This is a genomic window from Arthrobacter sp. Edens01, assembly GCF_001307035.1.
In the GTDB taxonomy this organism is placed as follows: Bacteria; Actinomycetota; Actinomycetes; order Actinomycetales; family Micrococcaceae; genus Arthrobacter_B.
This window is the reverse complement of sequence record NZ_LKIU01000005.1, coordinates 692876-748136: the sequence shown is the minus strand read 5'-3', so window position 1 is coordinate 748136 and position 55261 is coordinate 692876. Positions and strand designations below refer to the sequence as shown.

Sequence of the window (55261 nt, the reverse complement as noted above, 5' to 3'; positions counted from 1 at the left end):
CTCCATGAGTTCCCCTGGCACCCGGACCCTCACCGAACCCATCCAGAGAAGACCACATGCCCGTCACATCGAACGACCCCACCACGCCTTTCTCACCTGCCACTGACCGGGAATCACTGCGCCCTGATTGCGGCAACTGTTTCGCGCTCTGCTGTACCGCACTGGGTTTTTCCCGCACCGCGGATTTCGCTATCGACAAACCCGCAGGAACTCCTTGCCGGAACCTTGGTCCCGACTTCTCATGCACCATCCATGACAGCCTGACTCCGCGGGGCTTTCGTGGATGCATCACCTTCGACTGCTTCGGTGCCGGCCAATATGTAGCCCAAGACCTCTTCCACGGAATCAGTTGGAAAGCCAAGCCGGAAACAGCCAAACACATGTTCGCGGCGTTCAAAGTTGTCCGGCAGCTTCATGAAATGCTCTGGTACCTCACGGAAGCGTCCAGCAGAACCTTCGACCCGGACACGGCGCACGTGGTCGACAGCATCAGGATGGAAATTGAGGAGGTGACGGCGGATGCGCGCGGGGTACTTTCCGTCGACCTTAGCGATATGCACGCCCGGGTCCGGGCTGTGCTGATGGAAGTCAGTGAGGAAGTCCGCTCCGCATACCTCGCGACCGGCGACGATCACCTGGACGGCACTCTTGTCCCGGGAGCAGACCTCATGGGCATGCAAATGAAAGGGGCGTCGCTGTGCGGAGCGGATTTGCGCGGGGCGTATTTGATTGCCGCCGATCTTAGAGGCTGCAACCTTTCGGGCACGGACGTCCTCGGAGCTGACTTCAGAGATGCGCGCCTCGAAGGGGCCGATCTCTCTCAAACCCTCTACCTGACGCAGGCGCAGCTGAACTCCGCCAGCGGTAATGCCCAGACGCTCCTGCCCGTCGAACTTGTCCGCCCGTCCCATTGGCTCAGCCGCAGGGACCCGGGCTGCGTCCCGCTTTCCCGAGCTAAAGCATCGCCGTGAGCACACCGCCGTCGACCCGCACCGCAGACCCGTTCGTCGCGGAGGCCAGCGGGCTGGCCAAGAATGTCACCATGGCTGCGATCTCTTCGGGCTCGATGAACCGCTGAAGCAGGGTGGTCTGGTTCGTCCCGATGATCGCCTGTTTCATTTCCGCGGCCGCTAGCCCGGTCTGGGCGGCGAGCGCTTCGACTGTGCCGGCAACGCCGTCGGAATAGGTGGGTCCGCCCAGGACCGAGTTCACCGTTACGCCGGTTCCCTTGGTGAGCTTCGCCAGGCCGTTTCCCAAGGCCAGCATCGCGGCTTTGGACGCGCCGTAATGGATCATGTCAGCCGGTACGTTCACTCCCGATTCGCTGCCGATGAAGACGATGCGGCCCCATCCGCGCTCCAGCATGCCCGGCAGCAGACGTCGGGACAGCAGTGCGCCGCTCAGGGTATTCACCTCGAAATAGCGCCGCCATTCGTCGGCGGAAATGTCCGCGAACGGTTTGAGGTCGAACAGGCCCACGTTGTTGATCAGGATGTCGGTGTCGGAGAGTTCCGTGCAGAGCCGCTCCACCTGGATCGGATCGGAAAAGTCGGCGGCGAGTCCGTCCACCGATGCACCCGGGATCTCCCGCCGCAGTGCCTCGACCGCGGCTGTGACTTTCCCCTGGTCGCGGCCGTTGAGCGTCACGCGCGCTCCCTCACCGGCCAGTGTCTTGGCAATGGCGTAGCCGATTCCCTGCGTGGAACCGCTGATGAACGCCGTTTTGTCTCTAAGCTGCAGATCCATCGTTATCCCTTCCTGGCGCTGGCAAAGCGCGGAGTATGCGGCCGCCGGTTCGTCCTCTGCGGCCCTAGGGTGAGGTTCGCACGGCTGAATCAGCGCCGGATCAGCGGGAGCACGCGAACTAGAATCAGCGGGTGAGCAAGCTTCGAATCCGCGTCCTTGGACCAATCTGCGCGGAGATCGAGCACACCCCGCTCCGGCTCTCGAAGCCGCGCCAGCGCGAGGTCCTGGGGATCCTGGCGGCGGCCCGCGGCAGGTCCGTTTCCACCCAGTACCTCATCGAGGAGTTGTGGGAGGATGCCCCGCCCGGTGCGGTGGGCGCCGTCCGTACCTTCATCGGAGAGCTGCGCCGCATCCTCGAACCGGACCGCCCTGCGCGCACTCCCCCTGCAGTTCTGCTGACTACCGCCGGCGGGTATGCCCTCGCGCCGCAAATGGCCGACGTCGACCTTTGGCGTGCGGAGCATGCAGTCCAGGCCGCTGCCGGGCTGGATTTGGCGGCCCGGAAGGAGTTGCTGGCTTCGGCTCTGGATGAGTGGCGCGGTGCCGCGTTCCAGGAATTCAGCACCCGCCGCTGGGCCAGGGCGGAGCGGGCAAGGACCGCTGAACTCCGCGCCTCTACAGTTGAGCAACTCGCGGAAACCCGGCTGGGCCTGGGCCGCCCCGGGGATGTCCTCACGCTGCTCGATGGTCACGTCAGCGAACATCCCTGGCGTGAGGAAGGCTGGCGGCTGCTTGCCCTGGCGCTTTACCGTTGTGCCCGGCAGGGCGACGCGCTGGCTCTCCTGGCCAACGCCCGCTCCACCCTGCGGCATGACCTGGGACTGGATCCCGGACACCGGCTGGCTGACCTTGAACAGCGGATTCTGCGCCAGGATCCTTCGCTGGATTTGGTGCCCGACGGCGGCAGCTCGCTCCTGTGGCAGGCTGTCGCGGCCGCGGGACAAACCGGGAAACGGGCGCAGCTTGAAGGAGTGGCATGCCTGCTTCCGGTGCTGGCGGTGTCAGGCTCGGTCCGGCTGGCAGCGGAGCAGCGCCTGGCTGCCATCACCGCCGCGGAGCAGTTCGGTGATCCGGAGCTGGCAGCCCGGGTGATCGGCGGCTTCGAGGTACCGGGGAGCTGGACCCGGTCGGATGATCCGGTTCAGTCGGCCGCGATTGTGGACGCTGCGGTACGGACGCTGAACGTCCTGCCGCCCGGAACCTCGGCCCGGGTACGGGCGCGGCTGCTGGCCACGGTGGCGATGGAATCGCGCGGGACCGCATCCCGGATGGCCGAAGCCCGCGAGGCTGAACAGATCGCCCGGGATTTGAATGATCCGTCCCTGATGTGTTTTGCCCTCAGCGCCCGGTACCAGCAGAGCTTTGAGACTGCCGGGCTGGCGTCCGCACGCGAAGCGCTTGGAGCTGAGATCGTCGCCGTCGCATTGGAGGCGGAGCTGCCAACCTTCGAAATTCAGGGACGACTGCTCCGGATGCAGGCACTGTGTGCCCTCGACGATGTCGCCGCTGCGTCTCGGGAAGCTGACCGGATCGACGGCCTCGCGGCCCGGTTCGACCGCTCTTTGGCCACAGTCTTTACCGGCTGGTTCCGGTGGACCTTCACGGACGGTCCGCCGCCGCCTGACGGGACGGAGATGCCGGGCTTCCACACTGGCCTTCCGGCTTTGGCCGAGCTGACCCGTGCCGTCCGGAGTGGCACGGATCTGCCCGACGGCGGCTTCGGGCCGTACGAGCAGTGGGTGCGTCCGCTGCTGCTGGTCCGGGCGGGGCTCCGGGAGGAAGCACGTTCCGCCTTGGACACCCTTCCCGACCCGCCGCGTGATCTGCTGCTGGAAGTGCTGTGGTTCCTTACCGGGCTTGCTGCGGTTGAAAGCCGTCACCGGCCCGCCGGCCGCCGGGCGTCTCGCGCCCTGCTGCCGGCCGCCGGTGAACGTGCTGCCGGCAGCGGTGCCGTGGACGTGGGCCCGGTCCAACGGCTGATTGATGCTCTGCGACAGCTCACGGGGGATGTGGATCAGCCGTTGTAGGGGGCCTCGACGTCGATCACCCAGGTGACGCCGAAGCGGTCGGTCAGCATGCCGAACCCGGGGCTCCACGCAGAGGCGGCAAAGGGCTCGATGATGTCCGCGCCGTCGGCCAGTCCGTCCCAGAGCGGGGTGACCTCCGCCAGGCTCTGGCCGCGCAGGGACTGAAAAAACGTGCGGTCGGTGACCGTGGTGCCGTTTTCGCGCCGGGTGGTTCCGGCGGTCTCGGTGACGTCGGTGCTGTCCTTGCCGGGGATGTCGTAGGCCATAACGCGGAAGCCGTTCCCGGTTTCCAGCTGTCCGAAGACGATCTTGTCCGCGCCCGGAACCTCCTTTGGCATACCGAAGTCGCCGTAGGTGGCACGGGTGAGGATGCCGCCGAACACCGACTGGTAGAACTCCAGGGCCGGGCCGGCTGTGCCGCGGAAGTTCAGGTGGGTAGTGGTGGTGATGCTCATCGAATCTGTCCTCTCGTTTCGGCACGGTTTGTGCCGTTGAAACCAGCCTGGACCTGGTAGCGGACAGGATGTGTCCTCTTCTGCAGGCATACTCGAAGAATGTCCGGGACCTCAGCACGCATGCTCGCACTGCTTTCACTGCTGCAGTCCCGGCGGGACTGGCCGGGGAAGGTGCTGGCCGAGCGCCTTGACGTGGCCCCGCGGACGGTCCGCCGCGACGTGGACCGGCTCCGCGGGCTCGGCTACTCCATCACTGCGGTCAAAGGCCCGGACGGCGGCTACCGGCTGGCTGCCGGGGCAGACCTGCCGCCCCTCCTGTTCGATGACGAGCAGGCGGTGGCAATCGCCGTCGCACTGCAGACCGCGCCCTCCAGCGGCGTGGATACGGGGGACGCCGCTAACCGCGCACTAACCACAGTGCGGCAGGTGATGCCCTCACGGCTGCGGCACCGGATCGATGCCATCCGCTTTACCGACGCCGGATCCCCTGTACAGGTGGATCCGAGCGTTCTCGAAGCTCTCAGCACCGCAGTTCGGGACCGGCGGATTGTCCGCTTCGACTACGGCGGGAACACCTCGGGCCCGGCCCGCCGTGCGGAGCCGCACGCCGTCGTCGCCCGTAATGGCCGCTGGTACTTGGTGGCCTGGGACCTGGACAAAACGGACTGGCGCATTTTTCGGCTGGACCGGCTGACGCCGAGGTTCCCTGCCGGCGGCACCTTCACCCGGCGCCCTCTTCCGGGCGGGAACGCGGCAGCGTTCCTGGCCGCCCGGCGAAAGGGATCGGAGTCCGACGCCGTGTGGCCGTGTTACGGCGAATTCCTCCTCGAGCTGCCCGCAGCCTCCGTTGCACCGTGGCTGGGAGACGGTGAACTCGAGCCGGTCTCGGAGAGCGCCTGCCGGGTGCGGGCCGGGTCGTGGTCCTGGGCAGGGCTGATGTCCTGGGTCCTGCGCTTCGACGCTCCTTTCTCTGTACTGGGCCCTGAGGCGTTGATTGATTCCCTCTCCGGCTTCGCGGACCGAATCAGCGCTGCCCGCCCCCGCCCGGGAACTTCCCGCACCTCACACGCCGGGCGTGCTCCCCGCGGTCCGGCAGAACTCCGGCCGCCGGACAGCTAGGATGATCCAACTGTCTGCGATCCCCGGGGGAACCATGAGAAAAACCGCTGCCGTCCCTGTCCTTGCTCTGCTGCTCCTGACCGGGTGCACGAATGCCGGGTCCGCGGCTTCTCCACAGACCGCATCACCGTCTGAGTCGTCGTCCGCCGAGCAGCCCGCTGAAGCTGACGAAGCGGCGACCGAGGCAACAGAAGAGCAAATCTGCTCCGAACTGCTCGGGGCCGACGGCAAGGGGCCTCTCTACCAGGCGATTTCCCTCATGCGGATCGAGGACGGGACCTTCGGTTTTGTTGGATCGCCGGATGCCGCCGGTTCCGTCGACGAAACGCTCCGGGGCCTCGCGGCGGATGCGCCGCCCGTATTGGAACCACAGCTGGCAGAGCTGACCCAGGCGATGGGGGGCGTTCTCGCGCTGGCCGAACCCTCGACCGGGGCTGCCGTAACCTTCGACCCCTTCGCTTGGACGGACACCATCGGGGACATCCTCTCTGTCTGTGCCCGCTACGAGGTCGGCCTGGCAAAGCCGGCCGCCGAGGGCGCCAGTGCCGCGTACCCGGGTTACCCAATGGTCGTGAATGCCTCGTCGGTGGACTACCGCGTCGCAGCCTGGTTCAGCGGCAGTCTTATGGACGGCCGGCTCGTGGCGCTCGCGCCGGGCCTGTACGGGCCCTACAACCCGGATGTGCCTGATCTTTCGCTTTACTACGTCTCCACGGCGGTCGCCGGAGACAGTGCCATGAAACAAGCCGTTTTCCCCGGTTCCGGTGGCACGGCGTCGTGGTCAGGCGTCCGGCCCGGCACTGAGGAACCGTAGGCTGGCTCGCCACTGGCCTAGCCGTTCCGGCGGGAGGCATCCGGGTCTGCGGGAGCTCCTGCACGGCGTTCCTTCAGCAGTTCCTTGCTCCGGACCAGTCGGAGGGCCGTAACCAGCACCAGTCCCCCAAGCACGTTGAAGAGCAGCGTATAGCTAAACCAGGTCAGCCACTCCAGGTAGGTAATGCCGGCACCGGACTGAATGGCGCCGAAGACCAGCAGGGAATCCAGGATTGAATGGAACATTTGGAGCCCGGCGAGAAGAAATCCCCCGATCACTGTGGCTACGATCTTGGCCGGGTCGGAGGACGTACCCTGCTGCATGCGGCTCATCAGCGTGATGGTGCTTCCGCCCAGGACCGCGAGCGCAACGGTCTGAAGGGAGAACGGTGCGTCGGTGAAGTGCCGTGCAGATTCGGCAATGGTGTCCTCCCACTGCGGAAAGGCCTGCATGACGAACCACATAATGACCCAGCCGCCGGCAAGGTTGCCCAGAAGCGTCCCGCCCCAGAGTTTACCGAGTTGCCGCAGGCTTGCCTCCTTGGCAACCACGGCGGCGATCGGCATCAGGAAATTCTCGGTAAAGAGCTCGCTGTGTGCGAGGAACAGGGCAATTAGTCCCACGCTGAACGCAATTCCGGCCAGCAGATGATCTCCGGTTTGGTACATCACGGCGAGGTAAGCCATGACGCCCAGCCCCACCTCAAGGCCGCCAAAAACCCCGGTCACCAGAACATTGCGGAAGGTGCGGTGCAGCCGCTCCGCCCCCTCGGTAATGGTGTTCTCAAAGGACTCCTGCAGCTCGTCCTCGACGGGAGCTTCAGATTCCCCGATTTCCCTGGGGCGTTCTTCGCTCATGCCGTTCCCTTCGGTGCGTGCGCTGACCGTTCCGTGTCCCGACCATTAGAACTGCTCAGCGGCGCCGTCCGCGAGTGGGTGCTGACAGTACCCCGCGCCGTGCAGGCTTCGGGGCTCGGGCATAGTGGGGAATCAGTCCTCCTCCCAGACCAGGATCTCTCCGGGTTGGCAGTCGAGGACACGGCAGATTGCGTCAAGCGTGGAGAATCGAACAGCTCTTGCCCGCCCGTTTTTCAGGACAGCAACGTTTGCGGGTGTAATCCCTATCCGGTCTGCAAATTCGCCCACGGAGAGCCCGCGCTCAGCCAGGAGCGAGTCGATCACCACGCGAATAGGCATCAGACAACTCCATCAAGCTCAGCCCGCATGAACGCCGTCTTGCGCAACAGGGAACGAAGCACCAGCAGGACCATGGTCAGTGTCGCTCCAACCAGCGCGCCGCCTATCACCAGCAGGCCAAGCGCCGGGGGGCCGGGAATGAGGAACAGGGTTCCCAGCACAATGGCAGTTGCCGCAGCGAGAGCCGCCGCCATGATGTCAATGAGCTTGCGTGATGTTGAGCCGAAAATACGTTCGTCCCGAATGTAGCCAACCAGGATTGCTGTAATGACGAGTACCACCTCAACGCAGATTCCGAACAGAATGGCCGCCCCAACCAGCGGCGCTTCCAGATCGGCAAACTCCGGATAGGCCGATGCCATCGACCGACCGGTACTCACGACGCCGATCTGCGCGGCGACAGTCGCAAGGAGGAGCAGAGTAAGTGCCGCACGTGTCGCGAGCACCATCTGGAGGCTAATTTTCTGCGGGAGTTTTTCCATGCCTCATGATCGATATTCGATCGATTGATTGTCAATAGATCCGCGGCGGGCGGATGCTGCCGGGTATCCGGGATCGTGCCGAACGCAGGCCCTCCCCTGAGCGCACCTGACTGACAGCCGCCCGCCCCGGTTCACACCGCCGTCGGGCATCACTTCACCGGGCCGCAGGCGCAAACGAATACTGTTGCTGCTCGCCTCCGTGGACAACGACGCACGTGGATTCCGGCACCTCCTGCCATGCCCCGTGCAGATCGCCCAGTGGTTCGGAGACCACCAGCCGGGAGTCGTCCGAGAGTTTATTCAGCAGCACGTTCTCCGGATACAGGGCCTGAAGGGGCGTTATGTCCCTGCTGGTGAAGAGGGACCGCGACTTGCCTTGGCTGGAGTAGCGGAACGCCCAGGTGGTGTCGCCGTCGGTGGTTGCGACTGTCATCTGGACGGGATGCTCGACGCCGCGGCGCCGTCCTGCATCCTCGATGAATCCCACGGCCTCGGCGACCGCTGTGCGGGGGTCTTCCTCGAGCCCAAAGGTCAGTGCGAGGTAGAAGAACATCTCGGAGTCCGTTGATCCTTCGATCTCCGGATACAGCCCCGGCTCGACAGCCATGGCCATATCGCGTTTGACCTTCGGGAAGTCCGCGAGCGCCCCGTTATGCATCCAGAGCCATTTGCCGTGCCGGAACGGATGGCAGTTTGTCTGCTGGATGGCCGTACCTGTTGTGGCGCGGATGTGCGCGAAGACGCGGCTGGCCGATGCCTGCCGTCCCAGCTCGCGCAGGTTGCGGTCATGCCAGGCGGGCTCCGTGCTGTGGAACAGGCCGGGAGTCGGTTCCGTGCCGTACCAGCCGATGCCAAAGCCGTCCCCGTTGGTGGTCTCCGCGCCCATGCGGGCGTGTTTGCTTTGCATGACCAGTGAGTTCACAGGTTTATAGAGAAGGTCATCCAAGCGGACGGGGGAACCTGAATACGCTAGCCAACGACACATGGTCGTCTCCTTCGGATCGGGCCGAGTTTGCCAAACCGGCGGTCCGAGGGGTGGGCTTCGCGAACGTCTTTACGCCCGGGCCGCAAATTCAGTCGACCACAGAACAAGAGGAAGTTCTACGGGCTCCCGGGGACGCGACCGCTGCCGTGCACCGTGCTCACTTTGTCTGCGTGCGCAGGGGGCCAGACAACCGTGAACCGTTCGAAAACGATCTCGTCAGTTTCAGACCACTCACGCCCCTGGGCTGCTGATACCCGTGTCCAGTAGCGGCGGTGTTCACGCTGCCAGCTCGCCAGGCTCAGATCGTCTTCGCCTTCGTCCCGTGCAAAGGCCTCGTCCGCCGTGCCGAAGGGCCCCAGCCGCAGCTCGATGCTGCGCAGGATGAGCCGCGGCGTCCCCGTCCCGTCGCACGCTATCCAGTGGGAACCGATCCGGGGGACCGCGTCTCCTCTGGCCAGGAAATCAGCGGCGAGTTCCGACGTCGCGCGTTTCCGTCCGCTGAGCACATGGGTGAGGAGTTCGTCCGCCAGCCGCCGTGTATCCCCAAAGTGTTCAACGGTGTACTCCGGGGACACGGCTACTGCTTCCGGGTGCGCGGCGCTGTATGCCTGCCACATTCGGATTGCTGCGTCCTGGTCAATCGGGCTTACCGGGTCAGATTCCACCAAGCCATGATGTCAGGCCTGCAGCACGTATCCGGGCTACCAGTAGGGTGGGCCGATGAACAGAACTCAGAAGTACCGCAAAGCCGTGTTCATTGCTGGCGTGGGACTGTTTGGTGCGATAGCCGTCGTGCTGATACCAGGGCTGTTTGCTGAATTCAGAACCGGCCGGCTTATCGCGGTTTTGGTTTTGCTGGCAGGCGTCGTCGTTTTTGCTGTCGCCGCCAATTTGCCCCGGTGGCCGGGAAACGCCGTCGATCCCTAAAGTGCCGCTGATAGCCCGCCCTGTTCACGCCGTCTGCCTCCGTCTAATGTCTAACTAGCTGACCAACGGGGGATAAAAGCACATGCGGAAACGAATTGCGGGCGCCGCGGCGGCGCTGCTGCTAGGCGCTCTGCTCGCAGGCTGCGGACCGACGGACGCGGAAGTCAACGAGGCGCAGGCGATAGCTGAAGTGAAAGCCGACCCAGCGCCAACCCCGTGGGAGCCCCGACCGTGTCTCGGCGGTGAGATCCTGCAGTCGGACCCCAGTGGAACCATGCAGACCATCAAGCCGGATTGCATGGACCAGGCCCTGCTCGAAGCTACGCAGGAATTCACGGAGCCGCTGCCGCCAGGCGTTGAATGGAAGTTCGAGTCCGTGGATTACTCCAACCCGGAAGAGAACCCGTCACTGGAAATGCCTGCAATCATGGACGGCAACCAGGACACGATGGTGGCTCACTACTGGCTCTGCGCATGGGCGGATTCCTATCTCCAGTCCGTGGAGAACAATGACTTCCAGGGTCAGGAACAGGGGATGGGCTACCTGGCCAAATACACACAGCTCCCGGCGGTCCAGGCGTGGCATGTGGACCCGGAAGTCTTTGAGGCCAACGTGATCACACCGGCTCAGGCCGGAGATCCGGCCGCGTTGCAGAACTGGGCGCGGTCCTGCCCCCTCTGATTCCGCCCTGCCGTAACCGGAACGAACCATAGACAAGGCCCTGCCGGGTGTGTAGCCATGGGAAACATCCATTCCTGCACGAACACCCGGGGGCATCATGAAACTCCTGCTGACGTCCGGCGGCGTGACAAACCCCAGCATTGAATCCGCGCTGGTCAGCCTACTCGGCAAGTCCATCGCCGAGTCCCACGTCCTGGTGATACCGACGGCGCAGTGGGGCCACCCGGCGTGCGGGCCGGCGTCAGTGGGCAGGCTGGTTGCCGCCGGCCCGGGCTCTCCTCACCTGACAGGCCTGGGATGGGCGTCGCTCGGTGTCCTCGAGCTCACCGCCCTGCCATCCATCGGCGTCGAGCGCTGGGTCCGCTGGGTAAGAAAGACTGATGTGCTGCTGGTCGACGGCGGCGACGCCACCTACCTGAACCATTGGATGCACGCGTCCGGGCTTGCCGACCTGCTGCCCTCCCTGCCCGATACCGTGTGGGTTGGGGTCAGCGCGGGAAGCATGGTCCTGACGCCGCGCATCGGCGACTATTTCGTGGAATGGCCGGCCGCGGCGAACGACCGCACGCTGGGCGTGGTGGACTTTTCGATCTTCCCGCACCTCAACGCTTTTCCGACCAATACCCCGGCCGACGCCGAGCGGTGGGCCGCTGACCTGGGCGTTCCGTCCTATGCGATCGACGAACAGACGGCCATCCAGGTGCTGGACGGCACGGTCGAAGTAGTTTCCGAAGGGCTCTGGAAGAAGTTTGAAAGCGGATAAGAACAGCCGGCTCCGGCAGATATGTCCGGCGCTTAGTCCTTTTCCCAAATCAGAATGTCCCCCGGCTGGCATTCGAGCACCCGGCAGATCGCGTCCAGCGTGGAGAACCGAACTGCTCTTGCCCGCCCGTTTTTGAGGACAGCCACATTGGCGGGAGTGATGCCAACCCGGTCCGCGAATTCCCCAACGGATAATCCACGTTCGTCCAGCAGCCGGTCGATTGCCACTCGAATGGGCATCAGATGACCTCGTCCAGCTCTACCCGCATAAATGCCGCCCTGTGCAGGAGTGCTCGGAGCACCAGCAGGACCAGCGTGATCGTTGCAGCTACCAGCGCGCAGCCCAGAATCAGCAGGCCGAGGGCGGGCGGTCCCGGAATGAAGAAAAGGGTGCCCAGAATCAGAAGCGTGGCAGTCACCAGCACCCCGGCCGTGACGTCCACCAGCCGAAGAGCCTGAGGCCCGAAGATCCGGCCGTCCCGGGTATGTCCGGCGAGGATGCCGGTGATGACCAGAACCGTCTGCACACACATCCCAAAAGCGATGGCTGCAGTGACCAGCGGGCCTTGCAGGTCGGCGAACTCGGGATAGCTGTCCACCACCGCCTGGGCGCTGAAGACTGCAGCGATCTGCCCGCCAATCACCGCAAGAAAAAGCAGCCCCAGGGCTGCACGCGTCAGGGTGATGACGGCTGAACCGGCATGCGGCGTCGAAGTGGTCATGCCCGGATAATCGATTATCAATCGATCGCAAGTCAATAGGTACGATCGGGACTTCCTACGCTGCGAATGGCGCTGTGCGTGTGCCCTTTCCCGGGTTCAGGGCGCACCACAATTTCCCGGAGCGCCGTGACGACCTGCTGAACCGCAGCCCGGTGGAGCGCCTCGGGCCGGCAGAGCACGTCGACGTGCCGGGCCAGCGGAAGGCCGCGGATCGGCTTGAGGACCAGGCCACTGCCCTCCGGCGGGGACGCAGTGCGCCGCGGCATCAGCGCGACGGCGGAACCCGCGGCGACAATTTCGGCAGCGATAAAGAATTCATTTATTTGATGCGTGATATTCAGAGGCTGTCCCGCGTGAACGGCGATGGCCTGCAGAGCCGGCATCAGCGGGAAACCGTCCTGGACTGACACCCATTCTTCGTCCGCGAGGTCGTCCACACTGACGTCGGGCTGCCGGGCGAGGCGGTGCCTCCCGGACATAGCGACGTCCAGCGGCTCCCGGATCAGCGGACGAACGCTGATCGATTCGGGCCAGGGTTTGCTGTGCTCCAGGCGGTGCGCGATCACCAGGTCATAGTCGGCAGCGAGCGCCGGGAAGGCTTCCTGCCCCACATCCCGGTCAGAGCAGACCAGCTTGGGGTTTCCCTCGCCCGTCATTGCCTGCAGCAGCGGACGGAACCAGGCGAGGCCCGCGCTGCTGAATGCGGCAATGCTTACTGTCGCACGGGGGTCCTGCAGGTACCGGCTCACGGCCTGCTCCGCGGAACTCATGGCAACGCTGATGTCCACGGCGGCCCGGGCCAGGGCCTGCCCGGCCTCCGTCAGGACGAGGTTCCGTCCCCGGCGTTCGGTCAGCGGAACCTCCACACGACGCTGCAGTGCGGTCAGCTGCTGGGAGACCGCCGACGCCGAGATGTGGGATGCGCGGGCGACGGCGGCGAGGCTTCCCCGCTCGCCAAGCTCCCGCAGCAGCCGCAGCTGATGAAGATCCATAAGCACAGGCTAAACCGTTACTTCAGGATTTGGCCTCTGGTCTTACGAATTCGTCCTCATCAGACTCAAGGAGTGCCCTCCCCGATACTGACTCCAGCCCCGCCCGAGCCCCGCGAACGGCGCCGCCGGCTTGCCGCGCTTCTCACTGCACGCAGAGTGGATCTGCTGCTTCTCCTCGTCGCAATGGTCTGGGGCAGCAGCTATCTAGCGGCGAAAACCCTCACCGGCACGGTCGGCGTGACGGTCATCCTGTCCCTGCGGTTCCTCATCACCGCTCTGGCATTGGCAGTGATCTGGCTGATTTGGAACCGCCGCCGGACGTCGCGCCGGGAGGCGGTCACCGGCGTCGTACTGGGTTTAACCCAAGCGGCCGTGCTCATCCTTGAAACCCACGGAATTGCGGGCACGAGCGCTACGAACGCCGGACTGATCATCAGCCTGGTCGTTGTGTTCACGCCCGTTACCGAGAGCATTGCCTTCCGGGTGAAGCTGCCGCGGATGGTTTTCGTCGCCGGTGTCATCGCCGTCGTGGGGGTCTGTTTGCTCGTCTCGGCAGACGGATTTGCGGCCCCCGGAGCCGGGGACCTGCTTATGCTTGCCGCAGCTGCCGTGCGCTCCATTCATGTCACGGCGGTGTCCGCGCTTACGCGGGGCCGCAGCTTTAGCGCCCTGAATCTGACGCTGATCCAGGGTGCGGTCTGCGCTTTCCTCTACACCGCCGCCGATTACCCGGGCGTGCTCCGGGCCGTGGACGGCTTCGGCGCAGCTGAATGGATTGGCGTGCTCTACCTCGGACTGGTGTGCAGTGTCTTCGCGTTCCTCGTCCAGACCTGGGCCATCCAGCAAACATCAGGATCCCGGGCGAGCCTCCTGATGGGAACCGAACCCATCTGGGCTGTCCTCATTGGAATCACCATCGGCCAGGAATCGCTTGCCCTGCTGGGCTTCGTCGGCGCTGCCCTCATCATCGCCGGCACGTATCTGGGCTTGAGGGCGGAAGCTCGCCACCGAACCGCCGCAGATCGACTGCGGGCGGGCGGCAGCGAATCGTTTGGCCAGTCGGGCCCAGTAGTTCATGCACCCTCCCCTAGGGTGTAGGGATGACGGTACGGGTACGCGAGGCCAACGCCATCTCTTCGGCTCTCGCCGGGCTGGATGATGCCGGTGTGCGTGCGCTTATCGATGATGCTGAGCAGGCGGGCATAGGCATTGGGGGAACCACGAAGACTGCGCGCTTGGGCGAAACCACAATCTTCATCAAACAGCTGCCGCTGACAAGCGCTGAAGAAGCAGATCCATGCTCCACCGCCAGCCGTCTCCGGCTTCCCTTCGTTTCCCACTACGGGATAGGAACCCCTGCCAACGCAGTCGGGCGGGAACTTGCAGCACATCAGGTCACCACCCAGTGGGTTCAATCGGGTCTGGCGGACTTCTTTCCGCTCCTGCTCGGTTGGCGGGTCCTGGATGTAAAAAGCGAGGCAGACCTCAGCGAGTTCGACGGCGATACCCCTCCCCGCCAGTGGGGACCCCACTGGCCTGAAGTCCAGGGCAAACTCTCCGCCATGAAGGCCGCACGCAAGACCATGGCGCTCTTCCTTGAGTACGTGCCCGTTACCTTGGGCGACTTGATCCGCCGAAGCTTGAAAGAGGGATTCGGGGCCGAGGTTTTTCCCGGCATCGTGGACCAGCTCCTGGAAGCCACTGCATGGATGAACGGTCAGGGATTTCAGCATTTTGACGTGCATCCCGGCAACATCCTTGTCCAGGACGGCAGGCTGCTTTACACCGACTTCGGTCTGGCGCTGCACCAGGATTTCGAACTGACGCCGGAGGAAGCATGGGGCATGCGTACCCATGACGGCTTCGACCGTGATTCCGCCCTGATGCACCTGTTCCACTGGACGTTATTCGAACTCGGCTATATCTCCGGGGAAGCACGGCTTGGCCTGTTGCGCGCTGCGTCCGCCGGCCCAACTTCTCCGGCATTGGATCCTGTCCGGGCCGCGCTTGGAAACGGTGCGGACCTGATTGCACAATATGCGGATACCGCCATCTACATCACCGAGCTGTTCGCTGCCCTCACGCAGAACGTGTACGCGACGGAGTACCGGCGCCTATAGGCGACGACACTCAGCAGAACCACGGTGGACGCCGTCAGCAGGCGGGTGAGTTGTGCTGCCATGCGCCCACCCTAGTCAGCCGGCGGCACCGGAGCCAGAGACTGCGCAGCCGCTTCCGTCACCGGCTCAGCTGTCCCGTCGAGACGCCGTCGGAGGATTTCATACGAAACCCGGTTCGGAAGGTACATCTGCTGGCTGCCGGCTACAGGGAACTAGGCTGGGGGCATGGCGACAGTAATTCTCGTGCGGCACGGCCGCACCACAGCGAATGCCTCGGGTCTGCTGGCCGGCCGCACCCCCGGCGTCAGCCTGGATGACACGGGCCGGGCCCAGGCCGCCGCCACGGGTGAGCGGCTCGCCGTCGTTCCCCTGGTGGGCGTGGTGTCCAGCCCGCTGGAGCGGTGCCGGCAAACCGCGCAGTTCATCCTCGATAGCCAGAAGGGCACTCCGCACGCACCGGTCGACGACGATCTCACCGAATGCGACTACGGCCAGTGGCAGGGCGGCGCCCTCGCAGACCTCGCGAAGGAGGAACTGTGGAAGGTGGTGCAGTCGCAGCCGTCGGCCGTCACCTTTCCCGGCGGTGAGTCCATGGCCGGGATGCAGGCCCGCTCGGTCGCTGCGATCCGCCGCCACGATGCGGCGTTCGAAGCCGAGCACGGTCCGGGAGCAGTGTGGGCTGCGGTGAGTCACGGGGACATCATCAAGTCGGTCCTCGCGGACGCGCTCGGCATGCACCTGGACATGTTCCAGCGCATCGACGTCGGGCCGGCCTCGCTGTCGATCGTGCGTTACGGCCCGGGGCGTCCCACTGTCCATGCCACCAATACCGACACCGGGGACCTTTCGTGGCTGGCAGCTGTCCACGGGCAGGACGATGCGCCGGTTGGCGGTGGTGCGGGACACGCAGCGCCGCCCGCCCAAGGAGCCTAGAGTAGTCCTATGCCTACAACCGTTCACGATTTCGACTGGCCGGACCGCGTAGTAGTCGGCACCGTCGGCGTCCCCGGTCAGCGCACGTTCTACCTGCAGGCGCGGGCGGGCAAGCAGCTCATCAGCATTGCCATGGAAAAGCTGCAGGCGGACCAGCTTGCGGAGAAGATCGACGAGATCCTCGACCAGCTCATGACCGTCGACGGCAACCCCTTCCACGTTCCCGCGAACACTCCCCTGGAGCTCGTGGACAATGACGATCTGGATGAGGTGGAGGAACAGTTCCGTGCGGGCGTGATGAGCCTGGGCTGGGACCCGACAACGGCGCAGGTCGTCATTGAGGCCTACCCCATCGAAGAAGTTGATGAGGATGACGACGGACTCGTCGAGGACGAGGACGACGCCGATGCCGCCGAGGTGCTGCGGGTGCGGATGCCCGTGGGCACCGCCCGAGCCTTCGCGAAGCGCACCCGGGAAGTGGTGGGCGCCGGGCGTCCGATCTGCGTGATCTGCGGTCAGCCGATCGACGACGACGGCCACATCTGCGCCCTCCCCGAAAACTAATGCCGGAGCCGGACCTGCTCACCGATGAGCTGACCCTCACCGGACGGATTACGACGGCGTCCAACGCCACGTACCTGGGCAGCATCGGCGACGCGGAAGTCGTCTACAAACCCATCGCGGGCGAGAAGCCGCTGTGGGATTTCCCCGACGGCTGCCTGGCTCACCGCGAAGTCGCCGCCTACCTGGTGTCTGAAGCCTTGGGCTGGAACATCGTGCCGCGCACCTGGCTGCGCGACGGGCCGCTGGGCGAAGGCATGGTCCAGCTTTGGCAGGACGCCGATCCGGAGCAGGACGCGGTGGATCTGGTGCCACTTGGTGAGGTGCCGGAGTCAGGGTTTAAGCTCGTGCTCGAGGGTGAGGACCAGGCCGGGCAGATCGTCGCACTCATTCATGAAGACACGGCGGCGCTGCGGCGGATGGCGGTGTTCGACGTCGTCGTCAACAACGCCGACCGCAAAGGCAACCATGTCCTGGCGATGCCCGGCGGGCACCGGTACGGCGTGGACCACGGGGTCACGCTCCACGCCGAGCACAAACTGCGGACGGTGTTGTGGGGCTGGATTGGCGAGTCTTTGAGCAGTGAGGAGCTCGCGGGCATTGATCGCGTTCTTGCTGGGCTGGATGGCGATCTCGGCGAAAAGCTGGCTGAGCTGCTGACCGCCGAGGAGGTCGAGGCGCTTGCCTCGCGCTGTGCCCGGCTGCGCACGACGGCGGTGTTCCCGGGTCCGAGTGGCGGGATGCCTGCTGTGCCCTGGCCGCTGTTCTAGGTAATGACGACTCAAATCTGAGCGGTTAGGTTGTCTCCATGAAGTTGCAAACTTCAAAGACCGCAGATCGTTCCGCACCGCCCGTGTCCAGAGGAGTCCATCAATGAACATCGGAATCGGGATCAGCCCGCACCTATGGGTCCGGAGTTGGGCCTTGAGCTGAGTCCATGACGAGGAACCTGTTCCGGGTTTCTATGAGGTTCCGCAGGTAACGCGCCAGCACCAGTTTCTCCACCAACCGGCCAAGCGGGCCGAAGGGAGCTTCAAATTCGATGCGGTCGATCATGACCGTGCCAGCCGAATCCTCTTTGAATTCGTGCTCATGCCGGAACCGCTTGAACGGTCCATTGACCTGCTCATCGACGAAGTAGTCGGGGGCTTCCATGCCGGTGATGCGGCTCGTCATCCTGAACGGGACGCCGAAGTGCCAGGCCCGCCAGGTGACGTCCTTGCCCAGGGATATGAGGCCCGTAGTCACACCCGCGACCGCCTCTTCGCGGGACCGGGCCATCGAGTCCTTATGGGCATCTATGCTCCGCGCACGGTCGAACAACTCGGCTTTGGGCATGGTGGTCCGGGTGGCGCATTCGAAGGAAACGGCAATCTGTGGAGTATTGCAGCTAGCAGGCAGGGCGGGCGGCACGCTTCCATTGCGCACGCTGTTCCGCCACTGCGTCTTCGTGTTTAATCCAGCCGCATGGACCCGAGGAATCATCCCACTGTGCGGCGTGGAACCAGCTGGTGGCGGCGCCGGTCCTGGGCCCTGGCGATACTGCTCACTGGTATCGGCATCCTGCTGCTGCGCGACCCCACGGGGTGGAGCATCATCGGCGCCGTCGCATGCACTGCCGGGGCCGGGCTCACCATTTACCTCGGAGAAAGAATGGTTAAGGGTCTCCGGCACGAGTACCGGTACACGACTGACGAGCCCCTCCCTTAAACGATGCCATCCCAAAACGGACAGACCGAAAACAGGATTGTTTGAGGTCTGCACCTCCGGCGTCTAGGGTGGCCGGACAGCCACCACCGGCCAGGTGGAAGCAATGAAGTCCACCGGCTCAGGAAAGGTTCATTGATGCACAAGAAATCTAACCGGGTATTCATCAGCTTATTGCTCGCAATGTCGCTGGCAGCAGCAGCTCTCATCCTGAGCATTCCCACACTTTTCGACTCGCCCGTCCCAGGTCAGCTCTGGCTCGCCGCAGTACTGGGCATCCTCACTGCTGCGCTGGGAACGGCCGTTCTGCTCCTCCGGCCGCAGCGCCGGGGCAACGGCGCCTAGCCGGCACCCGACCGCAGGGCTCCTGATTCAGTCGACCGGCCAGCAGATCTGGGTGCGTGCATGCTCGGGGCTCTGCTCGGTCTCGGGATCGGCGAGGTAGTTCTCCCACATGACCTCGCTCGGCTTGAGCTTGTTTTCGGAGAAGAAGTTCTCAATATCCGCGTATGTGTTTGCCAGCGTGTCGAAGGACCCAGTGTGCGTCGCTTCGACGATCCTGCCGGCGGGAAGACTTCCCGGAACTACGTTGCCGTCAGGCGCGATGACGCCAGGGACCGGGAATCCAGCTTCGACGTCGACCAAGGCGCCGGGCTGGCCGTAGTATTTGCCGAACGGCGGGCCCACCGGCTGCACACCCTGCTCCTGCAGTGCGGCCATGACGTCCGAGAACGCCTGTGAGAAGAAGTCGGCGAGTTCGGCCATCGGCACCTGCGCGCGGACTGCCGCCGTCGCTTGCTCGGAGTGCTCCGCGATCTGGATGTCCGTCATACTTTCCACGCTAACCGCCGAGCGGCCCGCCGGATAGGACCGGACGTCCCTGACCGGCGTCGGCGGATGCTCTTACGCTTCCCTAGGACGCTGGAGCGCCGCGTCTGCGTTCCTGGTGCGCACGCGCCTTGGACCTGTTCCCGCAGGTGGCCATAGAGCACCATTTGGCGGTCCCGGGACGGCTGCGGTCCAACAGGAACATAGCGGCGAACAGAGCGTCCCGGCCTCCTGCGGGAGCTGGACACCAAGGAACTCGTTTACCGCGAAGCCAGGAGCCTGCTCTTCCCTATCCACCGTTTGCCGCACTGGTTTTCACCGGCTTGCCCGTCGGGGCGAATTGGGGGGACCTAAGTCCATAACTTGTTCCGCGAACGAACGCTGGAAGCGTTCCCGCGGCTTCCACCGATTTCGGGGTGCTCCGCTCCTGACACAACAACTGCGCCGTTCCGTTTCGGCGTTGGCGGCGGCGACGTTCCCTGGGAGGACAGCTTCCGGGCGCTGACGTCATGAAACGCTTCGGCTTCGCGCCATCGGACACCTCTTTCGATGCCGCCTTCAGCCAGGAAGCCTGAGCGCTGGAATGCTGTTGGCCGGGCCTATTCAACCGGGCCTATTCAACCAAACGGCGGGATCGTCTGAAAAGACATCTCGCTAGTGAGTGCTGCCCGACATGAAAGTCATACGATCGCTCTGGTCTGGGAAAATCTAAAAATCACTTTTACCTAGACCTTTCAGCAGGTTAGAAGCTAACCTGCTGAATATGTTGTCGACCAGCACTTATTCCTCGTGAGGTGCGCTGGGTGCTGCTTCGACGGCTTCAGATCGTGTGCCCAGTTCGGTAATCGCCGATCCAGGGGCATTGTCGATTGAATGACTAAGGAGCGCAATGAAGCGATTTATCAGTCAGGCAGCCCTCGGAGCATGTGGGGTAGCGCTTGTCGTGCCCGTGTTAGCAACGACTCCCGCTCAAGCTGAAGCCAGTTCCGATCAGATTGGAATGGCGGAACCTTACGATGTGCTCGTCGTAGGAAAAACGACGGGCTTTCGTCACAGCAGTATTGATGAAGCCACTACCGCCATCATGGCACTTGGTAACGCCAATGGGTTCAGTGTTGACGTGTGGGATCCTGCAACGTCACCGGGTAATCAGGGACAGCCCGACCGGACCCTACCCAGCACACCCTTTACGACCTCCTCTGATCTTGCCAAATACGAAACCATTGTCTTCGTCTCCACGGTTGATGGAACCAATTCCCTCGACCCTGCAACGCCGACGCTTCTAAATGAAACTGAGTTGGCCGCTTTTCAGGGATATATCCGTTCCGGTGGTGGTTTTGCAGGTGTTCACGCGGCGACAGATTCTATGCACACTGTCCCGTGGTATGGCCAGTTGACCGGCGGTGGTGCTCGATTCATCAGCCATCCAGAGCAGCAGACTGCTTCTCAGCTGGTTGAGGACCGGACCCATCCTTCAACAGAGCATCTCCCCGAAACATGGACGCGTTTTGATGAGTGGTACAACTTCAATCAGAGTCCGCGCGACGCTGTTCGTGTTCTCATAAATCTCGACGAGACAACCTACAACGCTCGTCGTGGTGCGATGGGTTCCGATCATCCGATAGCTTGGTGCCATAACTTCGAGTCATCTCGTTCGTGGTACACCGGCGGAGGACACACCGAAGCATCTTACACAGACCCTGCCTTCCTACAGCACCTTCTAGGGGGTATCTCCTGGTCCGCTGGCGCAGTCAGTGGAGGTGGCGACTGCGTCACGTGGCACGAAGTCGAATCATTGATTGGTGACCTGGTTGCCGAAGGAACGGTCTCTGCGAAAGCGGCGGCACAGGTGACCAAACAATTGGATAAGGCAAAGGACCTCGCGGAGGCTGGTCGGCACGCTGATTCGGCAGATAAGCTCAATGCAGCCGCGGCTCAGGTTAAGGCTCACGTCGCCCGTGGATCTCAGGCGCAGGTTCTGCTGACTGAGAAAGTTCGTGACTTACAGATTTGGCAAGAAGAGCATAACTAGCTGCAAGAGCCTGCCGTACTGCGTACTGCCACCGCGGGACGTAGTACGGCATGGCCTTACGGAAACTACTGCACACATTCGCGATGTATAAGCCGTGTATCGCGACAAAACCGCCTAGCTCCAGAACACCATCCTCCACAAAGGTGGCCTCATCTTTTGAACCGCAAGACGCGCACGTTTTCTCTTACATGGATGATTGTTCTAATAACCATTGCAGTCATCTTTGTAGGAGCGGTCGCTGCATCCATGAGTATGCGAGCAACGACTGCTGAGATCGCGCCCGCCGCCGGGTCAGTCGAAGCTATCGCCAAAGAGCTTTCTAAAGGTCAGGCTCTTGAAAAGGCTGAGATCACCAAAGACCTTGGATTGGCAGCAGAAACGGCACATGGACGCATGGCACGCGCTTTGGAGGGGCTAGCAACTGCAGTACCCGTGGAGCAAGCTGATAGCCCCCCGTTTGCTGATACAGGTGATGTCGACGCATGGATGCGCGACCTCAGGGCTGCGGCGACGGCTTTCGAGACTGTTAAAGTGGGAACGAGCGATCAGTCGGTTGCGCAGGAAGCCTTCGTCGGTGCGGCCCAGTTACTTCTAACGGCGGTCCAGGACTACAACCGACTCTCATCAAGCCCTGCCGAGGATCGGAACCTTTTGCTTGGCAGTGTTGCTGAGCGACGCGACGCTGCAGTTCGTCTTTGGCAGGCTGGAGCGGCCCAATTGGATACTCTGACCATAGATTCTGGGGGCGGCCATATGCACGTTTTTCTAGCTCCAGACGGCGATCCCGATGCGGTACCGATGGAATTTCACGACGCAGAATAAGGAAGATGTTGTCTCCGTTGTGCGCCTGCAACCTTATCCAGGAGGAGTCGTTTCCGGAGGTCGTCAACGAATGGCACTAAACCAGGAACGGAGAGATCCAACCGGACTCGCTTTCCCCCGGCAGCACGAAGTCAGTTTGGTGGATCTGCCAACTTAACCACGAATGGACGGCAAGAATCATGGACCGGACGCACGGGGCGAATGGGTGTCCAGTCTGTTCGGGGAAGAGAATTGAACCAGGCATCAATGATCTGCAAACGACTCACACTGACGCCGCTTTTCAATGGCATCCCAAGAAAAATGGGCCGCTGACCCCGCAGGATGTCTGGAGTACGAGTACCACTGCCACAATTCTAAGAACTTCAGCGAAACCCACCTCCACGGCCTTATGTCTAAAATTCACGCCGATAACAGCGCATATGACAACTGGTCATGTGTGTCCTCGTGGCCCCGTGGGCTACTGCCTAGCCTCGTCTCCGCCCGTCTTACCGCTGAGCTGGTTGGTCCCGCGCCTCAGCTAAAATCAGGGAGGCCCGTTTTACCCCTTCGTTCCGGGCGGAAAGCGCAGCATGTCCTTCACAGAAAACGCCGTAGCCCGCTGGGCGGAGCTGCAGCGGCTACAGGCCTCGCCCGGCTGGAAACTTACCAACGCGAACCCCTGGGTCCTGGCCCTGTTCCGCGAGGCCTTCACGCGCACCCGCCCGCGCATTCCCCTGGACGAATTCCACAGCCTCACCGACTCCTTCCTGCAGCAGCTCAGGCTCAACGGGCAGAGCCTGCGCGAAGACTGGACAGGCAAGAACTACGCCGATGACTGGGTGGCCCGCCGCTTCCTGGCCCGCCCCCGCGCTGACGGACGCTTCGTCTACGAACTCACCGAACCCGCCGTCCGGTTCCTCTCCTACCTGGACGGCTTCACCGGGGACACCACCAGCCTGAACTCCTCCCGCCTGAACACCCTGCTCTCCAGCGTGGAAACCCTGGCGCACGAATCCAACCCGGACCCCGAAGCACGCATCGCCGTCCTCGAAGAAGAGATCGCCCGCCGCGAAGACCTCATCCGGTCCCTCCGCGCCGGCGACGCTCCCCCACCACTGGACGACGACACCGCCGTCGAAGCCGCCCGCGACATCCTGGACCTCGCCGCCGCACTGCCCGCCGACTTCAAGCGCATGCGCGACGGCCTCGAGAAGATGCTGCACACCCTGCGCCAGGAAATGGTCGAATCGCAGGCCTCCAAGGGCCTGACCATGGGCGAAATCCTCGAAGCGGACAAGCGCCTGCGCAGCACCAGCGAAGGCCGCACCTATGAAGGCTTCACCGCTTTCCTGAACGACGCCGACCAGCAGGGACGCTTCCGGCACGCCATCGCGCAGGTCCTGGAACGCGACTTCGCCGACGCCATGACGCCCGGCGACCGGCAGGCCCTGTACCGGATGATCAGCGACATGCGTGAGCAGGCCGCCGAAATCCAGCGGATCTACGGCCGGCTCTCCGAATCCCTGCACACCTACGTCCAGAGCGACGAATACCGCGAATCGGTCCAGCTGCGCAAACTCATCCGCGCCGCCGAAACCGCCATCCACAAGGCCCCGCGCGGCCGCCGCCGCGCCGCCGTCGTTCCCGCACCGAAGCTCTACGCGTCCGCGTTCGAATCGCTCAGCATGGTCCGCAGCTACGACCCCGCCGAGCACGCCGCCCCGCGGAAGCTGCCCGAACCGCCGTCGTTCACCGAAGCGGACATCCACCGCGCCGCCCGCACCCCCAAGGCCGACCGCCGCGTCCTGCGCGACGCGATCACACGGGCCGGCAGCCGCCGCGGCCGCGCCACCGTCGCGGAAATCTTCGCCGAACTGCCCGCCGAGCACCGCCACCTCAACAGCATCCGCGCGCTCCTCGCCTCCGCCGCCCCCACCGGGGACAGCGGAACAACGACGGCGGCAAGCGAGTCCATTCCCTTCCTCCAGATCGACGGCAGTTCCCGCACCGCTGTGCTGCCCGTCCTCACCGTCGCCGAAAGCCAGTCATGACCGAAAACCCCACCGCCGAAACCGAAGAGTACGACGAGCTGGACGAGGACGCTCAGTTTGACGACTACCCCCAGCCCGCCCGCGACGTCCTGATCGACGGCCCGGAACTGTTCCCCGGCGACACCGGTACCCTGCCGCTGAAGCTGCGCCAGGCCCTGATCCGGCTGCTGCGCGGCCCCTACCTGGACGCCAATTCCTCGGACAACGTCTACAACACCGTGGTGGATAACCAGGAGCAGCTGCGCGTCCGGCTCAGTGAACTGTTCCTGGAACTGGTAGTGGACGAGGACCACAAGGTCGCCCTGCTGCGCCCGGTGGAAATGGCCGAACCGCACACCACCGCCCTGCAGCGCCAGCGCGAAATGACCCGCGAGGAAACCCTGCTGCTGCTGCGCATGCGCCTGGTCCTGGACCGCCACTCGGGCACCGGCAACGAAGCCACCATCGCCCGGCAGGACATCATCGACGTCCTGGAGCAGTACGTGGACCCGCAGGCGCACGACGCCAAGGGCGTGGAAGACCTCGCCGACGCCGCCATCCGCAAGCTCGTCACCGAACGCCGCCTGCTGCTGCCCACCGAGCTGGACGACGTCTGGGTCATCTCCAACGCCCTGCCGCTGGCCCTGCCGTACGAGCACATCGGCGACATCATCACCTACATGAACTCGCTGACCGAGGCCCCGGCGGAGCCGGACACGGCTGACGAAGCGCCCGCCGAAGAAGCGGTCACTGAAACACAGCACGACGGCGAGGAGCCGGCATGAGCATCGAAACCACCCTTCCCATGGGGGACCTGATCAACCCCGGCCAGAACCGGCTCTCCCGGATCCAGATCGTGAACTGGGGAACGTTCGACGGCGCGCACACCATCCACGTGGACCGCGCCGGCACGCTGCTCACCGGTGACTCCGGCGTCGGCAAGTCAACCATCTTCGACGCGATCCTGCAGGTCATGGACGCCCGCCCGAAGATGAACGAAGCCGCGCAGAACAACGGCGGCACCGCCGCAGAGGAAAAGCGCACCGCGTTCTCCTACATGCGCGGCCGGCTCGGCACCCAGGGCATGGAAGCCGGCGATGGCACCGCCTACCAGCGCCCCGGTGCCACCTGGTCCGCCGTCTGCCTCACCTTCGACAACGGACTGGGCCAAATCACCAGCCTCTCCGTGCTGATGGACCTGCCCGCGACCGGCACCGAACACCACGTGGGCCGGTTCTACGCCGTGCACAACCGTCCACTGGACATCACCTCCCTCGAAACCGGCATGCGCGGCCGGTTCACCAAGGGTGCCCTTGAATCGCTGCTGCCGGGCGCGCAGATCTTCGATTCGCACAAACTCTTCGCCGAGCGGTACCGCACCGCCCTGGGCGTGGAGGACGAGAAGGCGTTCGGCCTGCTGCGCATCCTGCAGACCGGCAAGGGCCTGGGCGGAACGGTCAACGACTTCTTCCGCAACCACGTCCTGGACACCCCTAAGACCCTCACCGCCGCCGACGAGGCTGTGGAGGACTTCAGCCACCTGCGCAGCATCCGCCGCCAGCTCGAACGCGCCCGCCAGCAGCGCGACCACCTGGCCAACGTCCCGGACCAGCACCGCCTGTTCCTCACCACGAAGGCCGAACTGGACCGCGTCCGCGCCCTCACCGCCGACGGCCTGCCCGCCTACCGCCGTCGTCTGGCGCTGGCCAGCCACGAGCGCGACGTCGACCGCCTCACTTCCGCCGCCGCCACCGGCCGCGAAGCGCTGAAGGCCGCCGAGAAGCAGCGCACCAAGCTGAAGAAGCAGGTCGCCGAGCTCACCGCCCGCTACACGCAGGAGGGCGGCGGCGCGATCGCCACCCTGGAACGCGAAGTCGCGGCCGCGCAGGCTCAGCTGGTTTCCCGTGAAACCGTGGAGAACGCGTTCCGCGCCGACCTGTGTGCCGCCGGCATCGACACGGACCTCTCCCCCGCCGGGCTGGTCACCGCCCGCAGCCGCGCCAATGAGCTGATCAAGACCCTGAACGCCGACGTCGACGCCGCCCGGGAGCGCAGCTCCGACGCGCACGGTGAGGCGTGGGCGCTGAAGGGTTCCATCGCGAAGCTGGAAACCGAGATCGCGTCCTTCCGCCGCCGGCGCAGCAACATCCGCCCGGAAAGCTTGGAACAGCGCGCCCGGATCTGCGAAGCCACCGGCATCGACGAGGCCGAGATGCCCTTCGCCGGCGAACTGATCGATGTCCCGGCTGAACACGCGCAGTGGCGCGCCGCCGCCGAACGGGTGCTCCGCCCGCTCTCCACCGCCCTGCTGGTTCCCGGCGAGCACATGCCCGCCGTCACCCGCTACCTCAGCGAAACCAACCTGCGCGGTTTCCTGCGCTGCATCGACGTCAGCATTCCCGTGGACGGTCCGTCCGAGCCCGGACCGCGTGACCTGATCACCAAGCTCAGCACCTACGACTCCGCCATGGGCGACTGGGTAGCCCGGAAGATTACCGCGCACTACGACTTCGAGTGCGTCGAGAACCCGGACGAGCTCGCCAAGGTCTCCCGCGGCGTCAGCCTGGGCGGTGCCGTGAAGCGGAACTCCTCCACCACGGAGAAGGACGACCGGCACACCAAGGCTTCGGACAACGTGCTGGGCTTCGACAACAAGGACAAGATCGCCGCCCTCGCCGGTGAGCTGCTGGCCCTGCGCGCCAGTTTCGAAGAGGCCGACGTCGTCTCCCGCAAGCACGCCTCGGAGCAGGACGACTTGATCCGCCGGCTCGCCGCCGTCCGCAAGGTCGCCGCGGACACCCGCGAGTTCGAGGAGATCAGCGCCGAGGAGCACCGCGCCGCGGTGACTGCCGCCGTCGAACGCCTTGAATCCGCGCGCGACGCCAACGCGGACCTGGAGCAGATCCGCTTCGAGCTGGACACCGCCGAGCTGGACCTCACCGCTGCGACGGAGAAGATCGGTGTGCTCAAGGGCGACCTGGCCCGGCTCGAGGCCGAGCTGACTGCCGCCACCGAACGCCGGGACACCCTGGCCGGCCGCGGCCCGGATGCCCTGGCCGAGGACCTGCGTGCGCAGCTCGATGAGCTGTTCGCCCCCTTCGGCGAGATCACCGACGTCGTGCACCTGAACGACGCCGCCGGGCAGGTGGAGCGGAACCTGCTCACCGATGCCGCGCGGCTGGATAAGACGCTGCTGGAAACCCGCACCCGGCTGGAGCGCACCTTCGAAACGTACAGCGAGAAGTGGGGTTCGGACTTCGGCACGGGCGTGGACTCGGCCGAGGAGTACGTGCACCGGTACGAGGACATTGTCACCGAGGGCCTGCCGCAGCACGAGTCGGAGTTCCGCGAGTACTTCAACAACCGCACCTACGAGCGGTTCAGCGACCTGCTGCAGCTGCTCGACGAGGAACGCCGCAGCATCTCCGCGCGCCTGCTGCCCCTGAACTCGGTGCTGCGCCGCGTGCCGTACCACGTGGACAGCCACCTGGAGATCGAGGTCAAGACCACCGTCCCGGACGACGCGCACAAGTTCCGCATGGAGCTGAAGAACGCGCTGCCGATGATGGGCGTGCGGCAGGACAAGGCGGACATGGACGCCCGGTACGCCGCGCTTGAGGGTCTGGTGGAGAAGCTGAAGGACCCGCAGGAGCGCCGCTGGCGGGCCGAGGTCCTGGACGTCCGCGCGCATGTGACCATCACCTGCACCAACAAGCTCGCGAACGGGCAGTCGTTCACCAACCTGCAGGCGTCGCTGATGTCCGGCGGCGAGGGGCAGCGGTTCACGGCGTTCATCATGGCCTCGGCGCTGGCGTACCAGCTGGGCATCGTGTCCCAGGGCTTCAGCACCTACGGCACGGTGATGATGGATGAGGCGTTTGTGAAGTCGTCGCTGTCCTTTGCCGAGGCGTCCATCAACGCCCTGCACGAGTTCGGCTTCCAGCTGCTGCTCGCCGCTCCGGAGGACAAGGTGGATCTGTCCCGGTTCCTGGGTTCGGTCACCGAGATCCTGCGCGACGACGCCGCCAACCGGTCGGGCACGCTGGAGCGGGTTCCGGTGGGGTCTTCTGGCGGGTCGCGGGCTGTGGATATTCTGCTGCGGTAGGTGGTTTTAGGTCACGGTCAGAGCGCTTCGTAGCTCTGGCCGTGTGGCCCGGTGAAGGCTTGGGGAACGCCGGCCAAGGACAGGACCAGCCGTCCTTCGGCGCTCCTGGGCAGCTGGTCCTTGATCTCGGGGAGGGCGGCTTCACCCTCGTTGCTGATCCAGGTGACGTCGAGTCCCTTCACCAGGTCCACGAACCGCTGCCGGTGGTCGGGTTCGAGGTACGGGAGCACCGCGCTGTGGAAGACGACGACGGTCGCGTCCTTGGGCGCCTTGTCCACCAGCTGCGGGATTTCCTCCACGATGTCGCCCCGGACCAGGTGCGGCGGGTCTTCGGCAGCAACCTTTGCGACGGCGCTCAGACGGTCGCGGCGTTCGCTGTGTTCCGGCCAGACCAAGGCTTCCAGCCAGGCCATGTCCTCGAAGTCTTGGACATCCAAAGGGTTTAGGTCGATACCGGCCCGCCATACGACGTCGGGCAGGCGCTTGGGAGGCTCCATGCCGGCAAGCGCGCAAGTCAGCTGAACCGCGCTGGGACCGGACACGGGATCCAGAACGGTCTCACCGCCGTCGTGCTGGTAGCGGTAGCTGTACCGGTCGGGATAGAGACAGAACCCGGCCGAGGCCCCGGCTTCGATCAGCACCACCGGCCCTTCGATCCGGCTCAGCAGCGGCAGCAGGACTGCGCACCGGCCCGCCTCGTTGGTCTGCGTCATCCGCGCCTGGATGACAGGTTCGACTACGGGCCAGTTCTCCAGCAGCCAGTCCCGGAACCCTGGATACCGGGCCAGCGGAGCACCGGCCAGGCGTGCTGCGGCGAAGACCAGGTTGGGCTGGCGTTTGGGCCGCGGAAGTGAATCGATCAGCGCCAGGACGGCGTCGTCGTCTGCAATGGACGCCGCCCACTCCTCGTAGAGCGGCGAGACGCCCCGCGCTTCGACTGCCGCGAACCGTTCGTAGCCTGCTGCTGTAGCTGTTGTCATGGCCCCACCCTAGGGGAATCGTTTCGGTGGGCCGGGCACACGCGGCCCGTACCGCCGTCGTTATCCTGTGGGGCAATAACGTCCTTCCGGCAGGCTCCAAAAAATCCTGTGTGGCAATAACGATCGCTATGAAGGGCTCGCAAGGACGGTACTGCGACACAAGATTGTCCCTGCCCGCCAAAGCAGCGTTATTGCGACACAGGGATCTTCGGCCCGACTACTACTGACAAACGACGGCTCCGCGGCTTATCGTTCTGGGCACCCGGGGCAGGAGCTTTGGGAACAGTCTCGGGGGAATTCAGATGCAAACGTCCCGCTGCTCATCGCACTGATCAACTAGTCATTCGTCTGCCCGCCCGTCCTGACTCCTCCCAGCCGACAGGCTCATACTGGGACGATGGGCAAGCTTCTTGAATCCTGGCGCCGGCAGCTGGTCGGCACGTTCAGCAACAACTCAGAGACCATTCCAGAGTGGGAACTGGAGCTCGCCAATGGCACCGACCGCGGTTACTACGGACCGGGATCCGCAGTGTGGGCGGTCCACGGATCCATGACCACCATCATCGCCGGCATCCGGGCCCTGCTGCTGCAGGCACTGCACCCCGGCGCGATGGCCGGCGTCCGCGACTACTCCAACTACAAGGAAGACCCGCTAGGCCGGCTCGCCGGAACCATCCGCTGGATCTTCACCGTCACCTACGGGGATACGACGGCGGCACGCAGCGCCTCGAACTGGGTGCTGCGCCTGCACGAACGGGTTCAAGGCACCTATGAGGACGCTTCCGGGATGGAACGGCCGTACTCAGCGAACGATCCCGAGCTCGCCCGCTGGGTGCATCTCGCCTTCACGGATGCCTTCCTGGCCTCCCACATCGAGTTCGGCGGACCAATCCCGGGCGGACCGGACCAATACGTCGCCGAGTGGGCGACCGCAGGTGAACTGATGCAGATAGACAACCCGCCACGGGACCTGGCCGGGCTGCGCAAACAGATGGCCGCGTTCGACCCCGAACTGCGATCCAGCCCGACCGTCGAGGAAGTGGTGCGCTTCCTGCGCCGCCCTCCCCTGCCCCGCAATCAGATGATCGGCTACCGTGTCCTCTTCGCCGGCGCCGTCGCTTCCCTGGAACCCCGGCACCGCGAAATGCTCGGCCTCCGCGAACCGCATCTCGGTCCTTTCAAGCTGCCGGTGCACGGCCCGGTGAAACTCGTGCTGCGGGTTATCCGGTTCGGGCTTGGGGATATGGGCCCGTCGGAACGGTCCGCCCGCGAGCGCATTGCCCGGTTGGCTCAGGAACCAGGGGAAACTCGTTCGGACGTCTGATTTCGCCCCCTCACGGACGTTTGGGGAGGTAACGTCGGATACACACGTTTGGACCGACATTACCTCCCCAAACCTTGCCAAGTCTGCGTAACTCTAGAGCGTTAGCCCCTGACAGGTTGAACCCGCCTCTTCAGGCTCTCCGAACCTCAGTTGGAGGAGTAGCCCTGCATCAAACTCAGGCATGCTCATGCGCGGGAACTCGCGATAACTTCGATCTCTAGCTTCGACGCGTCCCTGAAACGGGTCACCTCCACTGACGTCCTCACCGGCAGCCGGCAGCCTTTCAGGAACCTGATATAGATGTCGTTGAACTCTGGTAGGTCATCAAGATCGGACAGGTAGGCATTAACCTTAACCAGCCGGTCGATACCGGAACCGGCCGTCTCAAGTGTCCGTGCGATCTTCTCGAGCACTAACCTTGCTTGATCCGCGAAAGACTCCGGGATTGTGCCGTCGGGAAGTCGGGGAAGATGCCCACCTGTCCATACGATCTCCCCGATACGAGAGAACATGGGTGGGGTCGGTACTGCATTAGTCACTCGTCCGCCCAATCTCGCGCCTGCTGAATCACCGCATCTGCGTCGAAATCGTTATATCCCTCGACGAGGTCGTAGTTAAACATCTTTTTCAATGCAAAGTCTGACGTTGAACCGTGGAGGATTCCTCCCTCAACCCCCTCATCGATCAAGCGCTGCATGTCTGCTGGAGTCTGTTCGCCGTAAAACCCGGCCGATCCCACCTGCGCAGTCGTTTCCATGCGCAAACCCAGTTGACCTGTTGCGAGCTCTAGGTTTGCTGATTCGTCGCCCTGCGTGGGTTTGCTTGAAGGAAACTTTTCCCAGTGCATTTTTATGGCTGCCTCGGGGTTCTCCTTAGAAAAGACCAAAGCCTTGAAGAACGCCGTCCACAGTCCTGTCACCATGTCCGGTTTTTCGGCCACATCCTCAGCACGGCAAACCAGGGACGAGGTACCGGTCATCGAATCCGCCTCGGATGCCACGTCTACCATAGGTTCACCGAGCAGGGATTCGATCACCATGTTTGGTCCGTCAAATCCGGAGTAAGCTTGGATGTCGTTGTTCTTGAAGGCCTGTGCCGTCTGGGCCCCATATCCTACTGCCAGAAACTGGTCCTCTTCAGGCTCCACACCGTCCTTCCGCATGCCAATGCTGGCGATGTCGGCGGCTATACCGGTCAACGAAGAAACGCCGATGCTCTTGCCGGCGAGATCACCGGCGGACTTGATATCCAGCGATTCAGGAGCAATGACTCTAAAGATATTGCCAGTAGTTGTTCCGACGATGACTAGGTTCGGGTCGTCCTTAATGGCGGATAGAGCGCTGTAAGTCGACGCGTATGTGCAAAACGAGTTCCCTGAGGCGACAGACTGGATGGCGGCCAGGGCCGTTTCGACCGGTTGCATCTCAACCTCAAGGCCGGCTTCCTCGAAGTAGCCCATGGCGCCCGGAACTGTGGCATAGCTGGCTGATGTGGCACTCAACGACTGATCCGCGACCGCGAAAGTGACTCGGCTCAGTCCCGCGGTTTCAGAGGCTGAGTCTCCGCAACCGGTGAGCCCTACGCTCACCGCGAGCACAGCCAACGGCATAGCGAGATTCCTAGTTTTCATGATGTGACCTTCCTACTGCTTATAGTTTCTAAAAACGCGGTTAAGGATGGCCATGACGACCCAGATCATCGCGCCGAAGCCTCCGAGCACGACGAGCAACGCATAAACGGTGGCTACACTGCCGGTTTGGGTTGCCGACTGGATAGCGAACCCGAGGCCCTGTCTGGCGGAGACGAACTCCGCGACGATCGTGCCAATGAGTGACAGAACCAAAGCCGTATTCAGGGCCGGCAGGATATAGCTGATGGCATTCGGGATCCTAAGCTTGAACAGCACCTGCCAGGTATTTGCACGCATTGACTTGAACAGGTTGAGCTGGTCCGCGTTGATGTTGGTCAAGCCGACCATGGAGTTAACAAGGATCGGGAAAAAGGCCATCAGAGCTGCCAAGATGACCTTGGGCAGTAGTCCGTACCCGAAAGATGCAATGATCAACGGTGCGATGGCTACCTTTGGGAAGGTCTGGATGATGACTAGAAACGGGTAGATCGCCTTCTGCAGAGACTCCGAGAACACAAACACGAAACTGACTAGAAGCGCAGTTGCGGTTGCCACGCTGAACCCGATAAGTGTGACGTATGCGGTAGCACCCAAGTTCTTCCAGACCGCGCCAGTGACAAACATGTCTCCGAGGGCCTTGCCAACCTCGTCGGGCGGAGCAACCACTAGCGGGGACACCCATTCGTTCTCAGTCGCAATAGTCCAAAGAGTGAACCCACCGACTAACAGGGCCACCGCGATGATGCCTGCACGGAGCGATGTCGACCTTAGGGTAAGCGCCAGCCGGTTAGGCACTTCATCAACAGCGGTCGTCATAACCGCTCCCGAGCTGGCGGGTTGCGAGGGCTTCTCGAGAATGCTCATAGTGCCTTCCGTTTCTGCTCTGCGTTATTACCCGATTTGGCTTCTTCGAGACTGATCCGCACTGTGCGGATTAGGTCGTAAAACTCCTGGCTGTTGCGGATCTTTCTGTGCCGTGGACGTGCCAGTGGCACATCGATGACTTCGTGGACTACTCCGGGACGCGCCTTCATGACCACTATTTGGTCGGAAAGGTATACGGCCTCGGAGATACTGTGCGTGACGAAGACCAGTGTCTTGGGCTCCCTGGCCCACAGTGAGAGCAGCTCATCGTTTAGGTCTTCCCGCGTAAACTCGTCTAGCGCGCCGAACGGCTCGTCCATGAGCAATAGGGATGGCCTCGATATCAGCGACCGAGCGATAGCAGCCCGTTGTTCCATGCCGCCAGAGAGCTCCCGGGGATAATGGCTGGAGAAGTCCTCTAAGCCCATTACCGTGAGAAGTTGCTTGGCACGCTCCTGAATGTCAGAATCGATGCGCTTACCGGAAATCTGAATGGGCAGGAGCAGGTTGTCCATGACGTTGCGCCAGGGAAGGAGGGTGGGTTTCTGGAAAGCGACACTAACACCGTCCTGTGGGCCCCTTAGCACCTTCCCATCGATAACTACACGCCCAGTGGTGGCGGGTTCTAACCCCGCCATGATTTTGAGCAGCGTGGATTTGCCGCATCCGCTGGGTCCTATGAGTGAGACGAACTTCCCAGTCTCGAAATCCAGCGAGGTCTCTGCCAATGCCTGGATGGTCTTGCCTGCCCGGTGAAATCGCTTTGTGACGGACTGGATCGAGACATTTGTGGCTTTAGTGTCCGGCAATGCCGTAGTGTGCGCTGTCATTTCATGGCCTCCTTATAAAAGCGGTTCCAGTTTCCCCAGAGGATCTTGCAGGTTTCGTCTTCACTGAACCCAACCCCCCGCAAGGCTGAGCCAAACACATGAAAGTCTTCAGGCCCCTTGTACCAATCTGTCTTTCCACTCCGTGGAAACGTGGGGCCCACGCTCGCACCGAGTTGCTCACGGAAGCTCCAGCGGCCGTTGCGCATCCATGTCAAAAATGCCGGGTCGCCTCCTTGGTTGTCGTCGGTGCCAATGCCGACGTGGTCAACACCGATTAGGTCAACAGTCTTGGCCACCATGGATGCCCACTGGTCCGGGGACCCGTTATAACCGCGCGTGATGTTGTGATAAACGGTCAGCCCGACCATGCCGCCGCGTCCCGCAAGTTCTTTTAGGATGTGGGCTGGCTTGTTGCGGGGGTGATCAACGAGATCCGAGCAGTTAGCGTGGGTCACCGCAACGGGCTTCGTCGAGGCCTGGATGGCATCAAGAGAAGTGCGGTTTCCGACGTGGGACAGGTCTACCACCATGCCGACACGGTTCATTTCCCCCACCACTTCTTCGCCGAACCGGCTCAGTCCCGCATCCTCTGGGTCATAACAGCTGCTACCGACATCGTTTTGGATGTTGTAAGTCAGCTGGGCTACACGCACTCCCATCTTGTGGAACATCTCGACGTAGCCTAGGCGCCCTTGCAGGAATGCACTGTTCTGGAACCCCAGGATGATGGCCACCCTGCCCTGGCCAGCGATGGCGTCGACGTCGGCTGGAGAAACGACTAGTCCGGCTAGGTCTGAGTTGTCGGCGATGAGACGGTGCCAGGAGACAAGCGAATCCATGGACTCGGTTGCGTCTTCCCAAAAACCACAGGTGACAGTGACACATCGGACTCCGCCGTCAACCAGGCCTTTGAGACCGTCCCTGTCTAGGCGTGAACAGATCAAGCTATCCAGATACATGCCGTTTCCTTACTTGATCGCCAGGCGGCGAGCGGTAGGTGAGGGGGTGTTGCCAGTGTGAAACCGGGATATCTCGGTGACGTCGCTTAGCGCGCGGGTCGAGGCGTTATAGATGGGCCACCACAGCGACGGAGCAGCAGTGATCCCTTCCACGAGATCGCCGTGGCTGGATGGTTGCGCACTGTGGATCGCCCCCTGGGCTAGGAAGGTTGCCGAGTTCTCACCCTCGACAATCCGTACCTGCACGCCTCTTCTTGCCAGGCGATGCACAATCCCGACGAGGAACCGGGGGCTAGCGACATGAACCACAGAGAGCGAGACTGTGTGGGAGTCCGCCAGCTGTGATTCAATGGCGTTGCCGACGATGGCTCCTACGACCAACGCGTGCTGGTGGCGAGCATCGATCCGTCGGCCATCACTCGAAACCTCAACGCCCAGGCCACCGGGGTGCAGCGGAGATGACGATTCTGCGAGCTCTGCTAAGCCTGTTAGGGCATCCTCCTTGAGGATCACGACAACGTCCAAGAAGTTGTTACGGGCTGCGGCCCAAGCACCGTTGGCTACCCCGTAATGTTGGAACACCCGCTCGCTGATAAGCGTGAGTTCGCGGCGCTTAAGCAGAAGGGGTCCATTGTTGACTACTTCGAGGTCAACGACGTCGAGATGGTCCTCGCCGGGATTGATTGAGTTCACCACTGGCTCATTCCGTTCTGTTGGTTCAGAAGTTGATGGTTGATCGATTTGCTGCAGGCAACCAGAGCAGCCTCGACAGCGTCCGCATCGCTCCGAATGGCGGGCATGATGACGCTCAACGCGCCAACACAGTGCCCCCGCAAGAACACAGGGCTCGCTATTGCGATGATCTCGTCACCAAGCCAACGCGAGTGCACCCGGGAGGCGCCGTGACTCTTGACACGCCTGATGATCTCCTGCAGTTCCTCCTCATCGCTGTCTATAACTGAAGACTCAATAAGTCCTGGCGCATGGGCTAGGAACACTTGTCCGGAGGCCGACGTTCGAAGTGAGAAACGTGACTCCAGTCCACTCCTGATCTGGATTGCGCGGTTGGGTTCGACGCGGTCGATCACGATCGGAGTTTCCTTGTCGAGCACCGCGTAAGACACCGTCGCATTCACGATCTGCACTAGCTCGTTCATCTCGGCCAGCAACAGTGGACGGATCCTACCGTGAGGAGAGGCGTTCCTAGCCACTACCGCGGCGTGGAAGCCGACAGAGTATTTTTGATTCTCGCCCTGGACCAACCAATCTGCGGCGACTCCGCTAGTCAGGTACTGATGAGTGACGTTGCGCGACCAGCCAAGATGACGCGCCAGTTCGGAGACTCCCACGCCGTTCTTGTAGTCAGCCACCGCATCTATGAGCTGGAGCATTTTAAGACCGGTACTCAGTAGCTTGGTCCCGGCTGATGTCTTATCGATCGACATTTACCTGTCGCTCCACTCGACTGTCTCAACCACGGGCAGGACATAGGAATCGTGGTGTGGAGCCCAGTACCAGTCCGCGGCATCGGGACAGCCCAGTTCGTCGCGGTAGGGTGCGCCCTCGAAGATGACCCCGCGCAAGATACGCTCGAGCCTGTCGACGGTCTTATCTACGCCGAAAGCAAACCCGTTGAGCAAGTGGATGAGGTGAACGGGCACCAGGTAATCATCTTTAATGTCCATACGAGGGATGGCATACGGAAGATCGGCCAAATTCTGCACGTGAGCAACGATTTGCTCAAGGGTCGGGTCTGCCACTAACAGTGCGCCGACAGTCGTGAGTCGGCTATCTTGGTCAATTCTTCGCAGCAGGCGTTGTATCTCTCGTGGAATGTCAAAGGAGAGGTCAATGGTGCCTTCGGGGACCTCATTTGAGGGCCCGCACCGCGGTTCCTCAGAATCCCTGGACTTGTACCAAACGCGTGAGGCCTCATCTGCAGAAGCGAGTTGGATATCTACTGCCCAAGAGAAATTCTGTCGAATACTTTGCCGGAGGGCCGCAATGCGCTGCGCACCGTCGGTTAAAAGACTCTCATCGAGCGCCGCAGTGACCATGAACCTATCTGTCGCCGCTGGGTCCAGCTCCAAGAGTATGGAGTGAATGGTCTCGATCGTTTCCGGAAGGACACGTCCGGCCATTGATTCCTCAAGCGCCCGGAGCGGTAGAGGGTACCCCCCGCCACGTGCAGCGTCAATAAGACGCTTTACAAAGCGGAGTTCCGAGGATATCTGCGGGCCGCTAGGCAACGTCACATAACGACCGAGATCCTGCTGACGGTAGAGAATTGAGCGGTTGACCAAAGCCTCCAGACGATCCCAAGCGGGATCGTCGCTTGCGAGCGGGAGGTCTAGAGCGTGAGACAGCGCCTTTTCGTATCGTTCAATGAGAGTACCGATCAGATGCGGCCGATTGAAGGTAAATAGGACCAGGCCCAATGCCGATCCGTTGCCAATGGCGATACTCCGGCGGATATCTGGGGCGAGTAGCGCCGCTCCTTCATGATCAAGTTTTGCTAGGTGCTGTACCAAGTCAATGGAGACCTCTCGCATCAGGTACGCGGACAGCATTTGGGCGTGATAGGGAGTGGAAAGCGGGTGGCCTGGGCCGAGTTCCCGGAAGTCTCGAGTGCCAAAAGTGCCATTTCCGTCGAGGCCTGTGTTACGCATCAGGTAGCCCACTTCGGCAACCAGTTCTTTGCTCGGCTGTCGCCCGGCGGCAAGGCACTCACGGACATGTTCGAAGAGGCGCGTGCTTTGGTTGGCGCGGAACCATGTCAGGGTCCCTTCTGGAGCTCTGCCGGCATAGAGCTTGGGCAATTCGCGACGGTTCTGTTCGATTCGGTCCAAGTCAGGTTCGCCATCCATTAGGCTGCCCAACATGTCCCAACTGGACCCGATGATTCTGGAGGTCCGATTGACTGAACGGGGTTCAGACACGAATGCGACAAATGACATGACACCGCCCGGAGTGTCGAGCCTGTAGATCAAGGTGCCGTTGCCCAGGCGATCCACCTCGGTATTGACCAGCTGGATGTCCCAATGTTCCCGAACCATCTTTGCTACGAAGCTGCGGGCGGCACTGAGCCTGTTCGGCTGCAAGGCCCCTAGCCACCGGGGATGCATAATCTGTTGCGCTTGTCTTTGTTGTGTAACGGCGGCACTCATGAACGTCCTTGATTGGTTGTCCGAAGAAGGTGAATGTCCTATATACAAGGACCTGATCCTCTAGAAGTGACAAGAACCTAGCACCGTGATTCGCGTCCCACAAGGAGTTTTTTCGAGGGGCCTTCATTCCAACTCCGGGAATTGGGCACATGAGGCGGCAGAACTAGCGGTTGGCCGCGTTGGAACCCTTCACAAAGAGAGGCCCGAGGGCAATGTCTGCAGGCCAAACGAACCATCAGTAGCCCCGGCCACAAACTCGGTGGAGCAAGATCACGCGGCAACCGCCTTCCAGTCCCCCTGTGGCTGGTGGAAACATTTAAAGGGAAAACAAACTTCCCATTCCGTACTACCTGCGCGCCTAGAGCTGCGCGCTTCCTCAACCCAGGAAAGGAACTATGCGCAGGGTTGTACCCTCACTAGTCATTGCCGGGCTGCTGGTTAGCGGCGGAATCGTTTCCTGCGGCACGTCCGCAGAATCCCCCGCTGAGTCCCCCTCAGCATCAACCTCCACCAGCGCCCCCGCGGAATTCTCGATCCCGGCAGACCAGCAGGACAAGCTGGTCCCCGCCGACGCCCGGACCATCACCAACCCTGCAGACCCGCAGGCCACGCTGGTCTTGTTCACCGATTACCAGTGCCCCTACTGCGCCATGATGGACACTCTGATCCAGCAGGCCAAGGCGGACTACGGCGACCAGGTGCAGATCGTGGTGCGGAACTACCCGCTGCCCAAGCACCAGAACGCCGAGCCCTCCGCCCGCGCCGTGGAAGCCGCAGCCGAACAGGGTGCCATGGAGCAGATGGCCGCCAAGGTCTTTGAGCACCAGCAGGACTGGAAGACCGAGTCCAGCGTGGACGATGTCTTTGCCGGCTACGCCGAAGAGCTCGGCCTGAACATGGAGCAGTTCGAAGCCGACTACAACTCGGACGCCATTAAGGACCGTGTGGCCCGCGACCTGCAGGACGCCCAGGACCTCTCGATCCAGCACACCCCAACGCTGCTGCTGGACGGTAAGGAAATCCAGCTTTCGACAGGCGCCTACAGCGAGATCCAGGAACAGCTCGACGCCGCCCTCGGCCGCTAATAGCCTTCACCGAGATGACAGAAACTGCACGTTAGAGGGCCTCTATCGTGCAGTTTCTGTCATCTCGCGGAGGGGGTAAGGCCTAAACCCGCCCGAACGCCACCACACAGTTCTGCCCGCCGAACCCGAACGCATTCGTCACGGCATACTGCACTTCCTGCTCCCGCGCAGTGTTGGGCACATAGTCCAGGTCGCATTCCGGGTCCGGCGTCGTGTAGTTGATCGTCGGCGGAACCACGCCTTCAACGATCGACATGGCACACAGCAGCGACGCCAGCGTTCCGGCGGCTCCAATCAGGTGCCCGGTCATCGACTTCGGGGCCGTCACCGCCAGGGACCCGGCATGCTCGCCGAACACGGAGTGCAGCGCCAACGTTTCCGTCCGGTCATTGGCCTTCGTTGACGTGCCGTGCGCGCAGACCAGATCCACCTCCCCCGGGTCCAACCGGGCCTGCGCCAGCGTCCGGGAAATCGCCTCGGCCGCATACTTTCCGCTCGGCTCCGGCGCCACAATGTGGAACGCGTCGGACGTCATCGCCCCGCCGAGCACCTCGGCGTACACCCGGGCGCCGCGGGCACGGGCGTGCTCCAGCGTCTCCATCACACACACCACCGCACCCTCGCCGAACACAAACCCGTCCCTCTCGACGTCGAACGGGCGCGATGCCTCCTGCGGCACGTCATTGCTCCGCGAGAGGCCGCGCATGGTGGTCAGCCCTGCGAACATCACCGGCGTGATCGCGGCATCCGTTCCACCGGCAATTACGACGTCGGCGTCCCCCGCCAGCAGCGTGCGCCGCGCCTCCAACAGGGCGTGCGTTCCGCTGGCGCAGGCGAGCGCGCTGGCATTCACCGGACCGTGTACGGCGAGGTCGATCGCGACTTCGCAGGCCGGCATATTGGTGAGCGACGACGCCACGAAACTCGGGCTGACCGGCCGGATGCCCTGGGCGTCGAACAGCCGGGTGGCATCCTGCACCTCCGGATATCCAGAGACGGCGCTGTTGATAACGACGGCGGCGTCGAGCTCCTCCAGCGTGGTGCCGAAACCGGCGTCGGCCGCTGCTTCCCGGGCCGCCGCAACGGCGAGCTGCGACGCCCGCGACGACCGGTTGATCCGCTTTACCGGCAGCCAGGCCGCGGGGTCGAAGCCCTTCACCTCGGCAGCGATCCGTGTCGGGAACTCGGAAGCGTCGAAGGCGGTAATCCGGTCTACGCCGGACTTGCCTTCCTTGAGCGCCTCCCAGGTCAGCGGCCACGACCCACCGAGCGGAGTCTGCGCCCCCATCCCGGTGATGACCACCCGTTCGCTCATCCCGTCCCTCACTCCCTCGCCACCGCGGCGCCCGGAGCAATCAGCCGCCCGGCGCCCAGATCCTCCGCAGCTGTTTCGGCCAGTTTGAAGTGCATCTTCTTGCCGGTCGCGGTCAGCGGCACCGAGTCCACGAACCGGTAGGCGCGCGGGCGCTTATAGTCGGCCAGGCCGGGATGGGACAGGCAGAACTCCTCCAGCGCATCCGCCGTCGCATCCTCACTGCGCGGCACGACATACGCCACCACGCGCTGCCCCCACTGCGAATCCGGGACACCCACCACCACTGAATCCAGCACCTCAGGGTGTTCCGCGAGCACACCCTCGACCTGCACCGGATGGATGTTCTCGCCGCCGGAAATGATCATGTCGTCCTTGCGGCCCAGGATCGTCACAAAGCCGTCCTCATCCCAGGTGGCCATGTCCCCGGGATACAGCCACCCCTCGAAGAACTTCTCCTCCTCCACACCCGGCAGATTCACGTAGCTGTACCCGGCCTTCGGCGAGCGCATGATCACCTCCCCGGCCTCGGTACCATCCTGGGCGGCCAGCTCATCCGGCCGGCCGCGCCGGTCCGGGAAGACCTTGACGACGGCGACGTCGTCATCCGTGCAGGACCGACCTGCGGTGCCGGCCCGGGCGGGCAGGTCCTCGGGGCGCAGGAAGGTGTTCCAAAAGGCTTCGGTGGTGCCGTAGCCGTTGAAGATCCGCGGGGTCAGCAGCTCCTGGTACCGCAGCGCCGCCGCCCGGTCCAGCGGCGCCCCCATGGTCACAATGCCCTTGAGCGTGGAGATGTCCCGCGGCTGTTTCTCCTGCTCCGCGGCGATCATCTCCAGCGTGGTGGGCGCGCCGATCAGGAACGTCAGCCTGTACTCCCCCACCCAGTCCAGCACTGTGGAGGGATTGAAGCTGCGCAGCGGCACTACTCCTGCACCGATGTAGAAGGACGGATTCGGTCCACCCGAGTGCAGCCCGCCACGGTGGAACCAGGGGGTCATGTTCAGGGTCCGGTCCTGCGGGCTGAGCGGGAAGTGCATGATCACGTCGTGCGCGCTCATGAGTTCCGCCAGCGAGGGCAGGGACACGCCCTTGGGCATGCCCGTAGTGCCCGAGGTGTACAGCCGGGTGGACTCGTCGTAGGCGGAGTAGTCCGCCGGCAGTTCCGGGACCGACCCGGAGGCAGCCTGCAGCGCGGCGTCGAAGTTCTCCCAGCCCTGCGGCAGGTCAGCCTGGCCCACCACCAAGATGTGCGGTGTGGCGCCGGACAGCTCCAGCGCCTGTGCCGCGGACGCCGCGCACTCGGCGTCGACAATAAACACCGACGGTTCACTGTCCCGCAGGATGTGCGCGGTTTCCCCCGGAGCGAGCCGGTAGTTGATGGGCACGCTGATCGCGCCCAGCCTGTGGGCGGCCAGGTAAAGCAGCGCGAATTCGACGCCGTTGAAGAGCTGGTACATCACCCGGTCCCCTGCGCGCACGCCGTGTTCGGCCAGCATCGCGGCACAGCGGTCGACGTCGGCACCCAGCCGGGCGTAGGTCCACTGGCGTCCGGTGGGTGGATCGATCATGGCGACGGCGCTGCCGTACCGGGCGACGTTGCGCCGGAATCCGGCGCCGTAGGTCATCTGGGATTCGAAGTAGTCCTTGAACCGCCCTGCATCGTATGGCATTGGGTTCTGTCCTTTCCGTCAGTCTTCGGGATGCGGCCGCCGTGGACGCTCGGGAAGCGCTACTGGGGGTGTGGTTTCACTGAAGAACGGCGGGGCGATTACGGACAGGCCGCCGTCCACGGCCAGGGACTGCCCGGTGATGTACTCGGCTCCCGGGGAGAGCAGGAAGTCCACGGTGGCGGCCATTTCGTCCACGGTGCCGGGGCGGCGCTTGGGGATGCGGGAAATCACGCTGTCCATCGGGGCCATGCCGTCCATGGTGTAGAAGTACTCGAGCGAGTCGGAGTCGATCAGCCCGCCGTTCACGGCGTTGACGTTGATCCCGTAGCCGGCGAACTCCACGGCCATAAACCGGACAAAGGATTCGACGGCGGCCTTGTAGGAGCCCAGTGCCGCGTAGGTAGGAAAGGCCCGCACGCTCCCGTAAGAAGTCAGCGCCACGATCCTGCCGCCGTCGTCCATCAGTTTCACTGCCTCCTGCGCGCCGAGCACAAAGGGCCGCACATTCACGGCGTAGGCGCGATCCAGATGGTGGGTCTTGAGATCCACCACCTTCTTGAACGCGGCCGCGGCGGCGTTGTTCACGAAGTAGTCCAGGCGTCCGTACTCGGCGGCTGCGGCGTCGAACAACCGGACAATGTCCTCGGGGTTTTCGATGTCCGCCTGCACCGCCAGCCCTCCGCCGCCCACCCGCTGCAGCTCCGCCACGGTTTCCTTGGCCAGGTCCGCGTTCTTCCGGTAGCCGATCACCACCTGCGCCCCCTGCGCTGCGAGCCGCTCAGCCACCCGCCTTCCGATACCCCGGGACGCGCCGGTGACCAGGGCGATTTTGCCTTCGTGCACGCGCTGCCGGACGTCTTCGGACTCCTGGGGATCTTCCACGGGCAACCTTCCGCACCGTGAACCCGGCGCCGGCGTCTCGAAGTTCGGGCTGCGGTTCCCAAACGGGTATCCGGGAACCGGGCGGAGTCCTGTTCCGGAGTAATCCGGCCTGTCAGCAGACCCCCTTGGTCCGTAAATCGTTATCCCGCGCCGGTGCTGCGTCAAGGGTGCACGGTACGTAATGAAGTTGGCGGTGCTGCAACGACTCACTACCTTGAGAAAACCAATATTGGAATATTGGTTTTGGAGACTACCCGAGGAGCCCGCATGGCAATCGTCCGCAGCATCGCCCAGGTTGAAGAGTCCGAGAAGGAAGTGGAGCCCCTCGCGCTTCCGCTGGCGGACCCGCTGGGCGCGGAGATCGAGACCAAGACCTACAACCTGTTCTCCACCGAGGAGGAAACAATCCACGCGGGCACATGGGAAACCGCAACCGGCCTGTCCCGGTGGGACTTCTCCGACGGCGGCGAGGTCATCTACGTGCTCGGCGGCCGGATGACGGTCCAGCGCGACGGCGAAGAGCCCAAGGAAGTCGGTCCGGGCGACCTCGCTGTTTTCCCGCAGGGCTGGACCGGCACCTGGAACGTCACTGAACGGCTGTCCAAGGTCTACGTCATGTACAGCTAGGCTGCGTACGTAGAGTTGGGGAGGGACGGACGACGGCTCCCGTCCCGGGATGGAGCAGGAGCGGATGGCCCGCGGCAAGGAAGAAAAGAGGCGGGTGATCCTCGAGGCATCACTCGAGTGCATCTCCCGGCACGGTTACGAGGCCACCCGGCTGCGGGACGTCAGCGAAGTGGCCGGTGTCTCCATCGGTGTTATTCAGCACTACTTCGGAACCAGGGAGCAGCTTCTGGGCGAAGCGCTTGGCCATGCCAGCGGCGCGCTGGTGGAGCATTTCGCGTCCCTGGACCCGTCCCTCCTCAGCCCGTGGGAAGAGCTCCGCGGCATGATCGGCGTGGTCTGCGGGATGCCGAGCCTGCACGGCCGGGGCCTGCTGTGGCTTGAAATGTCCAGCCTCGCCCGCCGGCACCCCGAGCTCCGCGAGCGCCTGGACAGCGTATATGTGCTGTGGGACGCGCACGTTCGTGCCGCCGTCGGGCGCGGTGTTCAGGACGGATCGCTCGCCCTAGACTCCGATGCCGGCTCTGGTTCCGGCTCCGTGGACGATCTGGTAGCGATCTTCCTGGCCTTCTTCGACGGGTACGAGTACGAAATCGCGTCCTCGCTGGTTCCGGACGACCCGGCGCTGCTCGAACGCCGTGCGGTTTTGCTGGCCGAGCGGCTGTTCAGGCCGGTTAGGGCGTAACCGCCCCCCACTCATCGAGAGGACAGTTACGGCTCTTTAGCGGGCTGAAAAGAGCCGTAACTGTCTTCTCGATGGACAAGGGGATCAGGACCGCAGGTACGCCAGGGCCGCGAGGACGCGGCGGTGCCCGGTGTCCGACGGCGCGAGCCCCAGTTTCGCGAAAATGTTGCCAATGTGTTTGCTCACCGCAGTCTCCGAAACGGAAATAGCCTGCGCTATCGCGGTGTTCCCCAGTCCCTCGGCCACGAGCCCCAGGACTTCGAACTCGCGCGGGGTCAGGGAGCGGATGGGGTCCTGGTTGCTGCGCCGGCTGAAGAGCTGCGCAATGACCTCGGGGTCCATCACGGTGCCGCCGTCCGCCACCCGGCGCAGGGCATCGACGAAGTCGCCCACCTTTCCCACGCGCTCCTTGAGCAGGTATCCCACGCCCTGGGCGCCGGATCCCAGCAGCCGGGTGGCGTACCTGTCCTCCACATAGGCAGAAAGGACCAGCACGGGGAAGTCCGGTACCCGGGACCGGAGTTCGAGCGCAGCCCGCAGGCCTTCGTTTGTAAAGGTGGGAGGCATGCGAACATCCAGCACCGCGGCGTCGGCCGTTCCCGGCTCAAAGGCCGCAAGAAGGTCATCGGCGTTATTCCAGGACCCGGCAACCTCGAACCCTTCGCCCTTCAGCAGCAGTTCAAGGCCTGCGCGCAGCAGGGCGTCATCTTCGGCAATCAGAACGCGCAAGGCAGCTCCACCCTAACTTTCGTCGGTCCTCCGCGGGGACTGCTAAGCACCAGCCTGCCGCCAAACGCGGCAGCACGCCGCGCGATCCCGGCCAGCCCGGTCCCGGACCCGGCGTCACCAGTGCCGACGTCGACGGCGGCCGCCACGGCACCCGCGCCCGTTCCCAGATCGCTGTCGCCACCGGCCGCACCGAAACTGCCGGCACCAGCCGTGTGGAGAGTGCCGTCCGCGCCACGCCGGGCTGCGCCGGCACCAGTACCGGCACCGGTATCAGCCCCAGCCGCAGCCACCCCGACGCCGCCCGCCGGGGCCACGGCAGCTCCGCCGCGTCCGTCGTCGGTCACCTCGACCACCAGCACATCCTCCCGGGACGTCGATTCGGTGCGCAGCACCACCTCGATGCGCGACGCACCGGAATGCTTCGCCGCGTTGGTCAGTGCTTCGGCCAGGACAAAGTAGGCGGCGGATTCCACCGCAGCCGGTGCCCGCAGCAGGCCGGCCACGTCCAGACTGCAGGGAATGGGCGACCGGCTGGTCAGCGCCGAAGCCGCTCCGCCAAGTCCTAGCTCGTCCAGCACGGGCGGATAAATGTCATGCACGGCCGCACGGAGTCCGGCCAGGGCCTCCGACGCAGCATCCTGCGCCCGCTCAAGAAACGGCACAGCCGCCGCTGGATCCGTCTCGGCGGCACGCTGTGCCAGCCCCAGCATCATGACGACTCCCACCAGCCGGTTCTGTGCGCCGTCGTGCAGTTCCCGTTCAATCCTCCGCAGCTCGGCGGCATGGGCGGCGAGGGCACTCGCGCGGGCTGCGGAGAGGTCCTGGATCCGGCGGGAAAGTTCGTCGTAGCGCCGCGGGGAGAGGATCGCGAGTGTTCCCTCGCTGAGCCGGCGGGCCATCCACGGCAGCAGCAGCCAGGCCAGGACGGCGTAGGCGACGCCAAGCAGCATGCCCAGGAACGCAGCCGGCCAGCTGGTAATGGTGATCGTCATTTCCAGCGGAGCATCCGCCGGAAACAGCAGCCACAACGGAGACACCACCAGGTACAGCAGCGCTCCGAGAGGCAAAGCCAGGGCCAGCACACCTGCGACCAGTGCAAACGCGGCATTGAAGAGCAGCCAGGACAGGTCGCGCTTCGTTTCCGGCGCCGTTACGAGCGATGCGAGTTCACCAAAGGAATACCGCCCGCGCAGGCGCCGGCGGTCAAAGGGAATCACGGCCCCGGCGAACCCGGCGGACCTCCCCTGTGCACGGGCCGCCAGCAGGTCCAGCGTTCCCAGCACACCGGGAAGCGCATACAGACCTATGCCCAGGGACAGGAAGGGCAGCAGTACGATCCCGGCCACCAGGATCCCCAGCGAAGCCAGCCAGTAGGCGGCTTCTCGCAGCAGGAACACCGCGTCTGCGGCACGGGTCCGCAGACCGGCTTGGGATGGCCTCATCTGCTCGATTATGCCCGAGCAGCCGTCGCCTGTCGGTATAGCCAGCTACACCATGAACTGGGCTGCTGGCTGTATCGGAACCGTCTCCGGCGCTGCGTAGCGTCGAAAGCAGTTCCCCAGCCACCACTCAAAGGACACTCACCATGTACTCCGACTCATCCCAATTTCCCGGTCCGGCAGCCCTGGAGCTGACCGGCGTCTCGAAGGACTACCGCACCGGCAGCACCACGGTGGCAGCCCTCAGCGAGGTGTCCCTGGCCGTGCCGGCCGGTACCTTCACCGCTGTGATGGGTCCGTCCGGATCCGGCAAAAGTACGCTGCTGCAGTCCGCGGCGGGCCTGGATGTGCCCGACGCCGGTCAGGTGCGGTTAGGGGGCACCGAGATTTCCCGGCTGCGGGGCAAGGCACTTACCCGCTTCCGGCGGGACCACGTGGGCTTCGTGTTCCAGTCGTACAACCTGCTTCCGCAGCTTTCAGTAACGGCGAATGTGACGCTGCCGCTGCTGTTGGCCGGACGCGGAACGGACAATGCCTGGCTGCAGTACGTGCTCGACGCCGTCGGGCTGACAGGCCTGGGCGAGCGGAAACCGCAGGAACTCTCCGGCGGCCAGCAGCAGCGCGCCGCCATTGCCCGGGCCCTGATCACCCGCCCGGACGTGGTCTTCGCTGATGAACCAACCGGGGCACTGGACTCCGGCACGGCACGCCAGGTCCTGCAGCTGCTGCGGCACACAGTCTCGGCCCTGAACCAGACCGTGGTGATGGTAACCCACGACCCGGTGGCAGCCAGCTACGCGGACACCGTGGTGTTCCTCGCCGACGGACGCATCGACGGCAGCATGGACGGCGCCTCTGCCCGCGACGTCTCCGACCGCATGGCCTACCTCGGAGGAAACTGACATGCTGACCCTCGCCAAAGCATCCATCCGGCACCACCGCGGCGGCTTCGCCGGTGTGTTCATTGCCGTATTCCTGTGCGCTGCACTCATCACTGCCCTGGGCGTGCTGATCGAATCCGGGCTCCGCGGCGGCACCTCTCCGCAGCGACTGCAGGCCGCCGACGTCGTAGTTGGGGCACCTCAGTCCATCCCGGTCCCGGAGGACCTTCCGGCAGTGTTTCCCGAACGGGTCCTGCTGCCTACCACGACAGTGGAGGAGATCGAGGCAATCCCCGGCGTCCGCAGCGCTGTCGGCAACATGGAGATCCCGCTGGCCACTGCCGAAGGGGACCCTGTGGTGGCTGCAGCCTGGGAATCAGCAGCCCTGGCTCCCTATGACCTCACGGCCGGGGAACCCCCGCAGGCCCCGGATGAGGCAGTAGTTGACGCGTCCTTCAACGCAGCCCCGGGCAGCCGCATCGTGCTGAGCCACGGAGGTATTCCGACCGAGTACACCGTGTCCGGCACCGCGGCGCCGGTGGACGGGAGCAACCCGGCGGTCTTCCTCAGCACCACCGGCGCGGCAGTGCTGTGGCCGCACGCCGGTTCGGTGGCTACGGTCGGTGTGCTCGCCGAACCCGGAGTCAACCCGGCACAGCTGGCGGCGGACATCGAAGCCGCAATCTCCGGCGTCGTCAGCTACACCGGCGACGGGCGCGGCGATGTGGAGAACCTGGGCGGAGCCGGAGCCCGGTCAATGCTGCTGCTGCTCAGCGGTTCGATGGCCGGAATCGCCGCGATGACAGCCGTCTTCGTGACCGCCGGAACCCTCTCGCTTTCAATCCTTTCCCGACGGCGCGAGTTCGCCATGCTGCGGGCCATCGGCGCGGGGGCAGGCCAGACCCTGGGCCTGGTGGTCCGTGAAGTCCTGCTGGTTGCCACGGCCGCAGCCGTGCTGGGGGCGATTCCCGGATTCTGGCTTGCGGGCTTCCTTGGCGGACAGTTCACCGCAGCCGGTGTGATTCCGGAAGGATTCCAGTTGGCGTTCAGTCCGCTGCCGGCGGCCGGTGCCGTGCTGCTCAGTGTTGCAGCTGCCGTGGGCGCATCGCTGGTCTCCGCCCGCGGCACGGTTCGGGCGGCCCCCGTGACGGCGCTGCGTGAGGCCGTTACGGAGTCCGGCCGGCTGGGCCGCGGGCGCATTATTACCGGACTCTTGCTGCTCGGCGCCGGGCTGGTTGCGGCGCTGCTGCCCGCTGCTGTCCCCGGCAGTGCCGGGCTGGCGTCCGCGGCGTCGAGCATCCTGCTGCTGGTGATCGGCGCGGGCGTGCTGGGACCCTGGATTGTGACCGGGGCGCTGAACCTGGTGGCACCGCTTCTGCGGCGCAGCCGTTCCGCGTCCCTGGTCCTGGCGGGAGCCGGTGCCGAGGCATTCCCGCGGCGGCTGGCAGCCGGAATCGTCCCTCTCGCCCTTGCCCTGTCACTGGGGTCCGTGCAGTTCTTCCTGCCCACGACCGTCGAGGCCGAAGCGCAGCGGCAGTCCCGCGACGGCGTCGTGGCCGGCTACCTGGTCAGCGCCCCCGGCGGCGGGATCGCCCCGGAGCTAACGGACACTGTCGCCGCGCTGCCCGGAGTCGAAACAACGACGCCGGTAGCCAGCTCCGCGCTCCTCGCCCAGACACGTTTCCTGGGCATGGACGACGGCGTGCAGCCCGTCGGTGTGCAGGGCATTGCGTCCGAAAACCTGGACAAGGCTCTGGACCTGGGAGTCCGGGACGGTTCGCTGGACCGGCTGTCCGAACCCGGGACGGTGGCCGTAAGCACCGCCCTGGCACGGGAATCCGGGCTGGCTCCCGGGGACACGTTCGGATTCCACTTCGGCGACGGCGCCGGGGGGGATGCCGTCGTCGTCGCAACCTACGAACGCGGACTCGGCTTCGGCGACGTGGCCATGGACAACGCAGCCCTCCTCCCGCACACCACCACCGGGCTGAACAGCCACCTGCTGCTCACGGCGCCCAATGCCGACCCTGCCGAGCTGGTTTCGGCACTCGAAGGCCTGGGCCTGAGTGTCCTGGACCGCGAGGCGCTGGACGCGGCAGGATCGGCTGAACGCAGTGCGGAATCATGGGTCAACGTTCTTGCCATGCTGATTCTGCTGGGCTATCTGGCCGTCTCCGTGGGGAACGCGCTGGTAATGTCCACGGCACGGCGGCGCCCCGAAATGCTGCTGCTGCGCAGGCTCGGTGCCACCGATGGGCAGCTGCGCCGCATGACGGGCGCGGAGTCGGCGCTGATGGTGGCTGCCGCCGTCGTAGTCGGTACTGTCCTGCCGCTGCCGCCGCTGATGGGCATCGCCCTGAATGTCTCGGGGCAGCCCGTGCCTACGATCCAGCCGTTCGTGTACCTGGCACTGGCGGGAGGGACTGCGCTGCTGGGGATAGGAGCAGTTGCCGCGGCCACCCGGTTCGCCCTGCGGACGGAGCACAGCTGATCTGCCCGGACAAACAGAAACGCCCCGGTCATGGACCGGGGCGTTTCTGGTGATGATCTCTCATCTGGCGGAGGATGGGGGATTTGAACCCCCGAGGGCGTTAACCCAACACGCGTTCCAGGCGTGCGCCATAGGCCGCTAGGCGAATCCTCCAGGCTTTGCTCGTCAAGAGCAGATATAAGACTACCGGACTTTGAACCAATTACCGAATCGGCTGCCTTACGGGCCGGCGGCGGCTTTGCGGCGTCGGCTCCCGGCCAGCCGCAGTCCCAGGCTGATGACGAGGATGGACAACCAGGAGTACTCCGCCGCAGAAGGGCTCACCAGGGCAATGGGAATCGACAGGAGGAAGACGGCGGGTGTGATCGGCGCCCGGACGCGGGCATATTGGAGCAGGCCGGGATTCACGTCGTCCCGGAAGAGCCCATGCCGGCGGCAGTAGGACCACATGAGCGTGTTTACCGACCCGATCAGCCCCAGTGCCGCCGCGTAAATAACGACGCCGAGGCTGGTGTCATCGTGCAGCGCCAACATGTCCGTGGCGTAGGCCAGCAGTGCCACGAAGAACAGCAGCAGCAGGTTCAGCCGCTGCAGGCCGCCGGTGAAGCCTTTCAGGAGGCGGAACAGGCGGTGGTGGCTCAGCCAGTAGGCTCCGGCAACGGCGAAGGAGAGGGCGTAGGCGAAGAATTCCGGTCGCTGGTCCAGGATGGCCTGGCCCAGCTGGTCGGAAGGAACGTCCGGAGCCTTGATATCCACGGCCAGCAGAGTCATGGCGATAGCAAACACCGCATCGCTGAAGAACATGGTGCGTTCAATGTCCGGCCCGGAGTCGAGCCCGCGTTTGAGGGAGCCGCTGTTCTCCGTCATTCACACAGTCTGTTCCACCCACCCGGGCCCCGGTAAGCCTGCCCCTGCGCAGAGGGCGGGGATAAACAGAAAAGGACCCGTACGTCTTTGTACGGATCCTTCTCTTTACGGTATGTCCGGCGGTGACCTACTCTCCCACACCCTCCCGAGTGCAGTACCATCGGCGCTGTGGGTCTTAGCTTCCGGGTTCGGAATGGGACCGGGCGTTTCCCCCACGCAATGACCGCCGTAACCCTTTGTCCTCGCTTGCGCGGGAAAACCTGGGTCACGCGCCGCTTCCTGTTTCCGTTTCCGGAAGCCCTCTGCGGCGGTGATGCTCTACTATCTTACCCTGTTTCGCGGGGTGCTTTGACCACTCCCTGATTCCGTGTGCCGGGGGCGGGGGCCGTAGGCCGGGGCCAGGCGGGGGCCGGAGGCCGGGGCTTGGGCGGGGCCCCCTGGCGGGGCGGGACGTGAGCCGGGGCTTGGGCGGGGCGGGGGGTCCCGGCGGGAGCCGTAGGCCGGGGCTTGGGCGGGGCGGGGGCCCCTGGCGGGGCGGGGCGTGAGCCGGGTGGGAGCCGGGGCCAGGGACAGGGCAGGGCAGGGCAGGGCAGGGCAGGGACGAGGTGTCGCTCCCCAGGAGACCCGCTTGGGGGCGGTTAGGCTCCTTCTGGCCGTGGTTCCCACGCTGTGGTGCTCCTGTTAACCCGTGTGGTCCCACGAGTGGTCATGTGTAACTGAAGGTGGGAATGCCGGGCCGCCGAGGCCCGGGTTGGCATGCTTGGCCGCGGTGCGGGCCGCCGGCTGGGAACGCCGGCCCGCCGTTCCCAGCCGTCGTGACACGTGTTATCTGCTGTGGTCCCCCAGGTGGACAGGTGTCACAGAGTGTGGGAACCCCGGGCCCGGCACTTGGAGGTATGCCAGGGGCGGGATGTAAGACACGGAAGGCCCGCACACATGTGCAGGCCCGAATACTGTTTTGCTTGTTAAAGTGTTTCAGGCCCTCGCAGCGTTGCGGGGCCTGAAACATTAATGGTTGTCCGGCGGTGACCTACTCTCCCACACCCTCCCGGGTGCAGTACCATCGGCGCTGCGGGTCTTAGCTTCCGGGTTCGGAATGGGACCGGGCGTTTCCCCCGCGCAATGACCGCCGTAACCCTTCCAACCCGAACCCCCTCTGTAGTAGCAGGGGTGGGTAAAATTGTGGGGTACGTGGTACCGGACGCCACCGGTCCCCTGGTATGAGGGTGGTGGCGTGTATTCAATTGTGGTGTTCCCTCACTCAACAACGACGCGGGTTGTTGGTTGGGAACCACATAGTGGACGCAAGCAGCATGATCTTCATACCCCTTCTTTGGCGGAACCGTTTGAAGTCGTGTTCTGCCCAGGATATGTGTGGTGTAAGTTATCGGCCTATTAGTACCGGTCAGCTTCACGGGTCTTTAGTCCCCGCTTCCACATCCGGCCTATCAACCCAGTGGTCTGGCTGGGGGCCTCTCACACACAAGGTGCATGGAAATCTCATCTTGAAGCAGGCTTCCCGCTTAGATGCTTTCAGCGGTTATCCCATCCGAACGTAGCTAATCAGCGATGCACTTGGCAGTACAACTGACACACCAGAGGTTCGTCCGTCCCGGTCCTCTCGTACTAAGGACAGCCCTTCTCAAATTTCCTGCGCGCGCAGCGGATAGGGACCGAACTGTCTCACGACGTTCTAAACCCAGCTCGCGTACCGCTTTAATGGGCGAACAGCCCAACCCTTGGGACCTACTCCAGCCCCAGGATGCGACGAGCCGACATCGAGGTGCCAAACCATGCCGTCGATATGGACTCTTGGGCAAGATCAGCCTGTTATCCCCGAGGTACCTTTTATCCGTTGAGCGACGGCCATTCCACAATGTACCGCCGGATCACTAGTCCCGACTTTCGTCCCTGCTCGAGATGTCTCTCTCACAGTCAAGCTCCCTTGTGCACTTACACTCGACACCTGATTGCCAACCAGGCTGAGGGAACCTTTGGGCGCCTCCGTTACTCTTTAGGAGGCAACCGCCCCAGTTAAACTACCCATCAGGCACTGTCCCTGACCCGGATTACGGGCCGAAGTTAGATATCCAGTATGACCAGAGTGGTATTTCAACGATGACTCCACCCGAACTGGCGTCCGGGTCTCACAGTCTCCCACCTATCCTACACAAGCCACACCGAACACCAATACCAAACTATAGTAAAGGTCTCGGGGTCTTTCCGTCCTGCTGCGCGTAACGAGCATCTTTACTCGTACTGCAATTTCGCCGAGTTTATGGTTGAGACAGCGGGGAAGTCGTTACTCCATTCGTGCAGGTCGGAACTTACCCGACAAGGAATTTCGCTACCTTAGGATGGTTATAGTTACCACCGCCGTTTACTGGGGCTTAAATTCCCAGCTTCGCCCGTAAGGGCTAACCGGTCCTCTTAACCTTCCAGCACCGGGCAGGAGTCAGTCCGTATACATCGTCTTGCGACTTCGCACGGACCTGTGTTTTTAGTAAACAGTCGCTTCCCCCTGGTCTCTGCGGCCCACACCCGCTCCGGAAAGCAAGTTTCCATCACGGGGCAGGCCCCCCTTCTCCCGAAGTTACGGGGGCATTTTGCCGAGTTCCTTAACCATAATTCTCTCGATCGCCTTGGTATTCTCTACCTGATCACCTGTGTCGGTTTGGGGTACGGGCGGCTGGAACCTCGCGCCGATGCTTTTCTAGGCAGCATAGGATCACCGGATTCCCCCGTTCGGGGGTCCCATCAGATCTCAGGTTCGTCATCCAAGACACAGTGACGGATTTGCCTATCACTGACCCTACATCCTTAGACCAGGACAACCATCGCCTGGCCCGGCTACCTTCCTGCGTCACACCTGTTAATACGCTTACCTCCCGGGATACGGTCCCGCGCTCCACCAAAACCCGGAACACCACAAGGGTGCACGGGCAGGTTTCGGGCGGTTAGTTTCCCCCGTTCAGTATGGGCGGTTCTTCGCCGGTACGGGAATATCAACCCGTTGTCCATCGACTACGCCTGTCGGCCTCGCCTTAGGTCCCGACTTACCCAGGGCAGATTAGCTTGACCCTGGAACCCTTGATCATTCGGCGGACGGGTTTCTCACCCGTCTTTCGCTACTCATGCCTGCATTCTCACTCGTGTAGGCTCCACCACTGGTTTACACCGCAGCTTCACTGCCCACACGACGCTCCCCTACCCATCCAGACGGCTGAACCACGAAGGCTTACCAAAAATCTGAATGCCACAACTTCGGCGGTGTACTTGAGCCCCGCTACATTGTCGGCGCGGAATCACTTGACCAGTGAGCTATTACGCACTCTTTCAAGGATGGCTGCTTCTAAGCCAACCTCCTGGTTGTCTGGGCAACTCCACATCCTTTCCCACTTAGCACACGCTTAGGGGCCTTAGTTGGTGGTCTGGGCTGTTTCCCTCTCGACTATGAAGCTTATCCCCCACAGTCTCACTGCTGCGCTCTCACTTACCGGCATTCGGAGTTTGGCTGACGTCAGTAACCTTGTAGGGCCCATCGGCCATCCAGTAGCTCTACCTCCGGCAAGAAACACGCAACGCTGCACCTAAATGCATTTCGGGGAGAACCAGCTATCACGGAGTTTGATTGGCCTTTCACCCCTACCCACAGCTCATCCCCTCCATTTTCAACTGAAGTGGGTTCGGTCCTCCACGACGTCTTACCGTCGCTTCAACCTGGCCATGGGTAGATCACTCCGCTTCGGGTCTAGATCACGCCACTCACTCGCCCTATTCAGACTCGCTTTCGCTACGGCTTCCCCACACGGGTTAACCTCGCGACGTAACACTAACTCGCAGGCTCATTCTTCAAAAGGCACGCTGTCACAGCAATCAGAGCTGCTCCAACGGTTTGTAGGCACACGGTTTCAGGTACTATTTCACTCCCCTCCCGGGGTACTTTTCACCTTTCCCTCACGGTACTTGTCCGCTATCGGTCATCAGGGAGTATTTAGGCTTACCAGGTGGTCCTGGCAGATTCGCACGGGATTTCTCGGGCCCCGTGCTACTTGGGATCCTCTCCAAGCGGCAGCATACATTCCGGTTACGGGGCTAACACCCTCTACGGCCTGGCTTTCAAACCAGTTCACCTATGCACCTGCACTCACTTCACCAGTCCGGCAGAACTGATACGGAAAGTCCCGCAACCCCAGTGATGCAACGCCCGCCGGCTATCACACACCACTGGTTTAGCCTCTTCCGCGTTCGCTCGCCACTACTAACGGAATCACTGTTGTTTTCTCTTCCTGCGGGTACTGAGATGTTTCACTTCCCCGCGTTCCCTCCACGCACCCTATGTGTTCAGATGCGGGTCACCCGGTCACTCGCGCGCCGGGCGGGGTTTCCCCATTCGGACATCCTGGGATCAACGCTCGGTTATCAACTCCCCCAGGCTTATCGCAGATTCCTACGTCCTTCTTCGGCTCCTGATGCCAAGGCATCCACCGTGTGCCCTTAAAAACTTGACCACAAAGATCAACAATTAATATCGCTATCGAGAAAACCACGGAAAACCAGTACAAGACCGGTCACCAGGTTTATCTGAAATTGCACTTAATAATTTTTAAGATGCTCGCGTCCACTATGTAGTTCTCAAACAACAACCCCGTCACACCCATCCACCAGACCAGGCACCCCGCAAGGGGAACCACCAGCCGGCCTCCGGCATGCGCAGGAAAAACCAGAAACAACAGATCCTGTTGCCTCAGGACCCAACAGTGTGCCAAACGATAACCCCCGGGCCATGACCCCGAACCCGCTTTCCAACCCCCAA

Annotated in this window: 54 protein-coding genes, 1 tRNA gene and 3 rRNA genes; 26 read left to right on the top strand and 32 right to left on the bottom strand. The window is 63.4% G+C overall.

Translation table 11 applies throughout. The features are described 5' to 3' along the window. The first annotated feature begins 56 nt into the window (after positions 1–56). The gene (locus AO716_RS17055) at positions 57–971 is read left to right on the top strand and encodes a pentapeptide repeat-containing protein (protein WP_082413470.1); all 915 of its coding nucleotides are present in this window, start codon (positions 57–59) and stop codon (positions 969–971) included. On the opposite strand, the gene AO716_RS09690 is transcribed toward AO716_RS17055, so the two are convergent. Further along, a complete protein-coding gene (locus AO716_RS09690; protein WP_055240683.1) occupies positions 955–1746 on the bottom strand; it encodes an SDR family NAD(P)-dependent oxidoreductase in 792 nt (263 codons plus the stop codon). The genes AO716_RS17055 and AO716_RS09690 overlap by 17 nt on opposite strands. Before the next feature lie 131 nt (positions 1747–1877). Between AO716_RS09690 and AO716_RS09685 the strand changes: the two genes are divergently transcribed. Next, positions 1878–3773, top strand: a complete 1896-nt coding sequence (locus tag AO716_RS09685; RefSeq protein ID WP_055240682.1) for an AfsR/SARP family transcriptional regulator — start codon at positions 1878–1880, stop codon at positions 3771–3773. Here the strand turns inward: AO716_RS09685 and AO716_RS09680 are convergent. Then, on the bottom strand, positions 3761–4228 hold the full coding sequence (locus AO716_RS09680; RefSeq protein WP_055240681.1) for a VOC family protein: 468 nt from the start codon (positions 4226–4228) through the stop codon (positions 3761–3763). The two genes, AO716_RS09685 and AO716_RS09680, sit on opposite strands and share 13 nt — an antisense overlap. A gap of 99 nt (positions 4229–4327) precedes the next feature. Between AO716_RS09680 and AO716_RS09675 the strand changes: the two genes are divergently transcribed. Next, the gene (locus tag AO716_RS09675; protein WP_082413469.1) at positions 4328–5347 is read left to right on the top strand and encodes a helix-turn-helix transcriptional regulator; all 1020 of its coding nucleotides are present in this window, start codon (positions 4328–4330) and stop codon (positions 5345–5347) included. A 34-nt stretch (positions 5348–5381) separates the two neighbouring features. Beyond that, positions 5382–6161 (top strand): hypothetical protein, encoded by a 780-nt coding sequence (locus AO716_RS09670; protein ID WP_152969934.1) that lies wholly within the window; start codon positions 5382–5384, stop codon positions 6159–6161. A 17-nt stretch (positions 6162–6178) separates the two neighbouring features. Here AO716_RS09670 and AO716_RS09665 read toward each other — a convergent pair whose 3' ends face one another. From AO716_RS09665 to AO716_RS09645, 5 genes are all read right to left on the bottom strand, one after another. Continuing rightward, on the bottom strand, positions 6179–7018 hold the full coding sequence (locus AO716_RS09665; protein ID WP_055240679.1) for a formate/nitrite transporter family protein: 840 nt from the start codon (positions 7016–7018) through the stop codon (positions 6179–6181). 132 nt (positions 7019–7150) lie between these two features. After that, positions 7151–7357: a helix-turn-helix domain-containing protein gene (locus tag AO716_RS09660; RefSeq protein ID WP_055240678.1), complete on the bottom strand. Its 207-nt coding sequence runs from the start codon at positions 7355–7357 to the stop codon at positions 7151–7153. Then, positions 7357–7803, bottom strand: a complete 447-nt coding sequence (locus AO716_RS09655; RefSeq protein WP_160317921.1) for a DUF2975 domain-containing protein — start codon at positions 7801–7803, stop codon at positions 7357–7359. The genes AO716_RS09660 and AO716_RS09655 overlap by 1 nt, the downstream gene beginning before the upstream one ends. Positions 7804–7993: 190 nt before the next feature. Beyond that, entirely contained in the window at positions 7994–8824 is an 831-nt protein-coding gene (locus tag AO716_RS09650; RefSeq protein WP_055240676.1) for a class II glutamine amidotransferase, read from the bottom strand. 116 nt (positions 8825–8940) lie between these two features. After that, positions 8941–9441 carry an ASCH domain-containing protein gene (locus AO716_RS09645; protein WP_055240675.1) on the bottom strand — a complete coding sequence of 167 codons (501 nt, stop codon included), beginning with the start codon at positions 9439–9441 and terminating at the stop codon, positions 8941–8943. 103 nt (positions 9442–9544) lie between these two features. Between AO716_RS09645 and AO716_RS17270 the strand changes: the two genes are divergently transcribed. The 3 genes from AO716_RS17270 to AO716_RS09635 all read left to right on the top strand — a co-directional run bounded on the left by AO716_RS17270 (position 9545) and on the right by AO716_RS09635 (position 11196). Then, positions 9545–9751 carry a hypothetical protein gene (locus tag AO716_RS17270; RefSeq protein ID WP_152969933.1) on the top strand — a complete coding sequence of 69 codons (207 nt, stop codon included), beginning with the start codon at positions 9545–9547 and terminating at the stop codon, positions 9749–9751. 82 nt (positions 9752–9833) lie between these two features. Further along, positions 9834–10433 (top strand): hypothetical protein, encoded by a 600-nt coding sequence (locus AO716_RS09640; protein ID WP_152969932.1) that lies wholly within the window; start codon positions 9834–9836, stop codon positions 10431–10433. Positions 10434–10530: 97 nt separating this feature from the next. Then, on the top strand, positions 10531–11196 hold the full coding sequence (locus AO716_RS09635; protein WP_055240673.1) for a Type 1 glutamine amidotransferase-like domain-containing protein: 666 nt from the start codon (positions 10531–10533) through the stop codon (positions 11194–11196). 32 nt (positions 11197–11228) lie between these two features. On the opposite strand, the gene AO716_RS09630 is transcribed toward AO716_RS09635, so the two are convergent. Genes AO716_RS09630 through AO716_RS09620 form a run of 3 tightly spaced genes read right to left on the bottom strand, consistent with a single transcriptional unit; the run spans position 11229 to position 12909 of the window. Then, complete coding sequence (locus AO716_RS09630; protein WP_055240672.1) at positions 11229–11435, bottom strand: helix-turn-helix domain-containing protein; 207 nt, start codon at positions 11433–11435, stop codon at positions 11229–11231. Continuing rightward, positions 11435–11917 (bottom strand): DUF2975 domain-containing protein, encoded by a 483-nt coding sequence (locus AO716_RS09625; protein WP_152969931.1) that lies wholly within the window; start codon positions 11915–11917, stop codon positions 11435–11437. The genes AO716_RS09630 and AO716_RS09625 overlap by 1 nt, the downstream gene beginning before the upstream one ends. 32 nt (positions 11918–11949) lie before the next feature. Then, complete coding sequence (locus AO716_RS09620) at positions 11950–12909, bottom strand: LysR family transcriptional regulator (protein ID WP_082413467.1); 960 nt, start codon at positions 12907–12909, stop codon at positions 11950–11952. A 72-nt stretch (positions 12910–12981) separates the two neighbouring features. Here AO716_RS09620 and AO716_RS09615 point away from each other — a divergent pair, with 72 nt between their 5' ends. From AO716_RS09615 to AO716_RS09595, 5 genes are all read left to right on the top strand, one after another. After that, positions 12982–14007: a DMT family transporter gene (locus AO716_RS09615; protein ID WP_235472049.1), complete on the top strand. Its 1026-nt coding sequence runs from the start codon at positions 12982–12984 to the stop codon at positions 14005–14007. Between the two features lie 2 nt (positions 14008–14009). After that, a complete protein-coding gene (locus AO716_RS09610) occupies positions 14010–15029 on the top strand; it encodes a hypothetical protein (protein ID WP_055240670.1) in 1020 nt (339 codons plus the stop codon). Positions 15030–15254: 225 nt separating this feature from the next. Further along, positions 15255–15962 (top strand): histidine phosphatase family protein, encoded by a 708-nt coding sequence (locus AO716_RS09605; protein WP_055240669.1) that lies wholly within the window; start codon positions 15255–15257, stop codon positions 15960–15962. A 9-nt stretch (positions 15963–15971) separates the two neighbouring features. After that, positions 15972–16526: a DUF3090 family protein gene (locus tag AO716_RS09600; protein ID WP_055240668.1), complete on the top strand. Its 555-nt coding sequence runs from the start codon at positions 15972–15974 to the stop codon at positions 16524–16526. Then, a complete protein-coding gene (locus tag AO716_RS09595) occupies positions 16526–17293 on the top strand; it encodes an SCO1664 family protein (RefSeq protein WP_055240667.1) in 768 nt (255 codons plus the stop codon). Before AO716_RS09600 ends, AO716_RS09595 begins: the two co-directional genes overlap by 1 nt. Before the next feature lie 133 nt (positions 17294–17426). Here the strand turns inward: AO716_RS09595 and AO716_RS09590 are convergent, their stop codons facing one another. Beyond that, entirely contained in the window at positions 17427–17897 is a 471-nt protein-coding gene (locus AO716_RS09590; RefSeq protein ID WP_200907642.1) for an SRPBCC family protein, read from the bottom strand. Positions 17898–17990: 93 nt separating this feature from the next. Between AO716_RS09590 and AO716_RS09585 the strand changes: the two genes are divergently transcribed. Both AO716_RS09585 and AO716_RS17265 read left to right on the top strand, forming a co-directional pair. Further along, positions 17991–18233 carry a hypothetical protein gene (locus AO716_RS09585; protein WP_152969930.1) on the top strand — a complete coding sequence of 81 codons (243 nt, stop codon included), beginning with the start codon at positions 17991–17993 and terminating at the stop codon, positions 18231–18233. A gap of 135 nt (positions 18234–18368) precedes the next feature. Next, entirely contained in the window at positions 18369–18575 is a 207-nt protein-coding gene (locus tag AO716_RS17265; protein WP_152969929.1) for a hypothetical protein, read from the top strand. Between the two features lie 27 nt (positions 18576–18602). Here the strand turns inward: AO716_RS17265 and AO716_RS09580 are convergent, their stop codons facing one another. After that, on the bottom strand, positions 18603–19061 hold the full coding sequence (locus AO716_RS09580) for a GyrI-like domain-containing protein (protein WP_055240665.1): 459 nt from the start codon (positions 19059–19061) through the stop codon (positions 18603–18605). 82 nt (positions 19062–19143) lie between these two features. Further along, the gene (locus tag AO716_RS17050; RefSeq protein WP_235472048.1) at positions 19144–19263 is read right to left on the bottom strand and encodes a CGNR zinc finger domain-containing protein; all 120 of its coding nucleotides are present in this window, start codon (positions 19261–19263) and stop codon (positions 19144–19146) included. 684 nt (positions 19264–19947) lie between these two features. Here AO716_RS17050 and AO716_RS17045 point away from each other — a divergent pair. The 6 genes from AO716_RS17045 to AO716_RS09555 all read left to right on the top strand — a co-directional run bounded on the left by AO716_RS17045 (position 19948) and on the right by AO716_RS09555 (position 28026). After that, positions 19948–21090 (top strand): ThuA domain-containing protein, encoded by a 1143-nt coding sequence (locus tag AO716_RS17045; RefSeq protein WP_082413465.1) that lies wholly within the window; start codon positions 19948–19950, stop codon positions 21088–21090. 156 nt (positions 21091–21246) lie between these two features. Further along, positions 21247–21912 (top strand): hypothetical protein, encoded by a 666-nt coding sequence (locus tag AO716_RS09570; protein WP_152969928.1) that lies wholly within the window; start codon positions 21247–21249, stop codon positions 21910–21912. A gap of 95 nt (positions 21913–22007) precedes the next feature. Further along, entirely contained in the window at positions 22008–22433 is a 426-nt protein-coding gene (locus tag AO716_RS17905; protein ID WP_082413464.1) for a zinc-ribbon domain-containing protein, read from the top strand. A 48-nt stretch (positions 22434–22481) separates the two neighbouring features. Then, a complete protein-coding gene (locus AO716_RS09565) occupies positions 22482–23942 on the top strand; it encodes a DUF3375 domain-containing protein (protein WP_055240662.1) in 1461 nt (486 codons plus the stop codon). After that, positions 23939–24706 carry a DUF4194 domain-containing protein gene (locus AO716_RS09560; RefSeq protein ID WP_055240661.1) on the top strand — a complete coding sequence of 256 codons (768 nt, stop codon included), beginning with the start codon at positions 23939–23941 and terminating at the stop codon, positions 24704–24706. The genes AO716_RS09565 and AO716_RS09560 overlap by 4 nt, the downstream gene beginning before the upstream one ends. After that, entirely contained in the window at positions 24703–28026 is a 3324-nt protein-coding gene (locus AO716_RS09555) for an ATP-binding protein (RefSeq protein WP_055240660.1), read from the top strand. The genes AO716_RS09560 and AO716_RS09555 overlap by 4 nt, the downstream gene beginning before the upstream one ends. Before the next feature lie 17 nt (positions 28027–28043). Here the strand turns inward: AO716_RS09555 and AO716_RS09550 are convergent, their stop codons facing one another. Beyond that, a complete protein-coding gene (locus AO716_RS09550; protein ID WP_055240659.1) occupies positions 28044–29006 on the bottom strand; it encodes a DUF2332 domain-containing protein in 963 nt (320 codons plus the stop codon). Between the two features lie 397 nt (positions 29007–29403). Between AO716_RS09550 and AO716_RS09545 the strand changes: the two genes are divergently transcribed. Continuing rightward, complete coding sequence (locus AO716_RS09545) at positions 29404–30330, top strand: oxygenase MpaB family protein (RefSeq protein WP_055240658.1); 927 nt, start codon at positions 29404–29406, stop codon at positions 30328–30330. 185 nt (positions 30331–30515) lie between these two features. Here the strand turns inward: AO716_RS09545 and AO716_RS09540 are convergent, their stop codons facing one another. The 8 genes from AO716_RS09540 to AO716_RS09505 form a co-directional block, all read right to left on the bottom strand. Next, entirely contained in the window at positions 30516–30842 is a 327-nt protein-coding gene (locus tag AO716_RS09540; protein WP_082413463.1) for a RidA family protein, read from the bottom strand. A gap of 23 nt (positions 30843–30865) precedes the next feature. Next, positions 30866–31939, bottom strand: a complete 1074-nt coding sequence (locus AO716_RS09535; protein ID WP_055240656.1) for an ABC transporter substrate-binding protein — start codon at positions 31937–31939, stop codon at positions 30866–30868. A 33-nt stretch (positions 31940–31972) separates the two neighbouring features. Continuing rightward, positions 31973–32824 carry an ABC transporter permease gene (locus AO716_RS09530; RefSeq protein WP_055240655.1) on the bottom strand — a complete coding sequence of 284 codons (852 nt, stop codon included), beginning with the start codon at positions 32822–32824 and terminating at the stop codon, positions 31973–31975. Next, the gene (locus tag AO716_RS09525) at positions 32821–33654 is read right to left on the bottom strand and encodes an ABC transporter ATP-binding protein (protein ID WP_082413461.1); all 834 of its coding nucleotides are present in this window, start codon (positions 33652–33654) and stop codon (positions 32821–32823) included. Before AO716_RS09525 ends, AO716_RS09530 begins: the two co-directional genes overlap by 4 nt. Further along, on the bottom strand, positions 33651–34613 hold the full coding sequence (locus tag AO716_RS09520) for a dipeptidase (protein ID WP_055240654.1): 963 nt from the start codon (positions 34611–34613) through the stop codon (positions 33651–33653). The genes AO716_RS09525 and AO716_RS09520 overlap by 4 nt, the downstream gene beginning before the upstream one ends. Before the next feature lie 9 nt (positions 34614–34622). Beyond that, the gene (locus AO716_RS09515; RefSeq protein WP_160317920.1) at positions 34623–35138 is read right to left on the bottom strand and encodes a hypothetical protein; all 516 of its coding nucleotides are present in this window, start codon (positions 35136–35138) and stop codon (positions 34623–34625) included. A 164-nt stretch (positions 35139–35302) separates the two neighbouring features. Then, positions 35303–36058 carry an IclR family transcriptional regulator gene (locus AO716_RS09510; protein WP_055240652.1) on the bottom strand — a complete coding sequence of 252 codons (756 nt, stop codon included), beginning with the start codon at positions 36056–36058 and terminating at the stop codon, positions 35303–35305. Next, positions 36059–37780: a hypothetical protein gene (locus tag AO716_RS09505; RefSeq protein ID WP_055240651.1), complete on the bottom strand. Its 1722-nt coding sequence runs from the start codon at positions 37778–37780 to the stop codon at positions 36059–36061. It lies immediately after the preceding gene. A 395-nt stretch (positions 37781–38175) separates the two neighbouring features. Here AO716_RS09505 and AO716_RS09500 point away from each other — a divergent pair, with 395 nt between their 5' ends. Beyond that, on the top strand, positions 38176–38865 hold the full coding sequence (locus tag AO716_RS09500; RefSeq protein WP_055240650.1) for a DsbA family protein: 690 nt from the start codon (positions 38176–38178) through the stop codon (positions 38863–38865). 82 nt (positions 38866–38947) lie between these two features. Here AO716_RS09500 and AO716_RS09495 read toward each other — a convergent pair whose 3' ends face one another. Genes AO716_RS09495 through AO716_RS09485 form a run of 3 tightly spaced genes read right to left on the bottom strand, consistent with a single transcriptional unit; the run spans position 38948 to position 42729 of the window. Further along, entirely contained in the window at positions 38948–40180 is a 1233-nt protein-coding gene (locus AO716_RS09495; protein ID WP_055240649.1) for a beta-ketoacyl-[acyl-carrier-protein] synthase family protein, read from the bottom strand. Between the two features lie 8 nt (positions 40181–40188). Next, on the bottom strand, positions 40189–41847 hold the full coding sequence (locus AO716_RS09490; protein WP_055240648.1) for a class I adenylate-forming enzyme family protein: 1659 nt from the start codon (positions 41845–41847) through the stop codon (positions 40189–40191). Between the two features lie 18 nt (positions 41848–41865). After that, positions 41866–42729, bottom strand: a complete 864-nt coding sequence (locus AO716_RS09485; protein ID WP_055240647.1) for an SDR family oxidoreductase — start codon at positions 42727–42729, stop codon at positions 41866–41868. 267 nt (positions 42730–42996) lie between these two features. On the opposite strand from AO716_RS09485, the gene AO716_RS09480 reads away from it, so the two are divergent. After that, entirely contained in the window at positions 42997–43356 is a 360-nt protein-coding gene (locus tag AO716_RS09480) for a cupin domain-containing protein (RefSeq protein WP_055240646.1), read from the top strand. A gap of 49 nt (positions 43357–43405) precedes the next feature. Continuing rightward, the gene (locus tag AO716_RS09475; protein ID WP_082413460.1) at positions 43406–44038 is read left to right on the top strand and encodes a TetR/AcrR family transcriptional regulator; all 633 of its coding nucleotides are present in this window, start codon (positions 43406–43408) and stop codon (positions 44036–44038) included. A gap of 84 nt (positions 44039–44122) precedes the next feature. Here AO716_RS09475 and AO716_RS09470 read toward each other — a convergent pair whose 3' ends face one another. Both AO716_RS09470 and AO716_RS09465 read right to left on the bottom strand, forming a co-directional pair. Further along, positions 44123–44767 carry a response regulator gene (locus AO716_RS09470; RefSeq protein ID WP_055240644.1) on the bottom strand — a complete coding sequence of 215 codons (645 nt, stop codon included), beginning with the start codon at positions 44765–44767 and terminating at the stop codon, positions 44123–44125. Beyond that, positions 44755–46209 (bottom strand): sensor histidine kinase, encoded by a 1455-nt coding sequence (locus AO716_RS09465; protein ID WP_082413459.1) that lies wholly within the window; start codon positions 46207–46209, stop codon positions 44755–44757. The genes AO716_RS09470 and AO716_RS09465 overlap by 13 nt, the downstream gene beginning before the upstream one ends. A 143-nt stretch (positions 46210–46352) precedes the next feature. Between AO716_RS09465 and AO716_RS09460 the strand changes: the two genes are divergently transcribed. Then, entirely contained in the window at positions 46353–47108 is a 756-nt protein-coding gene (locus AO716_RS09460; RefSeq protein ID WP_055240642.1) for an ABC transporter ATP-binding protein, read from the top strand. Between the two features lies 1 nt (position 47109). Beyond that, positions 47110–49578 (top strand): FtsX-like permease family protein, encoded by a 2469-nt coding sequence (locus tag AO716_RS09455; RefSeq protein ID WP_055240641.1) that lies wholly within the window; start codon positions 47110–47112, stop codon positions 49576–49578. Between the two features lie 65 nt (positions 49579–49643). On the opposite strand, the gene AO716_RS09450 is transcribed toward AO716_RS09455, so the two are convergent. From AO716_RS09450 to AO716_RS09430, 5 genes are all read right to left on the bottom strand, one after another. Then, a tRNA-Ser gene (locus AO716_RS09450) sits at positions 49644–49731 on the bottom strand. Positions 49732–49797: 66 nt separating this feature from the next. After that, complete coding sequence (locus AO716_RS09445; RefSeq protein ID WP_055240640.1) at positions 49798–50445, bottom strand: TMEM175 family protein; 648 nt, start codon at positions 50443–50445, stop codon at positions 49798–49800. A 114-nt stretch (positions 50446–50559) separates the two neighbouring features. Beyond that, positions 50560–50676: ribosomal RNA gene (gene rrf / locus AO716_RS09440) — 5S ribosomal RNA — on the bottom strand. A 786-nt stretch (positions 50677–51462) separates the two neighbouring features. Further along, positions 51463–51579 (bottom strand): 5S ribosomal RNA (gene rrf, locus AO716_RS09435). A 240-nt stretch (positions 51580–51819) separates the two neighbouring features. Then, a 23S ribosomal RNA gene (locus tag AO716_RS09430) occupies positions 51820–54956 on the bottom strand. Between the last annotated feature and the right edge of the window lie 305 nt (positions 54957–55261).

Excerpts from the sequence above, each read along its gene's own strand:
- AO716_RS09605 (WP_055240669.1), top strand. The coding sequence starts at position 15,255 with ATGGCGACAGTAATTCTCGTGCGGCACGGCCGCACCACAGCGAATGCC.
- AO716_RS09610 (WP_055240670.1), top strand. The coding sequence starts at position 14,010 with ATGACGGTACGGGTACGCGAGGCCAACGCCATCTCTTCGGCTCTCGCC.
- AO716_RS09595 (WP_055240667.1), top strand. The coding sequence starts at position 16,526 with ATGCCGGAGCCGGACCTGCTCACCGATGAGCTGACCCTCACCGGACGG.
- AO716_RS09460 (WP_055240642.1), top strand. The coding sequence starts at position 46,353 with ATGTACTCCGACTCATCCCAATTTCCCGGTCCGGCAGCCCTGGAGCTG.
- AO716_RS09650 (WP_055240676.1), bottom strand. The coding sequence starts at position 8,824 with ATGTGTCGTTGGCTAGCGTATTCAGGTTCCCCCGTCCGCTTGGATGAC.
- AO716_RS09535 (WP_055240656.1), bottom strand. The coding sequence starts at position 31,939 with ATGCCGTTGGCTGTGCTCGCGGTGAGCGTAGGGCTCACCGGTTGCGGA.
- AO716_RS09510 (WP_055240652.1), bottom strand. The coding sequence starts at position 36,058 with ATGTCGATCGATAAGACATCAGCCGGGACCAAGCTACTGAGTACCGGT.
- AO716_RS09640 (WP_152969932.1), top strand. The coding sequence starts at position 9,834 with ATGCGGAAACGAATTGCGGGCGCCGCGGCGGCGCTGCTGCTAGGCGCT.
- AO716_RS09670 (WP_152969934.1), top strand. The coding sequence starts at position 5,382 with ATGAGAAAAACCGCTGCCGTCCCTGTCCTTGCTCTGCTGCTCCTGACC.
- AO716_RS09690 (WP_055240683.1), bottom strand. The coding sequence starts at position 1,746 with ATGGATCTGCAGCTTAGAGACAAAACGGCGTTCATCAGCGGTTCCACG.
- AO716_RS09500 (WP_055240650.1), top strand. The coding sequence starts at position 38,176 with ATGCGCAGGGTTGTACCCTCACTAGTCATTGCCGGGCTGCTGGTTAGC.
- AO716_RS09585 (WP_152969930.1), top strand. The coding sequence starts at position 17,991 with ATGGACCCGAGGAATCATCCCACTGTGCGGCGTGGAACCAGCTGGTGG.
- AO716_RS09665 (WP_055240679.1), bottom strand. The coding sequence starts at position 7,018 with ATGAGCGAAGAACGCCCCAGGGAAATCGGGGAATCTGAAGCTCCCGTC.
- AO716_RS09475 (WP_082413460.1), top strand. The coding sequence starts at position 43,406 with ATGGAGCAGGAGCGGATGGCCCGCGGCAAGGAAGAAAAGAGGCGGGTG.
- AO716_RS09645 (WP_055240675.1), bottom strand. The coding sequence starts at position 9,441 with ATGTGGCAGGCATACAGCGCCGCGCACCCGGAAGCAGTAGCCGTGTCC.
- AO716_RS09545 (WP_055240658.1), top strand. The coding sequence starts at position 29,404 with ATGGGCAAGCTTCTTGAATCCTGGCGCCGGCAGCTGGTCGGCACGTTC.
- AO716_RS09625 (WP_152969931.1), bottom strand. The coding sequence starts at position 11,917 with ATGACCACTTCGACGCCGCATGCCGGTTCAGCCGTCATCACCCTGACG.
- AO716_RS17270 (WP_152969933.1), top strand. The coding sequence starts at position 9,545 with ATGAACAGAACTCAGAAGTACCGCAAAGCCGTGTTCATTGCTGGCGTG.
- AO716_RS09505 (WP_055240651.1), bottom strand. The coding sequence starts at position 37,780 with ATGAGTGCCGCCGTTACACAACAAAGACAAGCGCAACAGATTATGCAT.
- AO716_RS09455 (WP_055240641.1), top strand. The coding sequence starts at position 47,110 with ATGCTGACCCTCGCCAAAGCATCCATCCGGCACCACCGCGGCGGCTTC.
- AO716_RS09445 (WP_055240640.1), bottom strand. The coding sequence starts at position 50,445 with ATGACGGAGAACAGCGGCTCCCTCAAACGCGGGCTCGACTCCGGGCCG.
- AO716_RS09490 (WP_055240648.1), bottom strand. The coding sequence starts at position 41,847 with ATGCCATACGATGCAGGGCGGTTCAAGGACTACTTCGAATCCCAGATG.
- AO716_RS09675 (WP_082413469.1), top strand. The coding sequence starts at position 4,328 with ATGTCCGGGACCTCAGCACGCATGCTCGCACTGCTTTCACTGCTGCAG.
- AO716_RS17265 (WP_152969929.1), top strand. The coding sequence starts at position 18,369 with ATGCACAAGAAATCTAACCGGGTATTCATCAGCTTATTGCTCGCAATG.
- AO716_RS09530 (WP_055240655.1), bottom strand. The coding sequence starts at position 32,824 with ATGAGCATTCTCGAGAAGCCCTCGCAACCCGCCAGCTCGGGAGCGGTT.
- AO716_RS17055 (WP_082413470.1), top strand. The coding sequence starts at position 57 with ATGCCCGTCACATCGAACGACCCCACCACGCCTTTCTCACCTGCCACT.
- AO716_RS09600 (WP_055240668.1), top strand. The coding sequence starts at position 15,972 with ATGCCTACAACCGTTCACGATTTCGACTGGCCGGACCGCGTAGTAGTC.
- AO716_RS09540 (WP_082413463.1), bottom strand. The coding sequence starts at position 30,842 with ATGTTCTCTCGTATCGGGGAGATCGTATGGACAGGTGGGCATCTTCCC.
- AO716_RS09555 (WP_055240660.1), top strand. The coding sequence starts at position 24,703 with ATGAGCATCGAAACCACCCTTCCCATGGGGGACCTGATCAACCCCGGC.
- AO716_RS09525 (WP_082413461.1), bottom strand. The coding sequence starts at position 33,654 with ATGACAGCGCACACTACGGCATTGCCGGACACTAAAGCCACAAATGTC.
- AO716_RS09620 (WP_082413467.1), bottom strand. The coding sequence starts at position 12,909 with ATGGATCTTCATCAGCTGCGGCTGCTGCGGGAGCTTGGCGAGCGGGGA.
- AO716_RS09630 (WP_055240672.1), bottom strand. The coding sequence starts at position 11,435 with ATGCCCATTCGAGTGGCAATCGACCGGCTGCTGGACGAACGTGGATTA.
- AO716_RS09480 (WP_055240646.1), top strand. The coding sequence starts at position 42,997 with ATGGCAATCGTCCGCAGCATCGCCCAGGTTGAAGAGTCCGAGAAGGAA.
- AO716_RS09680 (WP_055240681.1), bottom strand. The coding sequence starts at position 4,228 with ATGAGCATCACCACCACTACCCACCTGAACTTCCGCGGCACAGCCGGC.
- AO716_RS09520 (WP_055240654.1), bottom strand. The coding sequence starts at position 34,613 with ATGTATCTGGATAGCTTGATCTGTTCACGCCTAGACAGGGACGGTCTC.
- AO716_RS17045 (WP_082413465.1), top strand. The coding sequence starts at position 19,948 with ATGAAGCGATTTATCAGTCAGGCAGCCCTCGGAGCATGTGGGGTAGCG.
- AO716_RS09560 (WP_055240661.1), top strand. The coding sequence starts at position 23,939 with ATGACCGAAAACCCCACCGCCGAAACCGAAGAGTACGACGAGCTGGAC.
- AO716_RS09495 (WP_055240649.1), bottom strand. The coding sequence starts at position 40,180 with ATGAGCGAACGGGTGGTCATCACCGGGATGGGGGCGCAGACTCCGCTC.
- AO716_RS09565 (WP_055240662.1), top strand. The coding sequence starts at position 22,482 with ATGTCCTTCACAGAAAACGCCGTAGCCCGCTGGGCGGAGCTGCAGCGG.
- AO716_RS09465 (WP_082413459.1), bottom strand. The coding sequence starts at position 46,209 with ATGAGGCCATCCCAAGCCGGTCTGCGGACCCGTGCCGCAGACGCGGTG.
- AO716_RS09635 (WP_055240673.1), top strand. The coding sequence starts at position 10,531 with ATGAAACTCCTGCTGACGTCCGGCGGCGTGACAAACCCCAGCATTGAA.
- AO716_RS09660 (WP_055240678.1), bottom strand. The coding sequence starts at position 7,357 with ATGCCTATTCGCGTGGTGATCGACTCGCTCCTGGCTGAGCGCGGGCTC.
- AO716_RS09550 (WP_055240659.1), bottom strand. The coding sequence starts at position 29,006 with ATGACAACAGCTACAGCAGCAGGCTACGAACGGTTCGCGGCAGTCGAA.
- AO716_RS17050 (WP_235472048.1), bottom strand. The coding sequence starts at position 19,263 with ATGTTCCTGTTGGACCGCAGCCGTCCCGGGACCGCCAAATGGTGCTCT.
- AO716_RS09580 (WP_055240665.1), bottom strand. The coding sequence starts at position 19,061 with ATGACGGACATCCAGATCGCGGAGCACTCCGAGCAAGCGACGGCGGCA.